The following is a 56,105-nucleotide window of genomic DNA, read 5'->3' on the forward strand; positions in this document are numbered from 1 at the left end:
GGCCGAGGGACACCATCGGGATGGGGAGGCATCGAATGCGCCGCATGGGCCCATGCCATGCCCATACTGGCAGCCGGGGGGCGCCAGGCATTCCAGCCCCATCGGCCCGATGTCACCCCGGCCCTGCGGGCAGCGACCCTCGGGAGATCGTCAACAGGTTTTGAGAAAGCACACCGATGACCTACGTCGTTCACATCTGGGAGCACCACCCCAGCCCACAAACCTGGGCCGAGGCCGACGCCCTGCAGGCCCGGCTGGACTGCCAGCCCGCGCCACCGAACCCCAAGTTCGCGGCACTTGCGGAGGGGCTGGTTCAGGCCTTTCCGCACCGGCGCGATGGGCAAACCCGATCGCCCTGGATCGAGGGGGCGCCGGACGGGCGGGTCGACCACGCGAGTTGGGCGCTGGGCGTGGACACCGACCTGATGGACCGTGTGCTGCCCGTGCTGGTCAACCAGGCCCTGGCCCTGGGCCTGACGGTCTACGACGGCCAGACGGGCGAGGTTTTTCTGCCAGGCAACTGGTGCCTGACCCCCGAGGGGCGCACGCCCGTGAACTGGCCCGAGCCCGCCGTGGAGCCGGTCGCCGCAGCCGGCCTGGATGCCGGGCGTTCGTACCTCGAAGGGCGGGTGCGTGCCCTGGTGCTGCCCCACTTTGCGCCCAGCGGCTTTCAGCTTTGCTGGCGCACCGGCCTGCAGACCCACGACGCACTGGCCATGGTGCGCGACACGGCGCTGGGGCAGCAGCGCATCGAGATGACGCCGCAGTCCTGGTCAGAGCAGCACTGGGACCTGTGGATGTCGAGCGAGATCGAACCCCGTCTGCCCCCCGATCTGGCGAAGTGGTGCGAGCCCCAGCACACCATCCCCCTTGCGCGCACGCAATGGCCGGAGCTGGCCGCGTTTCGCCGGCGGGACGAACAGAAGCCCTACGAGCCGAGCTTTCGCTGCATGGGGCCGCATGCGCTGGACCAGTTTCTGGGCCTGTACACACAGTGGGCCGTGCGGGATCTGCTGCCGCTGCTCGATGGCTGTGTGGACCTGGCGGGCTACCTGCGCCTGGACGGCCGCGAGGCCAGCCCGGAGGTCTTTTTGCAGGCAGCGGTCGCCGGCCTGGCGCTGGCGCACTGTGCGGGTGACCCCGCGCTGGCCGAGCGCGCGCAGAGCTATGGCCAGCAGCGCGTGCCCAACCCGCGCCCGGACCTGTTCCACCGCCGCCTTGGCGGCCTGGCCGGGTTTGCGCAGTACTTCGGCATGCAGGCGCAGGCGCCACGCTAAGCGGTGGAAATGGTGGGGTCAGGCCCAGAGGGCCGGCCGGTGATCTGCAGCGCAACAGGAGCCTGCAGGGTGACAGCGTCCAGGCGATGTTCGGCACCCGACCCGGTGGCACCGCTTGAGCAGCGCGGTTGTCATGGAACGTCGCCGCCAGGCAGAGGGCCACTCAGCGCCAATCCTCAGCGCTCGGTATCGTTGCCCTTTTTGCCGGTGATGGCCGAGACGATCATCTCCACCACAAGGCACAGGAAGAAGACGACGCCGGCCGCCTCGGGCTGGCCGGCCACGAACAGGGCGAGCGGGACGAGGGCACCTGCGATCAATGGGTAGTGCGCAGGTTTCAAGCCATATCTCCTGGGTTCGCCTTGTCAGCGGCTGGCACGCGGCGGTAGTTCACCTCCACGGCCAGGGCCTCCACGCCATCGGGGGTGATGTTGTACATGCGCAGGTCCAGGGTGTCGTCGTCGGGCTGCTCGATCGCCGTGCGCCAGCCCCAGCGCGGGCCGCCCTGGCCGTCGGCGTAGCTGCCCAGCACCGACAGGCGCGGGTCGCCGCTGGCGCTGGTGCTGTACATGAGGGCGGTGCCGGTGCCAAAGCTCTCGGCCCAGGCCGATTCGTAGCGGGACTCATCCAGATGGTAGGCGATCATTGCCACGCCTTCCATCGGCTCGCCGTTGCAGTGGCCCGAGTATTCGTGCAGCAGCACGCGCCCACCGAGCAGCACGCGGATGCTGCCGCGCTGCGCCGTGTCGTCCGCTGGGTCGCCGGGTGTGAACCAGAGGCGAAAGCGGCCTTGCCACTGCCCGGCCATGCGCGCCAGTTGCGCGTGCACGCCGTCGGCCCGTGACGCTTCGAATTCCTTGCGGCCCATGGTGACTCCCTGTGTGCCATTGAGTTACAGCGCGACATGGCCCCATGCCCTGGCGCCTGCATGCCGCAGAGCGCCGGGGCAGGGCCTTGTCTTGCGAGTGGGGAGTCTACAGGCTGCCCGGGGGCCGATCGATGGCCTCCGCCGGTCAGCCGGCCCCGCTGCCTGGCCGGCGGGGGATGCTACAAAGCAGGGTGGGCCCCGCATGCCATGCAAGGCTCTGCCCCGTCCCTTCACCCTTGCCCCGAGGCCGGCCCATGCACAACGAATACATCCTGCTCATGCACGAAGACGCGCCCGACCGGGTGGCCTCCAATGACCCGGAGCAGTGGGCCCGCTACCTCGGCGGGCTGCGCGCCACCGGCCAGTTCGATGGCGGCAGCGAGATCGGTGCGGGCGAGCGCCTGCGCAAGGGCCAGCCCGGTGAGCCGGCGGCGCGCGCGATCGGCGGTTTCATCCGCGTGCGCGCAGCCACCCTGGAGGAGGCGCGCCAGTTCCTGGCCGGCAACCCGGTGTACGAAGCCGGCGGCACGGTGGAGCTGCGAGAGCTGCCCAAGTCCTAAACCTGGTAACAGCTTTTGAGGCCCTACAGCCGGGGCAGCACCTGCTCGCCGATCTCGCGCAGCACCTCGGCCGGTGCGCGGCCGCTGCCCTGCGCCAGGTTGAACAGCACATGCCCCACGCCCATGGCCTGCAGGCGTTGCAGGTAGGCGATGAGTTCGATGCGCCCGGTGCGCAGGCCCAGCTCCAGCGGCTCGGCTGGCGCGGCCGGGTCGGCCAGCAGGTCGAGCTGTACGGATTGCACGAAGGGCTTGCGCTCGCCCGCTGCCTTCTGGTCCAGCGCTTGGTGCCACAGGTGGATGCGGCCCTGCTGGCGCGCCTCCTCTCGGTGGTAGCTGGCCCAGGCATCGGCGTTGGCCGCGGTCCACTGCAGCGACTGCCGGGCCGAGCCGACCACCACCATGGGGATGCGCGCCGTGGGCGGCTGCATCAGGTCATAGCCGCCCGTGGCATCCGTCAGCGCCTGCCGCTCCAGCGGGTCGGGCGACAGCGCCGCGCGCACCAGCGGCCAGCGGTTGCGAAAGGCATCGCCGCGCGCGTCCAGCGCTTCGCCGAACGATGCGAACTCCTCGGGCCGGTCGCCCGAGCCCAGCCCCAGGATGAAGCGGCCGTTGCTGATGCGGTCGAGCGTGAGCGCGGCCTTGGCCACATGCAGCGGGTGGCGCAGCGGCAGCACGATGGCCGCCGCGCCGATGGCGATGCGGCGCGTGGACGAGGCGAGGGCGGCCAGCGACAAAAACGGGTCGTCGAGTGCGCTGGCCGTTTTGTCGCTGCCCTGCGGAATCATCAGCGGCACATCGCGCGCCCACAGGGCGGCAAAGCCGAGCGCATCGGCCAGTGCGGCCAGGCGCGTGGTCTCCTGGATGTCGGCCATGGCGCCGCCATGGTGGCCAAACGGCGTCATGAAGCCGAGGGTCAGCCGCCCGGGCTGGAATACCTGGGCGTGGCCGGCGTTGAATGGAGACGAGGACATGGCACGAAGGATAGGGCGATCGGTTGCCGTGCGCCCAGGGGGCGGCAAAGCCCCTATCTGGTGGATGCGTGGTTGCGCAGATCCCAGCGTGCCCTACTTGCGTGCCTCACGTGCCCAGGTGGCCAGGCGACCCAGGTCCCGCAGCTGCCCGTTGGTGTCGGGGCCCATGTAAATCAGGTGCGGGGTGCCATGGCCGTTGATGGCCAAGTAGGTGCCGTCGGGATAGTAGCGGTAGTAGATGTCGTTGATGCGTTCAGGCGCACTGGTCCCGTAGTACCGCGTGAACTTTGCGGGCAGGGTTCTTTCCCCCCAGTCCATGACCAGGCCGGCGTCCTTGTTGGGGCCCAGGCCCAGCACGGCGAATGGGACCGACGAGCCGGGTCCAAAGCACACAGCCAAGTTGAACGTGGGATAGGAGTAGGGCATGAACCCGGGATAGTAGGCACCGAAGGTGGAGCACAGGCCGTGTCCCAATCCATTGCCCGCACCCCAGCATTGCACGTATCCACCGTCGAGCACGGCGCAGGCGTGCTTCAGCCCCGCGCTGATGGCGACCGCATCGGTGATGCCCAGCACCTGCCCGGAGCCCTGGGTCGCCCCCACGGGCAGATAGCCGATCCCCAGGGCCCCCTTGGTGTAGTCGCCCCAGCAGCGGATCGTGCCATCCGCCAGCAAGGCGCAGCTGAAGCCGTAGCCGGTGGCGATGGCCTTGGCCGGGCCGGGCAGGCCCGCCACTTCGACTGGAATGGTGCGCGTGCCCACGCCCGATGGCACGCCCAACTGGCCGTACAGATTGCGCCCCCAGCACGCCACCTGGCCGCCCGTGCGCAGCACGCAGGCATGCCCGTCCAGGATGGACACGTCCTTCGCGTCGGTGATGCCGGGCACCTGCCGCGGGATGCGCGGGTCGGCCTGCACACCGTCGAGCAGGCTACCGGTGCCCAGGCACCATGCGCTGCCCGAATGGAGCACCGCGCAGGTGCTGGCATTGCCTGCGGCGATGCGGGACACGTTGGACAAGCCTTGCACCTTGACAGGCTCGTACGTCATCGTCCGGGCAGGCTCCAGCACCCCCAGCTGGCCCTGGTCGGCATCGCCCCAGCAATACACGTCACCGTCCAGGGTGAGGGCGCAGGCATGCCGGGCTCCGGTGGCGAGCTGCACGGCCTTCAGGACTTTCCAGTCCTCCCCGTCGCGGTAGCCGAGAGTGTTGCCGACATTGCTCCCGCCAGGGCTGGCTCCCAGCTGTCCGAAGGCGTTCTGGTCGCCCCAGCAGGTGACGGTGGAGTCCTTGTGCAACGCACAGCTGAAGCTTGCGCCGGCCTGGATGTCTGCCACACCCACATTGCGCGTGTGGCCCAGCGGCACGCTGCCCCAGCAGGTCGGAACGCCCGCATCGGACACCGAGCACGAATGCTCGTACCCCGCGCTGATGGTCGTGGCCAGCGCCGGGGCCGCCACGCCGCCAAGCAACCACGCCGCACAGGCCAGCAGCCACCGCGAGACGAGATGGCGGGTGATGATGGGATGGTTGCGGTTCATGGCGGCCCAGGCAATGTTTGGAAAAGCCATTCTAGGCACGCACCCCCGAGCCGCAATCCCCCAATCGGGCCGGCGCCCCGACCCGGCGTTGTCTTACGAAGCGGCAATGGCTGTGCAATCACCATGGCCTTTTCATCAACCAAACAAGGAGCATTGCCATGGCCGTGAAAACCGTCGAAGACCTTTTCCTGCACGAACTGTCGGACACCTACAGTGCAGAAAAGCAGATGACCCGTTCCTTGCCCCACCTGGCGCGCGCAGCCTCCGACGGGCAACTGGCCCAGGCCTTCATGGACCACCTGGAGGAGACCCGGGGCCAGGTGGAGCGCATCGACGAGATCGTGGAAATCCTGAACCTCAAGCTCAAGCGCATCAAGTGCGCCGCCATGGAAGGCCTGGTCGAAGAAGGCAAGGACCTCATTGACGAGATCGACAAGGGCCCGGTGCTCGACGTGGCGCTGATCGGTGCGGCGCAGAAGGTGGAGCACTACGAGATCGCCAGCTACGCCACCCTGATCGCGCTGGCCACCAAGCTGGGCTACACGCCGGCCCTGCCGCTGCTGCAGGCCTCGCTGGCCGAGGAAAAGGCCACCGACGACAAGCTGGGCAAGCTCGGCCAGGCCGTGGCCATCGATGAGGCCGTGCACCAGCCCTGACAAGGGCGAGGATCGGGTACCCGTGATCGACCGTCCCCCGCCGCTGCCCTGGGTGGTGGCCGATATCGACTTTGCCGCTGCAGCACATGAGGTGGCGCGCAGCCTGATCGGCATAACGCTGATGGTGGACGGCGTGGGCGGGCGCATCGTGGAGACCGAGGCCTATGACCAGGCAGACCCGGCATCCCACACCTTTGGCGGGCCCACGGCGCGCAACGCGTCCATGTTCGGTCCGCCCGGCCATGCCTATGTCTACCGCTCGTATGGGCTGCACTGGTGCCTGAACACCGTGTGCCGTGAGGCGGGTCATGGCGCAGGCGTACTGCTACGCGCGCTGGAGCCCACGCACGGCATCGGCACCATGCGTGAGCGCCGCGGGGTGCAGGACGTGCGGTTGCTGTGCGCCGGCCCGGGGCTTTTGGCCCAGGCGCTGGGCATCGATGCCAGGATGAACGGCCTGCCGCTGCACATGCCGCCTTTTGCGCTGCTGCGAGCGGATGCAGCGGCCTCTGAGGGGCGTGCCGACCGCCTCCCCGACGAGATCGTGGCCGGCCCGCGCATCGGCATTTCAAAAGCGGTGGACATGCCCTGGCGCTTCGGGCTCACGGGTTCGCGCTATCTCAGCCGTGCATTTTCCGCGCCAAAGGTTTCGCAGGGCAGCGCTTAGCCGCCGGCCAGGGTCTCAGGACAAGGCCATGTCCCGCTGCTGGGGCCAGGTTCAGCCGTACTGTCCGCGCGCTGCGCTCCGTATGACTTTTGCCATGGTGGCCCCATTATCAAAAGACCATGGTATGGACCATGCCGCAGCGGCGTGTCAGCCCATGGCGCGACCTGGGGAAGGGCGCACGGTACTCGCCAGGCCGCGCAGCAGAGGCCATGGCCACTGCATCGCCTGTCTAAAAGCTCTCCCACTCATCCTCCCCGCCCCCAGCTGCCTTGGCCGGTGCCTTGGGTGCTGCCGCTGCCGGGCTGGCCGCTACGGGCCCCTTGGGCGGCGCCAGCCGGCTGGCGGCAGGCGCCTTGGCCGCTGGCTTGGTCGATACCGCCGCGCGCGCCGCTGGTGCCGCCATGCCCACCGGCTTGCGCACCGCCGGTGCGGGTGCCGGTGCGCGGTAGTGGCCTGCGCCGCTGCCATCGCCCGCCAGCCGGAACACCGCCACCGCGTTGACCAACTCACCCGCCTGGCTGTTCAGGCTGCTGGCCGCCGCCGCCATCTCTTCCACCAGGGCTGCGTTCTGCTGCGTGGCCTGGTCCATCTGCGTGACGGCTTCTCCCACCTGGCCCACGCCAGCGCTTTGCTCGCTGCTGGCGGCGCTGATCTCGCCCATGATGTCGGTGACGCGCCGGATGGCTGCCACCACTTCGGTCATGGTGGCCCCGGCCTTGTCCACCAGCAGGGTGCCTTGTTCCACCCGTTCCACGCTGGCGGTGATCAGGCCCTTGATTTCCTTGGCCGCTTCGGCGCTGCGCCCGGCCAGGCTGCGCACTTCGCTGGCCACCACGGCAAAGCCCCGGCCTTGCTCTCCGGCCCGCGCGGCTTCCACCGCCGCATTGAGCGCCAGGATGTTGGTCTGGAAGGCGATGCCGTCGATGACGCTGATGATGTCGGCGATCTTGCTGCTGCTGGCGTTGATGCCTTTCATGGTCTCGACCACTTCGGCCACCACGTCGCCGCCCTGTACGGCCACGGTGGAGGCGTTCAGGGCCAGCTGGTTGGCCTGGCGTGCGTTGTCGGCGTTCTGGCGCACGGTGGAGCCGAGCTCTTCCATCGAGGCGGCCGTCTCTTCCAGCGCCGAGGCCTGCTGCTCGGTGCGCGCCGACAGGTCGTTGTTGCCCGAGGCGATCTGTGCGCTGGCCGAGGCCACGCTTTCTGAGTTGCTGCGCACCGTGGTCACGGTGGCCACCAGGCTTTGCTGCATGCGCTGCAGGGCGCTGAGCAGTTGCCCGGTCTCGTCCTGTGACTGCACGGCGATGGTGCCGCTGAGGTCGCCAGCGGCGACGCGGTCGGCGGCCTGCACGGCCTGGGCCAGGGGGCGGGTGATGGAGCGGATGATGGTGAACGCCAGGAAGATCGCCACCGCGATGGCTGCCACACCGGCAATCAGCACGTCGCGCTGCAGGGCCGATGCGGCCGCGTCGGCCTCCTTGCCGGCTTCGGTGGTGAGTTGGGCCTGGGCCTCCACCTGTTCGCGCAGCGTCTTTTGGTAGTCGAGCTGGGCAGGGCGCAGCTTTTCTTCGAGCAGCTTGATCGCCTCATCCTTCTGGCCTTTCTGGGCCAGTGCGAGAAATTCATCGCTGGACTTGAGGAATTCGCCCCGGGCTTTGAGCATGCGCGCCAGTATTTCCTCGCCCTTGGGCGAGGAGATCAGCGTGTCCAGCAGCTTGTATTGATCGGCCGTGCTCGCCCGCGAAGCGGTGATCTGGTCCATGGCCGACTTGGCGATGGGCTCTGAATTGAAAAGGACCAGGTTGCGAAACTGGATCGCCTGGGTATTCACGCTGTCCGCCAGAGCACCGAGCGCTTTGGTGATCGGGATGCGCGTGTCGATGACGTCGTGCAGCTCCAGGCGCTGGTGGGCCGACCGCGACAGGCTGATGGCGCCCAGCGCAATCAGCAACAGCACCATCGCGGCGAAAGCGAGCGTGAGCCGCGTGGCGATTTTCATCTTGTCCATGGTGTCTCTCCCTCAGGGAATTTTCAAGGTAGCCGGGCTGCGTGCCATGGCGGCACGGTGGCAGGTTTCACGAACGAGGTGAATCAGGGCTGGGAGGGCGGATGCAGGGCTGCGTGGATGCCCGCATCGCAATGGGGTTTGGGCTGGCAGAAGGTTTTCATGCGCAATACTCCTGTGGACGGATGCCACCCGAAGGTGGGCTGCTTTCGAATCCCGGCAATGGCATGGTGGTGACCGCAATGTGGATGGCGCGCCTGTGGCCCAGACGCTCCACAGCCCCCTGTTGATAGCCATCCTATATCAGCAACTGCCGCGATGACCGTTGGGTTTGAAAGGGCAAAGCGGATGCTGGATTTGCAGCGGGCGGTGGGCGACCGCTCGAATGCTATGTGAGCGAATATTGCGGCTATGCGCGGGGACGAGCCCCTGAAGCCGCAGGACATGCTCGCCATGGCGGACAAGGCGCTCTACCAGGCCAAGGGCGCAGGGCGTAACCGCATCGTGTTGCTGGACGCAGCGGGGGTGTCGTGAGCCGCCCAGCCCACAAGGCGGCTTGCCAAGCGCAGCGCCGCCGGGGCCGATGCCGCGCCAGAAACGGCGCGTCATTCGGACTTGCATTCGGCCGTATGACTGGGCGGGAGCCGCAGACAGTGCCGTGGCACGGCAAGGCGAACCAACTTATCGTTTGCGGTTGAAGACAAATCCGTATCAGAGCACGAAGGTCTCGCCTGCCCGTGCCCGTGCGCACAACCACGGAAACAGCTGGTCCGCACCGTCCACGATGGGGCTGAACACGGTGCATTCATCGTGCGCCCAGAAGTAGATGCCGCCAGCGCCTGGCCCCTGCGTGCGCAGCACAAAGCAGTCCGAGGCGTTCTCGGCGCCCACGATGGGCAGCATGTGCTGCGGGTCGATGCCGCTGTCGGCGATGGCGCTGCGGATCTCCTCGGCCAGCTCGGGCGAGCTGTCGTCGTGCAGGCTGAGCCAGCCCAGCAGCTCTTCGTGCTTTTCGAGCGCGGCCGGAATGCTGAGCAGCGTGTAGGTCTCCTCATGCTCGCCATCGACCACGGTGAGCTGGTGCCGCTCGGGCTGGCTGATCCATTGCAGGTAGGCGTGCGATGGCTGGGGAAAGCGCCGCAGCAGTTGTTCGAGTTCGATTTCGGAAGCGGGGGTGCCCGTGGCGTAGTCGAAGCGCAGTTGGCGGACCCGCTGGCTCTGCGCGTCGCGCGCCTGGGTCTGTTGGCGCTCGACGAACTCCCGGTAGCCTGGTGATTCGAGCACTTCGGGCATCTGCAGGTGCCACTTCAGGTGGGTCTCGTAGGCCTCGGTGTTGCGCTCCAGTTGCAGCAGCGCCGTCACTTTCAGCTGCTGCAGCTGGCCAGTGCCATGGTTCGTGGCATCGGCGATGGCCAGGGCCTGCATCGCTTGCTCAGGATCGCCGGCAATGCACAGCAGGTACTCAGCGACGGTCTGCGCGGCAGCAGCCAGTTGCGATGCCGGGTGCCGGTAGCTGTCGCCAAAGCTGTACATGGCGTCTGGCTGCGCGGCGTTGGGGTCTGCAGATTGGTGGATGATGAACCTGGCGTGCTCGACCGCTGCAGCCCAGTCGCCGCTGGCGGCCGGGCCGGAGTGAGCCCGCGCCCGGTTGGCGTGGGCACGCCGGGCTGCCGTGTGCCAGTACCACGCCTGCCCGCTGTGGCGGCAGCGGTGCAGGGCCGCCAGGGCGCTCTCGTGGTCGCTGCATTCGGTGTGCAGCGCCGCCAGGTCCATCAGGCACTCGTCCTCGGTCTTGGGGCGGTGGTCCAGCAGGTCCTTGGGGAAGAGGGCCAGGCTGTCGTGCACGACGACCTCCTGCCAGCCTCGCCGGGCAAGGGCCTGGCGCAGGTCCACCAGGCGCTGCAGCACGGCCTGGGGGCCGCCCTCGGGGGCCAGGCGCAGGTCTTCCACCATTTTGAACTCGCGGTCCGAGGCGCGCGCCTCCTGGCGCTTCCAGTAGGCGTGGCCGTCGTAGCCATGCGGTATCAGCGTGATCTTGATCAGCAGCGGAGCCTTGTTGTTGCCGCTTGGTGCGGCCTGGAGCCAGTGGCTGGTGTAGGTGGTCATGCGGGGGCAAAGCGGTGCAGGCAGGCCATCGGGTGGCGAAGCCGCCATTGAAGCACCGGCCAGCGGCCGCGCGCGCGGCGCGGTGTGACGCATTTCACGCGCACGGCGCCTTTTTCAGCCGGCCGAAGCGGGCTGCCTTCGAAACACCCGCTCCACCACCTCGAACACCACCTGCAAGAGGACCGCGAGCCCGGCCGAGGGAATGGCCCCCGCGAGCAAGGTGGTGCCGTCGTTGAGCGCCAGCCCCTGCGCAATGCGCTCGCCATAGCCACCCGCGCCGATGAAGGCGGCGATGGTGGCGGTGCCCACGGTCATCACGGTGGCGGTCTTCACGCCTGCAATGATGACCGGCAGGGCCAGCGGCAGCAGCACCAGGCGCCAGCTTTGCGCGGGCGTCATGCCCAGCGCCACGGCGGCCTGCTGGGTGCCCTTGGGCACCTGCATCAGCCCCACGGCGGTGTTGCGCACGATGGGCAGCAGGGCATACAGGCTGAGCGCCACGATGGCCGGCACGGTGCCGATGCGGCCCAGCAGCGGGATCAGCGCCGCCAGCAGGGCCAGCGAGGGCACGGTCTGCAGCAGGCCGACAAAACCCAGGATGCCCTGGCCCAGCCACGCCCGCGCAGCGGCCAGCGTGCCCAGGGGGATGCCGATGAGCACGGCGATGCCCACCGACACGGCCACCAGCCACAGGTGGTCGCGCGTGAGGCGCCAGAAGTCGCCGCCGAAAATGGCGCTGGACAGGGAAGGGCGGGCCTGCGCCGGGGCTGCGCTGGCCGCACCGGTCGGCGCAGCCGCCGCCGTGGCCTTGCCGGCCAGGAAGTCGGCCGCAATGGCCGGGAACGCCTGGCCCTGCAGCTCGGCCTGCGCATTCATGGCGATCATGCGCGTGACGTCGATGCGGCCTGCGAGCGCGGCGATCTGGCGCCAGGCCTGCGGCGCGCGCGTGGGCAGGTCGGCGCGGTAGAGCAGCACCGCGTCGTAGCGCGGGAAGTAGTTGGCGTTGTCCTGCAGGGTGACCAGCCCCAGGTCGGCGATGCGCGCGTCGGTGGTGTAGATGTCGGTCAGGTCGATGCGCTCGGAGGCCAGCGCCTGGTACGACAGGCCGTGGTCGATGGAGGTGGGGCGCTGCGGCAGCTGGTAGCGCCTGGCCAGGCCCGGCCAGCCGTCTTCGCGGCCCAGGAACTCCTGCGAGATGGCGATGCGCAGGTCGGGCGCATTGCGCAGGTCGCCCAGAGTCTTGAGCTGGTGCTTGCGCGCCACCTCGGCGCTGGCGGCCAGCGCGTAGCCGTTGGCAAAGCCCAGCGGCACGCCCATGGCCAGGCCCATGTCGCGCAGCTTCTGGTCGATGACTTCCCTGGACGACCCGGTGGGCAGTTTCAGGATCTCGCGCTCCACGGTGCCCAGGTACTCGGGGTAGACGTCGATGGAGCCGGTCTTGAGCGCCTCGACCACCACGGCGGTGTTGCCCAGACCCTGGCGGTGCTCGGCCGTGGCGCCGCCCTGGCGCGCGGCCTGGGTGATGACCTCGCCGAGGATGTAGCTTTCGGTGAAGCGCTTGGAGCCGATGGCCAACTGCTCGGCGGCCGCGTGAAGGGGCCAGGCCAGCAGGAGCATCAAGAGCAGCAGAGTGGTGGAGGCGGCGGCGGTGCGCCAGGACAGGCGGGCAGGGTGCATCGGTGGATTCTGCGCTGCTTTGCCTGCGGGGGATCGCCAGCGCGGCTGCGGCGCTCAGGGCCTGGCCACTGCGCCGGGCCGGGCGTTGCGGTCCGCCAGCGCCTGGGACAGCCGGGCCTTGGCCTTCGAGGCCTCCTGGCTGGCGCTGTGTACCTTGCCAAAGAGCGCCAGGTAGCGGTCCAGGGTGGCCTGGTCGCGAAACAGCAGTTTCACCGGCGGACCCTGCTCGACATGGTAGCCGCCGGGAATGCTGTCCATGAAGTCCAGCAGTGCCGCGATGCCCGCGACGGCAGCGGTCTCTCCGGCCACCAGGCTCGCCACGAAGTCGTCGATGAGTCCCAGGGCGCGTTCGAATCCGCTCGCAGTGGGCCCGTAGGCGAAAGGCGGCAGCTGCGGCTCAAGGGCCTTCATCTCGCGCCGTGCACGGGCGTTGGCAGCTGCCATCTGGGTGTTGTAGGTGCCAATGATCTGGCGCCAGGTTGTCAGCCGGGCCCGCGTCCGGCTGCGGCTGTCGGCCGATACCAGCGAGGCCGGGGTCAGCATGGTCTGGGGCTGCAGGGCCGCGATGTCCCGGGCGTAGGTGACTTCGATCGCATCCGTCTGCCGGCGGTAGGCCGCCTTCACCAGCATGAACGGCTCCATCATGCCGATGCGCGCGTCCTTGACCTCCTGGTCGCTGACGGAGCCGCCCGCGTTGATCTTGTCGTGCAGCGGGGCCGCCTTGGCCATGGAGTCCAGCGCCTCCTGCTCTTGCGAAGTGGAGGCAGTTGCCGCGGCGTGCGCCGCTGCCGTGGCCAGGAGCAGGGCTGCCAGCAAGGCGCGCAGTGTCCACAGGGTTGTCATGGTGTCGGTTCTTCCTCTCTCTTTGGCCGCCATTGTCACCCGCGCGAGCGCGCGCCGGGCTCACGCCGCTGCCGGTCTTACATCCACATGGCTGAGATGCTGACAGGCCCTGGCACGCCCCTGCGGCCACCATGTCGGCATGGACACCAGCCTCCACGCAACCCGCGCCCAGCAGCCACCCGGTACACCGGCAGGCGCCGAGCAGGCCCACGGCTTTCAGCGGCCCGCGCTGCTGGTGCTGCCCGGCTGGGACGACGATGGCAGGGCCCAGTACGACGCGCTGCACCGCGACCTTGGCGCTGATGGCTGGCAGTGCTGGCGCGCCAACCTGCCCGATGCGCAATGGCCCGCCGCCGAGCGTGCCGCAGTGAGCCGCGAGGACACGCTGCGACAGGCACTGCGCGACTACCAGCGGCTGCATGCGCAGGTACGGCCCGACGGCATGGGGGTGCTGGGCTTCAGCTACGGGGGCTACATGGCCGCCCTGCTGGCGGGCATGTACCCCTTCGACTGGCTGGTGCTGAGGTCGCCTGCGATCTACCGCGATGAAGACTGGTCCACCCCCAAGGACGACCTGGACAAGCGCGCGCTGGATGCCTACCGGCGCCAGGCGCACCTGCCCAACACCAACCGTGCGCTGGCGGCATGCGCGGCCTTTCGGGGCGATGTGCTGCTGGTGCATTCGGAGCGCGACCAGGTGGTGCCGGGCCCGGTGGCAGAAAGCTATGCCTGGGCCTTCGGCAGTGCGCGCTCGCTGGAGCGGCACATGCTGCTGGGGGCGGACCATGAACTGTCGCAGGCTCAGTGGCGCCAGACCTACCACCGCATCGTGCTCGATTGGCTGCAGCGCAGACGGCGGTGAAACGCGGGCCAGGGCGCGCCCGTTTTTGCGCCCACCGGCACCTTGCAATCGCGCCGAGCGCCCCCACATGGTGCTGTCGAAGAACTGCCGCTCAAATCACGTCCCGCCGCTGGACGCCTGCGTTCTGCAGACCTTTTCCCTTCCTCCACGCACCTGTCTGCGCCCTCCATCGGGGGTGCCGGCGGGTGCTTGAACGCCCCATCCGCGCCCTGCGCCGGGTGGCTGAGACCATTGCGCCCGCCAACCCACGGGGCGTGTTCCAAGCGAAGGAGCCTTTCATGGCAGGAAAAGAACAGAAACGCGGCAACAAGGAATCGAAGAAGCCCAAGCAGAAGCCGGTAGCGGTGGTGGACCCCATCGCCCCCGCGAAGCCCGGTGCCCCACCGCCTCTGCGCGCAGGCAAGAAGGGCTGAGCTCCATCACAGGGGCCACTGCGCCCCTGGCTGCACGCTGTTCCCTTCAGGCACCGGGCTTGATGGGAGCGCGCAGCGTTCGGCCTCGCGCGAGCGCTCAGGCCTGCCAGCGTGGCAGCACGCTGCCCCCTCCGACGCGGACGGCCTGGCCCGTCCGTCCCCCTTTTTGCTGCAGCGGGCAGATCACGAGGCACAACGCGGCCCCGGGGTGCCCCGAAAGGCGCCCATGCTTGTTGTCGATGCCCTGTTGTCTTCCCTCTCCCATGCCGTGCGGGGCGCAGCCGCGCCCCCGTGGAACGGCACCGCCCCCGTGCGCGAAGAACTGTTCGGCATGGAGCGCCTGGAGCAGCATGCGCGCAGCCTGGCCGCCGCCCAGCAGGTGAGCCTGCGGCCGCCCTCGGTCCCTTCGCTGCACCGGCGCCTGCGGTCCAATGCCAGCCAGTTGCTGGCCGCGTACCGGGCCAGCGCCGCCGAGCTGGAGTCAGGGTCCAGCGTGGTGCCCGCCGCCGACTGGCTGCTGGACAACTACCACGTGGTGGAAGAGCAGATCCGCGAGATCCGGGTCGACCTGCCGCCGGGCTACTACCGGCAACTGCCCAAGCTGGCGCAGGGGCCGTTTGCCGGCTACCCGCGCGTGTTCGGCATTGCCTGGGCCTTTGTCGCGCACACCGACAGCCATTTCGATCCGCTGGCGCTGCGCCGCTTCATCGCCGCCTACCAGCAGGTGCAGCCGCTGATGATCAGCGAGCTGTGGGCAGTGGCCATCACCCTGCGCATCGTGCTGGTCGAAAACCTGCGCCGGCTGGCCGACCAGATCAGCGCCGGCCGGGCCGACCGCGCCGATGCCCAGGCGCTGGCCGACCGGCTGCTCGCCTCGGGCAGCGCGCATTCGGCCCTGGTGGGCGACATCGGCACGCGCGCCAGCGGCCCGCTGTCGGAACTGTTTGCGGCGCAGTTGGCCAAACGCCTGCGCGACCAGGACCCGCGCACCACCCCGGCGCTGCAGTGGCTGGAAGAGCGGCTGCAATTGCAGGGCACCAGCGTGGGCCTGGTGATCGAGCACGCCCAGCAGCGCCAGGGCGCATCGAACGTGAGCGTGCGCAATGTGATCACCAGCATGCGGCTGATGTCCGACATCGACTGGGCCGAGCTGGTCGAGGGCATGGGCCTGGTGGACGCGCGCCTGCGGGGTGGCAGCGGCTTCGCGGCGATGGACTTTGCCACGCGCAACCTGTACCGCAGCGCCATCGAGCAACTGGCGCGCGGCTCTGACTGGACCGAGCTGGCGATTGCCGAGCAGGCCCTGGCCAGCGCGCAGGCGGCAGCGGCCGCCCAGGGCACCGGCGCCGGCCCCGCGCGCGCCAGCGACCCCGGCTACCACCTGGTGGCCGAAGGCCGGCCCGCGCTGGAGCAGGCCATCGGCTTCAAGCCGCCCTGGGGCTTTCGCTTCAACCGCTGGCAGACCCGCCTGGGCGTGCGCGGCTACATTGTTGCCATCATGGGCCTGGCGCTGGTACTGCTGGGCGCGGCCCTGTGGTGGGCCGGCATGCACGGCACGCACCCGGGCTGGCTGGTGGCGCTGGCGCTGGCCGGCTTTCTGCCCGCCACCGAGGTGGCCAGCGTGCTGGTCAACCGGCGGGTCACGCGGCGCTTCGGCCCCGTGGGGCTGCCGGGCCTGGCGCTGGACGATGGCGTGCCCACCCACCTGCGCACCCTGGTGGTGGTGCCCACGCTGCTGACCAGCGAGGCCGACCTGCGCGCACACATCGAGAGCCTGGAGGTGCACCACCTGGCGGGCGCGGGGGGCGACCTGTCGTTCGCGCTGCTGTCCGACGGGCTCGATGCCGCCACCGAGGTGGTCGACAGCGACGCCCCCCTGATCGCCATGGCGCAGGAGGCGATTGCCGCGCTGAACCTGCGGCACGGCCCGGCGCCGGGCGGGCAGCGCTTTTACCTGCTGCACCGGCACCGGCGCTTCAATGCCGGCGAGGGCTGCTTCATGGGCTGGGAGCGCAAGCGCGGCAAGCTGCACGAGCTCAACCGCCTGCTGCGCGGCGCCACGGACACCAGCTTCATGGCGCTCGATGGCGGGGCACAGCCCGACATCCTGCCCGGCGTGCGCTACGTCATCACGCTCGATGCCGACACGCGCCTGCCGCGCGACGCTGCGCTGCGCCTGATCGGCAAGCTGGCCCACCCGCTGAACCAGCCGACCTTCAGCCTGGCCGAGCAGCGCGTGGTGGGGGGCCACGCCATTTTGCAGCCGCGCGTGACGCCGGCCCTGCCCATGGGGCTCGAAGGCTCGCTGTACCAGCGGCTGACCTCGGGCCCTGGCGGCATGGACCCGTATGCCGCCGCGGTGTCGGACGTGTACCAGGACCTGTTCGGCGAAGGCTCGTACACGGGCAAGGGCATCTACGACGTGGATGCCTTCGAGGCCGCGCTGGCCGGGCGCGTGCAAGAGAACAAGCTGCTCAGCCACGACCTGTTCGAGGGCGTGCTGGCACGCGCCGGCCTGGCGTCGGACGTGGAGGTGGTGGAGGACTTTCCAGCGCGCTACGACGTGGCCGTGCAGCGCCAGCACCGCTGGACGCGCGGCGACTGGCAGCTGCTGCCCTGGGTGCTGGGCCGGCGCCACCAGGGCGCCACCCTGCCGGCCCTGGGCCGCTGGAAGATGCTGGACAACCTGCGCCGCTCGCTGCTGGCCCCGGCCGGCCTGTTGACCCTGCTGCTGTGCTGCGCGCTGCCCTGGCCACAGGCGCCCTGGGGCGTGCTGCTGGTGCTGGCGGCGCTGGGTGTGCCGGCATTTTTGCCGGGTATGGCCGAGCTGTGGGCCAGCCGCCCCGGCATCCGCGTGGCCAGCCATCTGCGCCTGCTCGTGAGCGACTTTCGCGTGGCGGTGCTGCAGACTGTGGCCGCCATCGCGCTGCTGCCCGACCACGCCTGGCGCGCGGTCGATGCCATCGTGCGCGCGCTGGTGCGGCTGTACGCCACGCATCGGCAGATGCTGGAGTGGAAGACCGCCGCGCAGTCGGCCACCAAACCGCGCCCGGGGCCTGCGGGCTTTTACCGGCTGATGGCCGGCGGCCTGCTGCTGGCCACGGTGCTGGCGGCTGCCACCGCCGTCTTCGCGCCGGAATCGCGGCCGCTGGTGCTGCCTCTGCTGGCGCTGTGGCTGGCGGCGCCGGCCCTGGCCTGGCGATCGAGCCGCCGATCCGTGCCCGCGCCGCAGAGCGCACCCGCGCTGGACAACGCGCTGGCCCTGCGGCGCATTGCGCGCCGCACCTGGCGCTTTTTCGAGACCTTCGTCACGGCGGCCGAGCACCACCTGCCGCCCGACAACTTCCAGGAAGATCCCAAGCCCGTGGTGGCGCGCCGCACCTCGCCCACCAACATGGGGCTGTACCTGCTGTCGGCCGTGGCGGCGCGCGACTTCGGCTGGGCCGGCGCCGTGCAGACCGCCGAGCGGCTGGAGGCCACGCTGGCCAGCATGGGCGCGCTGGCACGCCACCGGGGCCACTTCTACAACTGGTATGACACCGGCACGGCGCAGGTGCTGGCGCCGGCCTATGTGTCGTCGGTGGACAGCGGCAACCTGGCCGGCCACCTGATCGCGCTGGCCAATGCCTGCGAGGGTTGGGTGCGCGCGCCGCTGCCCGCCACCTGGGTGGCGGGGCTGGGCGATGCCGTGGCGCTGGCCCGCGAGGCGGTGCAGGGCGTGCCCGCTGCCCAGGGCGCGCAGGGCCGGCGGCTGCTGGCCATGCTGGCCGAGATCGACACCGCAGTGGCGGGCGGCGCCGTGGAGATGGGCCTGCCCGCCGTGCAGCGCCTGGCCGACAAGGCGCTGAAGGAGGCGCAGGACATCGCGGTGCCCGCCGGCAGCGTTGGCGATGGCGGGGGCGATGCCCTGCTGTTCTGGACTGGGGCCGTGCGTGCGCGCATCGCCGAACAGGGGCGCGATCTGCAGGCCACCGGAACGGATGCGCCCACGCTCGACCTGCGCTGGCAGGCGCTGGCCGACACGGCGCGTGCGCTGGCGCTGGGCATGGACTTCGCCTTTCTGCTCGACCCTGAGCGCAAGCTGCTGTCCATCGGCTACGCGGCGGTGGAAAACCGGCTCGACGCCAACTGCTACGACCTGCTGGCGTCCGAGGCGCGGCTGGCCAGCCTGTTCGCCATCGCCAAGGGTGACGTGGAGACGCGCCACTGGTTCCGCCTGGGGCGCACGGCGATCCCGGTGGGCAAGGGCTCGGCGCTGGTGTCGTGGTCGGGCTCGATGTTCGAGTACCTCATGCCATCGCTGGTGATGCGCGCGCCCGCGGGCAGCCTGCTGGAGCAGACCAACACCCTGGTGGTGCGCCGGCAGATGGCCTATGGCGCGCAGCAGGGCATACCGTGGGGCATCTCCGAATCGGCCTACAACGCGCGCGACCTGGAGTTCACCTACCAGTACTCCAACTTCGGCGTGCCGGGCCTGGGGCTCAAGCGCGGGCTGGCCGAGAACCTGGTGATCGCCCCCTACGCCACGGGCCTGGCCTGCATGGTGGATGCCACGGCGGCGGGGCACAACTTCGCGCGCCTGGCGCAGTTGGGTGCGCTGGGGCAGCATGGCTTCTATGAAGCGCTGGACTTCACCCGCAGCCGCCTGCCCGAGGGGCAGGCCGTGGCCATCGTGCGCAACTACATGGCGCACCACCAGGGCATGACCATCGTGGCCATTGCCAACACCCTGCACAGCGGGCAGATGCGCGAGCGCTTTCACCGCGAGCCCATGGTGCAGGCCTGCGAGCTGCTGCTGCAGGAGCGCATGCCGCGCCTGGTGGCCGTGGCCCACCCGCGCGCCGAAGAAACGCAGACCGGCCCCGCCGATGTGCGCGACGACCTGCACGCCGTGCGGCGCATGGGCGCGCCGGGCGCGGGCGCGCCGGCCACGCACCTGCTGTCCAACGGGCGCTATGCCGTCATGCTCACGGCGGCCGGCACCGGCTACAGCCGCTGGCGCGACCTGGCGGTGACCCGCTGGCGCGAGGATGCGACCAGCGAGGACTGGGGCTCGCATGTCTACCTGCGCGACGCGCACAGCGGCCGCACCTGGTCCGCAGCGGCAGAGCCCTCGGGCCGCGCGGCCGACAGCTACGAGGTGGCGTTTGCCGAGGACCATGCGGCCTTCACCCGCCACGACGGCAGCATGACCACCACCACCGAGGTGATCGTGTCGGCCGAGGCCGATGGCGAGGTGCGCCAGGTCACCCTGGTCAACACCGGCCCGCGTGCGCGCGAGATCGACCTGACCTCGTATGCCGAGCTGGTGCTGGCCCCGCCTGCGGCCGACAACGCGCACCCGGCGTTCTCCAAGATGTTCGTGCAGACCGAGTACCTGCCCGAGTTCGGTGCACTGCTGGCCACGCGCCGTGCGCGCAGCCCGGGCGAGCCGGGGGTGTGGGCCGCGCATTTTGCGGTGGTGGAGGGCACGGTGATCGCCCCGCTGCAGTACGAGACGGACCGCGGCCTTTTCCTCGGCCGGGGCCGCACGGCGCGCAATGCGCTGGCCGTGCATGGCGGCGGTGCGCTGTCCAACACCGTGGGCACGGTGCTGGACCCGGTGTTCGCGCTGCGCCAGCGCGTGCGCATCGCCCCCGGCCAGATGGCCCGCGTGGCCTTCTGGACGCTGCTGGCGCCCACGCGCGAGGCGCTGCTCGACCTGCTGGACCAGCACCACGACCGCAGCGCCTTCGAGCGCGCGCGCACCCTGGCCTGGACCCAGGCCCAGGTGCAGCTGCGCCACATCGGCATCGGCGCCGATGCGGCGGCGGATTTTCAGCGCCTGGCGGCGCCCATCCTGTATGCGGACGCGCGCTTTCGCGCCCCGGCCGACGCCATTGCGCGCGGTGCGGGCCCGCAGTCGGGCCTGTGGCAGCACGGCATCTCGGGCGACCTGCCCATCGTGCTGCTGCGCATCGACGACATCGAAGACATCGCCCAGCTGCACCAGCTGCTGCAGGCGCACGAGTACTGGCGCATGAAGCGCCTGGGGGTGGACCTGGTGGTCATCAACGAGCGTGCATCGTCGTACGTGCAGGACCTGCAGATCGCCATCGAGACGGCCGTGCGCAGCAGCCAGTCGCGCCCGCGCCTGGGCGAGTCGCTGGCGCAGGGCGTGGTGCACACGCTGCGCGCCGACCTCATGGATGCGGCTTCGCGCGCGCTGCTGCAGTCGATTGCCCGCGTGGCCCTGGTGGCGCGGCGCGGCCCCATCGCCCAGCAACTGGCACTGATGCCCGCAGAGGTGCCCGAACCGGTGGCCAGGCCAGCGCCTGTGCCGACACCGCAGCCGCAGTACGAACCGGCCCCGGCGCCGGACACCACCGGGATCGAGTTCTTCAACGGCCTGGGCGGCTTCGACAAGGATGGCACGGAGTACGTGACCATATTGCGCGACGGGGCGACCACGCCCGCGCCCTGGATCAACGTCATCGCCAACCCGGGCTTCGGCTTTCACGTGTCGGCCGATGGCAGCGGCTACACTTGGGCCGGCAACAGCCGCGAGAACCAGCTCACGCCCTGGTCCAACGACCCGGTGAGCGACCCGGCGGGCGAGGCCTTCTTCGTGCGCGACGATGCCAGCGGCCAGCTGTGGAGCCCCACCGCGCAGCCCCTGCGCGGCCAGGGCACCTACACGGCGCGCCATGGGCACGGCTACAGCCGCTTTCTGCACGAGGCCCATGGCATCGCGCTGGAGCTGCTGCAGTTCGTGCCCATCGCCGACCCGGTCAAGGTGTCGCGCCTCACGCTGCACAACCGCACGGCGCAGGTGCGGCAGATCACCGTGACGCTGTATGCCGAATGGGTGCTGGGCACTTCGCGCGGGGCATCGGCCCCGTTCGTGCTGGCCGAGCGCGATGCGGACAGCGGCGTGCTGCTGGCCCGCAACCCCTGGAGCACGGCGTTTGCCGGCCGCGTGGCCTTTGCCGACCTGGGTGGCCAGCAAACGGCGTGGACGAGCGACCGCACGGAGTTTCTGGGGCGGCATGGCAGCCTGGCGGCCCCGGCGGCGCTGCGCGGCCAGGCCGTGCTGTCCGGCGGCGGCGTTGCGGGGTGCGACCCGTGCGCAGCGCTGCAGTGCACGCTCACGCTGCAGCCCGGGGAAACCCGGGAGGTGACCGGCTTCATCGGGCAGTGCGCATCGGCTGCCGAAAGCCTGGCCCTGGTGGCGCGCTACCGCCTGCTCGACGTGGATGCGCTGCTGCACGAGGTGGCGCTGCATTGGCGCAGCCTGCTGGGCGCCGTGCAGGTGCGCACGCCCGACCGTGCCATGGACATCATGCTCAACGGCTGGCTGCTTTACCAGACGCAGGCCTGCCGCGTTTGGGCGCGCTCGGCCTTCTACCAGGCCAGCGGGGCCTATGGCTTTCGTGACCAGCTGCAGGACGGCATGGCGCTGGCGTTTGCGCGCCCCGAGGAGACGCGCGCGCACCTGTTGCGCGCTGCGGGTCGGCAGTTTGCCGAGGGCGACGTGCAGCACTGGTGGCTGCCGCACTCGGGCCAGGGCGTGCGCACGCGCATCTCGGACGACCGGGTGTGGCTGGCGTTTGCCGCCGCCAGCTATGTGCAGGTGTCGGGCGACGCGGCGGTGCTGGACGAGGCCGTGCCCTTTCTGGACGGGCCGCCGCTGCAGGCGGGCGAGCACGATGCCTTCTTCCAGCCCATGCTGGCCGACGCATCGGCCACGCTGTTCGAGCACTGCGCGCTGGCGCTGGACCAGACCATGGCGCTGACCGGTGACCTGGGCCTGCCGCTGATGGGCACGGGCGACTGGAACGACGGCATGAACCGCGTGGGCCAGGAGGGCCGGGGCCAGAGCGTCTGGCTGGGCTGGCTGCTGGTGCGCACGGTGGCGCTGATGGCGCCGCTGGCGGATGCCCGCGACCCCGCAAGGGCAGCGCGCTGGCGCGCGCATGCCGAATCGGTGCGCGCAGCGCTGGAGCGCGAGGCCTGGGACGGTGCCTGGTACCGGCGCGCCACCTTCGACGACGGCACCTGGCTGGGCACGCACGATGCGCAGGAATGCCGCATCGACTCCATCGCCCAATCGTGGGCGGTGCTCTCGGGCGCGGCCGACCCGGCGCGGGCGCTGATCGCCATGGCCTCGCTGGGCGACAAGCTGGTGCTGCCGCAAGAGGGCTTGGCCCTGCTGTTCACGCCGCCGTTCAACGCCACGCCGCACGACCCGGGATACATCAAGGGCTACCCGCCTGGCCTGCGCGAGAACGGTGGGCAGTACAGCCATGCGGCCATGTGGGCCATCATGGCCCGCGCCCAGCTGCGCAACGACCCGCAGGCCGGCACCCGGGCGCACGCGCTGTTCGCGCTGGTCAACCCCATCCACCATGCGCGCACGCCTGCCGAGGTGGCGCGCTACCGGGTGGAGCCGTATGTGGTGGCGGCCGACGTCTATTCGGTGGCACCGCACACCGGGCGCGGCGGCTGGACCTGGTACACCGGCGCCGCAGGCTGGATGTACCGGGCCGGGGTGGAAAGCATCCTGGGCCTGCGGCGCGAAGGCCAGGTGCTGGTGATCGAGCCGTGCATCCCGGCCGAATGGCCGGGCTTTGGGGCGCGGGTCGATGTGGCTGGGGCCATCTACGCCATTGAATTCACCGCCACCGGCGCGCCCGGAGCGGGGACCTGGGTTGCCTCCGCGGATCTGGACGGGCTTGCGCTGGCGTGTGGCGCGGGGCCGCTGCGCGTGCCGCTCGTCGAGGGCGAGCACCGCTTGCGGATCGGGTTGCTGCGGGGCTGAGCGCCGGGGCCAGGGAGGAATCCCTGTGCCCTGTGGGTAACACGCCCGGGGAGATGGGCGCGTGATCAGCGAGCGCCCGCACCAGCACCGGCTCCTGCGCCTGCCGCACCGGGGCCGCCCACCCCCGCGCCCGCTGCGCCTGCCCCGGCACCGGGCGCGCCGGCTCCCACGCCTGCGGCGCCCGCACCGGAGCCCGCGCCGGGACCAGGCCCTGCGCTGGAGCCCGCACCCACACCCGACCCGGCACCTGCACCGCTGGCGCCGCCCGGGGATCCCGCGCTGACGCTGCCGCCCGAGCCGGTGCCGGACGGCCCTGGCGCTGCCGTGCCAATGCCCGTGCCGACGGCGCCCGGGGCACCGCTGCTCACGCCCGCGCCGCTGCTGGGGCCCGGGGCTGGGCCACCGGTGGATCCGGTGGAACCCGTGGACCCAGTCGTACCGGAGGTGCCGGGTCCTGTCGCAGTGCTGCCGGTACCCGTGGCACTGCCGCCTGGGGGGCCGACAGTGCCCGGCGTACCGGTGCTGGTACCCGTGTTGCCCGCGGTGCTGGTCGTGGGGCTGTTGCTGCTGCTGGGTACGGCCCCGGGGATGCTGGAGGTGCTGCTGCCCGGATTGCCGATGCTGGTGCTGCTGGGTATGCCACTGGGGATGTTGCCGGGGATGCTGGTGTTGCCGATGCTGCTGTTGCTGCTCGGCGTGCTGGGATCGCTCGGGGCGCTGGTGGTGGTGGCGGTGCTGGCAGGGCTGCCGATGGTGACGGTGGATGGCGTGGCCGGGCTGGCGCTGCCGAAGCCGCCCTGGGCCTGGGCCAGTTGCGCGGTGGCGAGCGCCAGCACGGAGACGGCGATCAGCGGGGCCGCGAGGCTGCGGCGCGAAGGGGCGCGTGAAGGGACGATAGGGGTGGCAAGCATGGGGGACTCCTTGGTGGATGGCGGTGGACCAGGGCCTGAACAGGCCCCATGCCACCATGCCTTCCATGCTGCTACCGGCGGGCATGCGCGGTGGTAGGGGCACAGGCGTGCGCCGGGTAGGACGTGGCGCCTGCGGCGCAGCCGGTGCCTCGTCCTGCAACACCTGGCTACGCCCTTGCGGTGCACGACGTCTCTGCAACGCCTTGTTGCGGATGTCTGGCGGGCAGATATGTCTGCGGGCACACAGCCTGCGCAGGTCACCGAGGTGCGCGCGGGCCACTGTCATATCTGACAGTTCATTGCCTTGTGCTGCGCCGATATGGTCGGGTCTTCACTGCTTTTGTTTTTTCTTTTTTTGAGAGACGACCCCCCATGAAGACCGCTTTTTCTTCCGTACTGAGTTGCCTGGCCGCCCTGGCCGTGATGGGCCCCGCAGCCGTGCAGGCGCAGGGGGTGCAGATCAATCTTGCGGCATCCCAGGTGGGTGTGGTGGATGGCCAGAATCTGCGCATCAACAATGTGGAGTACGCGGGCCGGCGCTACATCCTGGAGGTGCAGTGGAACCCGCTGGCCGCGACCTTTGTGCCCACCAGGGTGAGCGAGCAGGCGGCCTCGGGCCTGCTGTGCAATGCGCCGGTGTTCGCGTCCAACGCGCGGGCGGGCACGCTGATGCTGCAGGTCGACCCGGGCAACCGCGCAGTGCAGGTGTCGGTGGTCAACGATGGGCCCCAGGACCCCTGGAGCTTTTCGCTGTATGGCTGGCGCTTCGTGCACAACCAGACGGCCTATGCCCTGACACTCAAGCCCTCGGACGTGGACCCCAACACGGCGCTCATGAACCTGGCCAGTTCCAGCCTGTACAGCGTGCGCCCGCTGGCCCGGGGCGAGCGGCTGGTGGTGGGCACCATCAACAACCTGCCTGCAGGTTTCAATTTCAACATGCCCATCACCAGCGTGGTCTACGGCAACCAGACGACGGCCTGCCAGTAGGCGCAGGGTTCGGTCAGGCAGGGTTCCGGGGAGCTGCGGCGAGCAGGTACTCGGCCACCTCTTCCGAGAACCTGCTGCGGTGCGTGCCCAGCAGCACCGCCCCGTCGTCCATGCCCTCGGGGTCGGGCCGCACGCTGGGCATGCCATGGGCCACCAGGGCCTGGGCGCAGCCGACCCAGTCGCCGCCGGGGACGGGCGCGTTGATCGAGGCCCACGAGAGGGTGCCGATCACGTTGTCGCCAAAGCCGTGCAGGGCGCGCCAGTCGGCGCCGTGGTCGAGCAGAAAGCGGGCGAGCGGCGCGTCGCCGCGGAACACGGCCTGGTTCAGGGCCGAGCCATCCCAGTCGCCGCCGCGCTCTTCGATGGGCCAGCCCAGGGCGACCATGGTGCGCACCGCCTCGCCGCAGCCCTGGGCCGCGAGTTCGGGCAGCAGCCTGAGCTGGGTGGGGCCGAGCGTGCCGATGATGCCGGGGTGTGCTGCCTGGATGGCGCGGGCCGCCGCCTCGTCGGCGCGAGCGCAGGCGGCGATGAAGGCTTCGTCCGGAGCGAGCGCTGCGCCGCCGTTGCCTTGTGGGCCCTCGGTGGCGTCCTGCAGCAGCTGTGCCACCTCGGTCAGGCCGTAGCGCAGCGCCATGGTGCGGGCGGGCGTGCCGTCCTGGGTGCGGGCATCGGGCCGGGCACCGGCGGCCAGCAGGGCTGCGATGTGCGCGGGCGAGCGGCGCCGGCGGATGGCCCACAGCAGCAGCGAGCCCCATTCCGATGTGGGTGGGCCCGGCGGTGCTTCGTTGGCATCGCCGCCGTGCGCCAGCAGCAGCTGCAGGGTGGCCAGGTCATCGAGGTCGAGCACGCGGTACATGGCGTTGGTGCCGGTGATGCGGGCGCCGGCCTTGAGCAGTAGCCGGGTGCATTCAGGCTGGTCGAGCGCGTGGTAGAGCGATTCGTTGTCGTCGGGGTTGGCACCCGCATCGAGCAGCAGCCGGGTGAGTTCGGGGTCGAGGTTGCGGCCGGCGGCACCGTACAGGGCCGAGAGGCGCTCGCCCTCGGCCGGGGCCTGCAGCGAGGCCGGCGGCCAGCGGTTGCCCACCGACTGGTCGGGCGATGCGCCGGCGGCCAGCAGAAACTTCGCGCAGGCCAGCAGCCGCTCGCGGTACCCGGGCAGTTGCAGCAGACCGGAATGCGTGACCGCCACCAGCGGCAGCAACTGCAGCGGCCCGCCCGCGCGGTGCACCCAGCCGGGGTCCTGCGCGCTGGCCTGGCGCAGCACGGCCTCGTCGCCGGTGGCGCAGGCCAGCCAGGGGTCGCCCGTGCCGAGCAGGGCAGGGTGGTCTTCGAGCAGGCGCAGGGCCACCGCAGGCCGCGCGCGGTTCATGCCGCCGGAAATATCGCCCGCATAGACCAGGCCCAGCCAGTGCAGCAGGGCCTTGCCCGGGTCGTCGGCCTGGGCCCGGCGTGCGATGGCAAAGCCCTGCAGGTCGGCCCAGGAGGCAAAGCCGTATTCGCGCGCGATGCACGACTGCGCATCGTGCAGGCGCAGGCCCTGGGCGGTGAGGGTGGCGTTGCTCTTGCCTGCGGCGGCGGGCAGGGCGGCGCGAAAGCGCTCGAAGGCGGCAGCGTCGTTGCTGCGGTACAGGGCCAGGAGGTCCTTGGCCTGTTTCTTGAGATGGCCGATGTCGGGCCGGGCGGGAAGGCGCTTGTAGGGCGTCGTCGTCATGAAGAGTACCTCCGTGCATCAGGTGCCGATGGCCCGCAGATCCGGCTGCACAAAAGGCGGTGGATTGGCGTGGGGTGGAGGGCAACTGCAGCGTGGTGCTGGTGTTGTCCTCCTTGCAAGTGGGTTCTACCCTTTCCGCGGGCCCGGGGGCGGCTTGCACCGCGGGTGGGATGTTAGCTGATGTGGGGTGGTCTTCGTTTTGTTGTTGCGGCTGGTGTGTGTGGTTGGTTCTGTTCTTTTGCATGGGGCGGGGGCCGGGATGTGCGCCCGGCGGCGCAGTAACTTTCTCTTGCGTCGCCAAGAGAAAGTCACCAAAGAGAAGGCGACCCCGCTGCCCGTGTCCCCACTCGCCTGGCGGCGAGTGGGGCAGCCTGCGATGCTCGGTCCTGGGGTGCACCGCGGAACTCGCTGCGTTCCCCCTGCGGGTGAACTCCGCTCAAACAACCGCGGTGAGTCAGACAACGATGCGCGTGTCCTTCGGCACGCGCTCACCCCAGGCCCTGCGCTTCTCGGCACGGTCAGAAGGGGGTGGGAGCGGGCTCCACACGGGCCATCGCTTCGCTCGGCCCCAACTGCCTCGCTGCGCTTGGCCTGGGCAGAGCCATCACGCCCCAGCCGTCGGCAGCGCACCGCGCGAACCGACACCCGGCGCAGCTGCGCAGCAGCAGCCGTCTTTGTCCCCGCTCCCCACCCCTGCTGGCTGCGCCGAGAAGCGCAGGGGCTGGGGTGGGTGCATGTGCCGAAGGACACATGCACTTCGTGGTCTAGCTCGTCGATGCTGTCTGAGCGAAGTTCGAAGAACGCAGCGAGTTCATCGACGCCCACCCCAGGCCCGAGCATCGCAGGCTGCCCCCGTTCGCCCGACAGGGCGAACGGGGGACGCAGACTGGGGGTCGCCTTCTCTTTGGTGACTTTCTCTTGGCGACGCAAGAGAAAGTTACTGCGCCGCCGGGCGCACACCCCGGCCTCCGCCCTCGGCAAAAGAACAGAAGCAACCACAGCCACCAGGCCGCAGCAGCAACGCAACCCCGCTGCTACCCGTTCTCCAAACTCAACTCTGGCCATGAACTCAGCGGCGCCGGCCCGGTCGGCGGATCATCCGGGTCTGCAAGCGCGTTGATCGAAGGCCGCGGCGCCAGACACATCTGCAGGTACAGGTGATCGCGCAGCACCGCACGGCCGGGCCCGAACAGCACGGGTGGGGGCCTTTCGTCACCGGGCTCGAAGAGCACGTCGATCTCGACCCTGGCGCCCCGGGGCGGGTTCAGGAACTCCTGCGCAGCGGCGATGGCCTCGATCCAGACGAAGGCGCCGGCAATCTCTGCCGTGGCGAAGGCCCCAGAGGGCAGGTTCAGCCCGGAGTGGACCAGGGAGTAGTCGTGCCAGGCCATGTAGGGGTGCACGCCCGCGGCCAGGCAGACGTCGAGCGCGGCACGCTCTGCCATCGCGGCCTTGTCGTCGCTGTCGGCATCCTCGGGGTAGGCAAGCACTAAACGCATGGGTAAGGGGGGCTCCGGGTCAACCAGCCATCGTAGCCACAGAACCGGGGTGTGATCAATCAAACAATTGCCACTACTGCCTGTGCCACCGCACCTACACCGGTGCAGGCGTGGGGTGCGGCCCCACGGGTTCGGGTGGCAGGGGGTTGCCGGGCAGGGGATCGGGCACGGGGTCCACCGGGCCCATGGGGTTGGGGTGGGTGGCCGTAGTGGCTACGGCAGCACCCAGCAACTGCTGCAGCAGGGACGGAAAGTGGAACGGCATGGTCGTGGCCCCCTTCTTCATCATCATCACGCCACATCAGCGCGATGCGGGCGACGCAGGCACGTCGCTGGCGGGCGCGGTGGTCTGCATGGGGACGGCGCCGGTTGCTGTCGTCGGCCCCGTGGGTGCGGGTTGGTCCGTAGAGGGCAGGGTGGAGCCCGCAGGCGCACCCATGGTGTTGCGGCTGGCGTCCGCTGGCGTGTCGGCCGACTGGGGCTGCGCCTGGGCGGGGCCCTGGTTGCCGGCCTGCGCGGGGGAGGACGCCGTGGGCATCGCAGGCGCCATGGGGCCGCTGGTGGCGGCCGGTGGCGTGGCGGTGCCCGTGCTGCTGGCATCGCCTTGGGGGCCGAAGAAGTTGAACCCCAGCACGGCGGCGAGGGCGACGGCCACCATGCCGATCACCCACGCCATGGTCTGGCTGTTTTCGCGTCCGCTGGTGGGGGTGGGGTGGTCGCCCGGGGTGGAGGGGCGGGGCGGGGTGGGCGCAGGGGATGGGGTCATGGAGGGCTCCTGTTCTGGTGCTGGTGAGGGCCAGCCAAGCGGGTGGGGCGGGAAGGAGGCTGAAGGGGGCCCGGCTGCTTCCTGTCCCGCCATGGTCGCTGTTGCTCGGGCCGGGCGGTGTAAGACGGTCCCGCATGGCAGCGCCGGAACCCATCCAGCGCTGCGTGCCTGCTACCTGCCCGGGCGAGCGCTGGTCAGCCTCTCAGTCCTTGGCTTTGGCCGATGCGGCAGCACCGGCGCTGCCGGCACCCGAACTGCCCGAGGGGTTGCCGCTGCTGCTGCTGCCGGCACTGCCCTGCAGGTTCTTGCCACTGGCCGAGGTGCTTGGCTGCGTGGACTGGTTGGACTGCCCGGACTGGTTGGAGCCCCGCAGGCCCTCGTTGCGGCTGCGCGAGGTGCGCCAGTTGTTGAACTCGTCAGAGAACTTCTGGTAGCGCTCATTGCGCCACGAGTCGTAGTCTTCGTCGAGCAGGCGCAGTTGCTCCTGGCGCCAGGCGGAATAGTCGGGGTCATGGTGGTCGCGCTGGCTGCTGGCGCGGTACTGCGGGTTGCCCTGCTGGCGGTCGTGGTTGCCGCTGTCGCCGTCCTGGCGCCCGTCGTAGCCATAGCCGTAGCTGCGGCCCCGCTGGGTGGCGTAACCGTAGCCGTAGCCGCCGCCCTGGTCACGGTCATAACTGCTGCTGCTGTTACCGTAGCCTTCGCGGGCCCAGGCGTCGGGGCGGTTCAGGCGGGCGCGGTCGTCCCGGCCGTATCCGCCATCGTAGCCAGCGCTGCCGTATCCGCCGCCACCGTATTGCTGCTGGCGATAGCGCTGTTCCGCTTCGTAGGGGTCGTAGCCACCGATATCGGGGCTGCGTGCGCCGTAGCCATAGCCGGTATCGTGGTTGCGGTAGTTGCTGTCGCCGCCCTGGTAGTAGCGGTCGCGGCCGATATCGCGGCCAGTATCGCGCCCAGTGTCACGGCCTTCCCAGGCGCGTGCGCCCTGGTAGCCCTGGCCATCGCGGCGGCCACCGTAAGGCTCGTAGCGGCCCCCGCGGGTGTCTCCGGGGATGGAGTGGCTGGTGCGCAGGTCTTCATCGCGGTCCAGATCGGGGTGGTCAAAGCCCACGCGCTGCGCACGCTGGTGCTGCAGGGGATCGTGGTGGTCGTTGTCGCGGTTCATTCCGTGGCGCGAAAAGCCACTGTCGTCACTGTCTCGGTATCCCATTGTCTTGCTCCTTGGTGAAGGCAGGCGGGGCGATGCGCCACCCCAACGGGCCGCGCGCCCCTGTCCTTCCTTCTCTGTGCTTCCAAATGCAATCGATGATGTGCCGCAAAGATGGTCGTCATCGCCATCATCCCCACGGCGGTTGCCGGAACTGCGGCCCGCAAGCCGCTGCGCAGCGGGAGAGCGCCATCGCGCCCCCCCTGTGCTGGGCCCGTGCGGGCCGCAGAGCCGGGGGTCAATGCTGGCTCTTGGGAGACCGCTGGGGGTTCGACGACTCACCCTGCTGGCGGCTGGCCTCGTTGTTCTGCTGGCCCGGCTGGTTCTGGCCCTGTTGGCGGTTGCCCGGGCTGCCGGTGCTCTGCTCCTGCTGGCGCTCGCCCGAAGGTTTGCGCTGCAGGTGGTTGTCGTCCTGGTTCTGGTTGCTGCCTTGGGGGGTGTTCTTTGGCATAAACGTTCTCCTTGGAGGTGAAAACATTGCACACGACGACCGTGTGTGGCTCCATTCTTCGGCTCCGGGGTGCGTGGCCATGTAGGTCCTGTCCTATGCGCCGGTCGGAAAATCACCCACCCCGGTAAGCAGATGCACGGGCTGTATCCAGGGGGTGCGCAGGCCGGCAAAATGTAAGCAGGCGCAAGGCTTTGCAGCGCGCTGCCGGCACCCGCAAAGGGCGCCAACAGCTTGGCGTTGGGTCCTACAAGCGGGGCCACCGGCTGCCCACTACGATAGCTGCGCCGTGAGGGGTGCCGTGAACCCCGGATCGGCCTCTCTCCCTCGTGACCATCGCGAGTTGGGCCCGCCGCTGTGCGGGCCCTTTTTTCGGCGCAGAGCCTGTTACCAATGGCTTACTTTTGGCGCAGGCATTGTTGGACACCCGGCCAGCCGGGTATTGCTACCATGGTGGTATCTGGGCATCGCTCAGAGCAGCAGAGCCAGGGACCCAGCGCCGTATGCCCATGTCGTCAGCCGTCTTCCGATTCACGCGCGATGGCCGCGAATCGCACAGCACCATGATCAGCGCGACCACGGACGCGATGAGCGTCGTGCTCGTCTGGCAGGCCCTGGGCGCGGGGCGCCGGCACGAGGTGCTGGACGACAGCGGCGAGGAGTTTCTGGTGGTGCGCCTGCTCTACCCAGCCGAGCAGGCAGCGCAGGCCATCAGCGACCTGGACGAACAGTGCGATACCCATGGGGTGTTGCGCGAGGATGTGCCGGGGGGCTGAAACACTCCGTGAACCTGGCCAGGGCTGTCTTGATCGAGCAGGCCAGGGCCGCAGCCCGCACCCTGCGCTGCATCTTGCTGCCACCCCGCTGCCGCCCCGGCACTCAGCCGGTTTCTTGGATTCAATGGGCAGGCGTCTGGCGCCGCCACCATCCCACGCATCAAAAGCTTGAACACGCCGTTCAGGCGCAGCATTTTTGCGCTGCGAGGCTGCAGGTTGCGAGGTGGTCCGGTAAATGAAAATTACCTAGAATTTGGTTGTCGCTATAAATAAATGCATGCTGTGACCGACAACGAACCGAACTGGGAGTGGTACCGCACCTTCCTCAACGTGCTGGAGACAGGCTCCCTGTCGGCCGCTGCACGCAAGATGGGGCTGACGCAGCCCACTGTGGGGCGCCACATCGACAGTCTGGAGGACGCGCTGGCGCTCAAGCTCTTCACGCGGTCGTTCGATGGCTTTGCGCCCACCGATGCCGCGCTGGAGCTGGCGCCCTATGCCAATGGCGTGGCCGCCACGGCGGCGGCGCTGCGCCGCGTGGCCAGCAGCCATGGCTCAGGCGTGCGCGGCACCGTGCGCCTGACCGCCAGCGAGGTCATCGGCGTGGAGGTGCTGCCACCCATCCTCGCCGCCCTGCGCAGCGAGCATCCGCAACTGGGCATCGAACTGGTGCTGTCGAACGCGGTGGATGATCTTTTGCACCGCGAGGCCGACATCGCGGTGCGCATGGTCAAACCCACGCAGGAGGCGCTGGTGGCCAGGCGCGTCGGCGGCGTGGAGATCGGGCTGCACGCGCACAAGCGCTATCTGGCCGCACATGGCACCCCCAAGTCCATGGAGGACCTGGCCGGCCACGCGATGGTCGGCTTCGACCATGAGACCCCATTTTTGCGCAAGCTGCAGGCGCAGTTTCCGGCATTTGAGCGGGCCGGTCTGGCCTTCCGTGCGGACAGCGACCTGGCGCAGTTGGCTGCGATACGCGCAGGCTTTGGCATCGGCGTGTGCCATGTGGCACTGGCCGCCAAGGACAAGTCCCTGGTGCGCGTGCTCAAGACCCCATTCTCGCCCGCGCTGGACACCTGGATCGCCATGCACGAGGACCTGCGCGAAAGCCCGCGCTGTGCGGTGACCTTTGCCGCGCTCGCTGCGGGGCTGGGTGCCTACATCAGGCAGCCGTAGCGCCCGCTGCGCCATGCGCGGCCTCGACAGCTTGCGCCATGCGCGGCCTCGACAGCTTGCGCCATGCGCGGCCGCCGCAGCTTGCGCCATGCGCAGCCGCGGCAGGCTGCACGCCGCAGATCGAACGCTCCTCCCCAGGGCATGCAAGGGTATGCATAAATGCATGGAGGCTAGCCATGTTTAGGCAATTCCTTTTCAGGTGGTGCGCAAGCAAACTTCTCCCATCGCAGCATGGCTGGACAGCGCTGCGGAGAACGCCAGCAACCGGGCGATGGCCCCAGGGCCATCGCCCACCCTCAACGCATCGAACCGTGATTTCAGGAGCTTTTCATGACCACCTTAGCCCAACGCAATGCCCACCGCGGCTTTTATGCAATCGCCGCCGCCGCACTGGTGGCTGCCAGCCTGACCACCGCCTTTGGCGCCACCCCTGGCGCGGGCGCTGCCCACCCGAAGCCCACCGTGCCCGCAGGCTACGTGGCTTCTGCCTCTGCTTCGCACAGGACATTGGTCACCCAATGGCTTGCTTTCTGGAATGGCGACCTCGACCTTGCCAAGACTATCGTCGCCCCCGACTTCGCCTTGCATGCCACCCTGCTGGACGGGCGGTCCGACACCGAAATCAGCGGCCCGGCGGGTCTGGCCGGCTGGGTGGCCCAGAGCCACGGGCTGTTTGGCGATCTGCGCTTCACGGTGCAGGTGGGCCCCATCATCGACGGCGACTTTGCCGTATTGCGCTGGGTGGCCGAGGGCCGCTACCGGGGCGGCATTCCGGGTACCCATGCGCCCGTCGGCACGCCACTGCGCTTCACGGGCACCGACATCCTGCGCATCGAAGGCGGCAAGGTCAGGGACTACTGGCTCAACGCCGATACCGGCGACCTCCTGATGCAGTTGAAGGTGGGCCAGGCCCCGGCGGCACCGGCCCATTGAAAGTGGCGCCTACCTCACCCCATCGAGCATCTGCCGCACCTTGCGCACCAGGTGCGCCACGTCGAACGGCTTGGTGAGGATGGCCATGCCTTCCTCCATGAGGCCGTTGCCCACGGCGGCGTTCTCGGCGTAGCCGGTGATGAACAGTACCTTCAGGCCTGCGCGCACGCTGCGGCCGGCGTCGGGGTGGGAGGCGCAGGCGTGGCGCGGGGTGGGGTGGGGTGGGCTTCGCCGTCAGGTCTGCCGCCATGTTGCGGCAAGGATTGATCGCCGGATGCGCCCCGGTGGATGGTCCTAACCCGCCAGGCGCGCGGCACCGAACTCCGGCCGTGCTCGCCACGTCATCACCCCATGCACCACGGCCGCCACGAAGGTGGCGCCGATCAGCGCGATGGAGACCGGCAGGTGGAACTGGTCGAAACCGGCCAGCGCAAAGCCCGCGTGGATGGGCAGCACCGAGGCGCACAGCGCGGCGATGGCCATCGAGCAGCCCCAGCCCGCAGGCCGGCGCTGCACCACCGGAATGAAGAGGGCCAGCACCAGCGTGAACACCAGCACGTTGAACACGTTGAAGAGCTGTATGCCGCCGGGCAGGCCGAACATCTCCCACTCGTGCCAGTAGGCTGCATCACCCTGGTGGGCGAAGACCAGGGCGATGTCGAGAACGGCGATGCGGTTGAGGGTGAGCATGGAATGGGGGGCTGGGTAGGGTGCCTGGCGGACAGGCGGGACGGCGGAGGGGATCGCGCCTGGGGCGGCGTGGTGCCCCTGCATTCTCACCCACCCACGGGCGGCCGATCACGTGCGCAAGCCTTGCTTGCCCCGGTCATTGCACCCAGCGGAACGGCACGGTCTTGACCCCATCGCCATTCCACGCCGACACGGTGCCGGTGACTTCGCGCCCGGCCGGCGTTTCCTTCGGCTGGATCAGGCTCAGGTGGTAGCGGTAGCCATCGCCGTTGGCCGCGCGCGCTTCGCCGATGGCGCGGGCCGCCGCATCGGTGTGCTGCAGGGCCATGCTGGCGCCGGCCAGCAGCACGGCGATGCCCGCGCCCATGGCGATGGGCCAGCGCGTGCTGCGCAGCTTGAGGCCGGCGGCGGCCATGGCCTCGCGCACCGGCGGTGCACCCAGCTCGCGTGCCAGCCAGGCCATCAGCGCGACGGTGAACACCAGCAGCACGCCGCCGAGCACGGCCAGGGCCGCATGCCCCTGGACCATGGCGAGCGTGAGGCCCGGCGGCTGCAGCAGCGGCGAGACCAGCACCACCGCTGCCAGAAGCGCCAGCATGGAGATGGACATGCGCCGCACGATGGATGCCGCGCGCAGGCTGCCGCGCAAGAGGAAGATGCCGCCGGCCACCGAGAAGATGTTGAAGCTCGACACATAGGGCACGTCGAGCGCCATGCAGATGAGCCAGGCGGCGATGTCGATGCCGCCCACGATGAGCAGGGCCAGGCCGGTGCGGTGCAGGTGGGGGCGGTGGGATGGATCGGTGGACATGGGCAGCGGCAGGGCAGGGTTGCGCCAGTCTACGCGCGCACATGCAGGCTGCGACCCGGTGGCCGTCGGCATCGGGCACCAGCCCGTGTCAGCGGGTGCCGCGCCACGGGCTCGGCTACCATTGCCGGTGTGTTGCTTCCTCGACCCCACCCCACGACGACATGCTCGCCACCCTTTACTACACGCTGATGCTCCTGCTCGGGTATGCCGTATACCGCTATGGGCAGAAACAGCTCGCCAAAGGCTATCGCGACGAGAACGACGAAGTCACCAAGCCGCCCCTGGGGCCGGTGGGCTTCGTGGTGTGCGCTGGCATCACCGGCTTTCTGTCCTTCGGCCTGCTGCGTGCGCTGGCCAGGGGCGAGATCGAATGCATCGGCAAGGGCTGCCGAGGGCAGGTCTACACCCTGGCAGAACAGGCGGGCCAGTACTGGAGCAACATGTTCTTTCTGGCGTGGATAGTGCTGTTTCTGGCGTACATCCTGTACGTGACATTCAGGATGTGGAGGGGCTAAGAGGCTGAGAGTCTTTCGTCCATGCCCGCCTTGCACGCCAAAACGCCCTGTCTCGTCGTTTCAAATGCTCGCCATAGCCCGAGCTATGGCTGCGCTTTGCGCCTAGATCCAGGGCGTTGTGGCGCGCCTTTCGGGCACGGTCAAAAAACTCCCAGCCTCTGAGGGCTGGTCTGTGCGTTGCAGGCGGCGCAGGAACACCTGCATCTCCTTGCGGGCCTGGTGATCCCCCTTGCGCTCTGCCACGGCCATGCCCTGGGTCCAGGCGTCCTGCGCGGCCTCGGGGTGGCCGGCCAATGCGTGGGCTTTGCCCAGCAGCTTCCACGCGGCAGAGTAGTCGGGGGACCATTGCAGGCAATGCTGAAGGTGGGTGACGGCGGTGCCAGCGTCGTTCATCTTCAGGCAGTGCGATCCGAGCGTGAACCGGAGCACGGCGTTGTCCACCCCTCGCTGGAGCAGGGCTTCGAGTTGTCGGATGTCCATGGTGCAGGGGCCTTGGTAGTTGCATTGCCCGTGTTTTTAAAACATCAACCGCACTTGAGGTCAAGCAGGCCCGCCAGCCCCGCTACACCAGCCGCGTGATCGGCCGCTTGCGCCACACGGCGTAGAAGTAGGTGGCCTGCAGCACCAGCGCGCACAGGTAGGTCAGCGGATAGCTGGCCCATATGCCCTGCAGGCCCAGCACCTGCTGCAGCGCATGGGCCAGTGGCACCAGCAAAAAGGCCAGGCACGACAGCGAGATCGTGGTGGGCACGCGCACCGTGCCCGCCGAGCGCATGACGCCGGTGAACACGCTGGCCATGCCGAAGGCGAGGCTGCCCCATACGGTGATGCGCAGCACCGTGGCGGCCAGGCCCACGACGGCGGGGTCGCTGGTGAACAGGCGGGTTGCCAGCGGGGAGGCGATTGCCACGGTGCAGGCCAGGCCGCCGGTCAGCGCGAGGTTCATCCACAGCCCCACGCGCGTGACGCGGCGCACCTCATCGGGGTTGTTGGCGCCAATCGCCTGCGCCGCAAACACCGAGGCTGCAATCGCAATCGACATGGCCGGCATCTGCACATAGGCCATCACCTGGTTCACCGTGCCCCATGCCGCCGTGGCCTGCCAACCGTAGCCGTTGACCAGCCGGAGCAAGAGCACATCGGCCAGCGAGCTGGTGATGAAGAACAGCCCGGTGGGCACGCCCAGCCGCACCACGGTGCGCAGCAAGGGCACATCCCAGCGCAGGTGCGGGCGCAGTTGCCTCGGGGCCAGTAGGTGGTCCTTGCGCTGCAGGTGCCAGGCCAGCCAAAGGACAGCCACGCCATTGCCGATCAAACTGGCCCAGCCGGCACTGGCCGTGCCCAGCCGGGGCAGCCCCAGCCAGCCCAGAATAAAGGCCGGCGTGAGCAGCATCCACAGGCCCGAGGCCAGTGCCAGCACGCGCAGCGGCGTGGCCGTATCGCCCAGCCCGCGGAGCAGCGCCGCGGCCAACTGGTGCACGAACAGCACTGGCATCGCCAGGAACAGCACGCGCGCATAGGCAACCGCCTCGGGCAGCACATCGTCTGCCGTGCCCAGCAGGCGCAGCAGCTCGCCAATGACCGCAGCGCCCAGCACCGCCACCACGCAGCCCAGGGCCAGGCCGCCGACCAGCACGGCGCCGGCCACCCGGCGCACCTTGTCCGGGTCACGTGCCCCCCAGGCCTGGCCGACCAGAACCGAGGACCCCGCGCCCAGCCCGATCACGAACGCGATGCAGCACATGAACAGCGGAAAGAAGCTGACCGCCGCGGCCAGCGCCCGCGCGCCCAGCAGCTGCCCCAGGCAAATGATGATCACCGTGCCACCGAGCGCCTGGAGCAGGTTGGTGGCGAGCAGGGGGCCGAGGAAGCGCAGGAAGCGGTGGGGGAGGGTGGTGGTCGTTGGGGTGGCGCTGGTGTCTCTTGGCATGGGAGGGCCATGGTAGGCGGGGTACCTGTGGGCCGGCAAGCGCCGGGGCGGGAAAGCAACTGACGAGCTGCCCGCTAGTTGGGGAAGAAGGCGGTGACACCCAAGGTCTGCACGCAACCTTCATCGCTCACTTTGCGCGTGCGCTGCTCGCGCAAAGACTGGGTCCTGATGTGGACGTGCTCTGCCCTGTAGGCCTATGGAAGACCTTGGGCTTGCTGGGGGCCGGAGGGTCAGGGCTTGACCGCAGGTGAATTCGCCGAAGGCTATGCCGCCCGTTGCAGGCGGCGCAAGAACACCTGCATCTATCGATGCCAAAATCCCGTGTCGGTAGGTTTACCTGTAGCCCTGCAAGAGAGCTTGTTCATTTCACCCAAGGATTGACCAGCGAAACGCCAGTCTTGTCATACCCACCCGTATCCCGGGTCACGACGGACAGGCCATGGTGCAAGGCGGTGGCTGCAATGAGGAGGTCGGGCTGGGGAAACGTATGGCCCGCCTTGCGGCCCTCCTCGACCAGGAGCCTCCATCGAAGCATGACGTCTTCGCTGACCGGCAGCAACCGGTTCTCGAACATCGGACGCAGTTCGAGGTTCAGCCAATCCGTCAGGACGGAACGCTTGTGAAGGTCGTCGATCCGCTCGATGCCGAAACGGATTTCGGCGAAGGTCACGGCGCTGACGAAAAGGCTTTCCAGCGATTGGGCGCTGACGAAGGCGACCACCCGGGGTTCCGGGCGGGGACGCCGCAACTCGGACAGGATGTTCGTATCGAGCAGGAAGCCTTTCACAGTTCCACGTCCCGAACGGGTGCGATCACGGGTGGGGCCAGCGCAAGCTCTATGTCCTGGTGGGGCGAGGCCTGGAGGGCATCGACCAATGCCTGGCCGGTCCGTGCGCCCTGCAGGCGCCGGAAGTCCTCCACCGCGATGACGACGACTTCATCCCGCCCATGGATGGTCACATGCTGGGGACCATCGCTGCGCACGCGCCGCACCAGCTCACTGAAGCGTGCTTTCGCATCCTGAAGCAGCCAGTGCCCCGGAGGCGGGGCCGGCCGCTTGGCGGAAGGTGGGCTATCTGGCTCGTTGAATCTGGTCATTCTGACTAGATTATCATTCTCCCCATAGCACGGCAAGCACAATCGGGACCGCGCCGCTCCAACGCTGCAGGAGTCACGCACTCTCTTCGGTCTTTTCAGTTTCGTCAGTTCCTCTGGGGTCGCGTCGCCTTCATGGGCTGCAACTCAGCCGTTGTGGGAGAAGATGATCAATCCCAGAGAAGGAACGAGCACCAGATCGTGCTCGGGGCCGGTCGTGAAGAAGGCGCCTTCCTTGTCAACGAGTCGCTGTGCCTGCTGCAGCAAAGCAGGCGCATTTTTCACGCAGTGGGCACCGCGAAAGAGGTCCTCTTGCTTCGCAGCCGGGGTGGCTGTCCACGGCTGGTATTGGTAGTAGGGCGTGCCGACCCGACCCAGGCGAGCCGATTCCAGGTAGGCCAACCCTCCGCGGTGAATTCTCGCAATGCTCTCGTCGGAAAGACGGAAGATGGCCACGCCGCAGCCCTCGCGAAAGCCAGAGGTCTCATCGTGGTAGATGGTGTCAAGCAGTTCGAACTGCGGTGGGATCGCCTTGCGGTACATCTGCACCTGCAGATAGTCGCACCCTCGCATGGGCAGCAGAATCAACAGGCAGAGGGCGCAAGCGGCTGACCCAAGACGCAGTGCTGCAGCCGGAGGTCGGCGTTGAAACAGCAGGTAGGCCACTGACCCGAGGGCGTATGCGATCCCCTTTGCCGTGAAGAAGACCGCCACTCCCAAAAGCGCCAGACAGAACAAGCCGAAGCCAACAGCCATGATGACGATACCCATTGCCAACCTTCACGAGTTTCAGAATTGCGCGCAAGTGTTGAGGCGCTGTGTGAGCTGAGCATGAAGTCTGTGAGGACCATGTGATCTTCTGGCGGAATGCGGCCATGCATGCGCTTGTCGCAAGAAAGAAAAGGGGCGCAGACTCCCGTCCACGCCCCTCCCGTCTTCCGTGGTCTACCAGGCCATCAGCCCGGTCCACCGCACGTCACTGTGCCAACGCAGCCATCGCCCCCGCAGGCACCACCCCATAGTGGTCCAGTTGCATCGAATACTGCGCACGGCCTGACGACAAGGCCCGCAAACTGCCGATGTAGCCGAACATCTCTTTCAGTGGTACCTCGGCCTCGACCGTGGCGGCGTTGCCGCGTTGGCCCTGGCCGCGCACCACGCCGCGGCGGCGGTTCAAATCGCCGATGCTGTCACCCAGGTACTCGGCCGGGGTGATGACTTCGACGGACATCACGGGCTCCAGCACCTGAGGCCCTGCCTTGGCGAAGGCTTCGCGGAAGGCGGCCATGGCCGCCAGCTCGAAGGCCAGCGTGGACGAGTCGCGCTCGTGGAAGCTGCCATCCACCAGCGTGGCCACAAAGTCCACGGCCGGGAAGCCGGCGACCACGCCCGTGAGGGCGGCGCGGCGGATGCCGGCCTCCACCGCGGGGATGAACTCGCGCGGCACGGCGCCGCCGACGATGCGGTTCTCGAACTGGATGCCTTCGCCCCGGGGCAGGGGCGCCAGCAGCAGCCTCACCTCGGCGAACTGGCCGGGGCCGCCGGTTTGCTTCTTGTGCACATGGTGTACCTCCACACTCCGTGAAATGGTTTCGCGATAAGCCACCTGGGGGCGGCCCACCGACACGTTGACGCCGTGGCGTGCGCGCAGCTTCTCGATCGAGACTTCGAGCTGCAGCTCGCCCATGCCGGACAGAATGGTCTGGCCGGATTCGGCGTCGTGCTGCAGCCGCAGGCTCGGGTCTTCGCGCAGCAGGGACTGCAGGGCCTTGGACAGGCCTTGCTGGTCTGCGCTGGCCTTGGGCTCGATGGCCACGTGGATCACCGGCTCGGGCACGCTGATCTGCTCCAGCACCACGGGGTGGGCCGGGTCGCTCAGGGTGTGGCCGGTCAGCGTGTCCTTGAGGCCCACGACGGCGGCGATGTCGCCCGCCACCAGCTCGTCGCGCTCGATGTGCTTGTCGGCATGCACTTCGTACAGGCGCGACACGCGCTCGGTCTTGCCCGTGCTGGTGTTGAGCACCACGTCGCCGCGGGCCAGCCGGCCTGCGTAAACGCGCACGAACACCTTGGCGCCATGGTCGTCGGTCACGACCTTGAACGCCAGGGCCTTGAACGGGTCCGCAGCGGTCTCGCCGCCTTCGCGCACGATGTCGTCGGGCGAGGGCAGGTAGTCCACCACGGCGTCGAGCAAGGGCTCCACGCCCCGGTTCTTGAAGGCCGAGCCGGCCAGCGCAGGCACGAAGGCACCGGCCAGCACACCCTTGCGGATGGCGGCGCGCAGCACCTCCACAGCGATCTCTTCGCCGTTCACATACGCCTGCAGGGCGGCTTCGTCCTGCTCCACGGCGGCTTCGACCAGGCGGGCGCGGGCGCGCACGGCTTGCTCCAGCAGGTCGGCGGGCACGTCGGCTTCGCGGTAGGGCGCACTTGCGTCGTCCTTGTCCCAGATGCGGGCGCGCAGGCTCAGCAAGTCCACCACGCCGCGGAAGTCGCCTTCCACGCCGATGGGGATCTGCAGCGGCACCACGCGCACGCCCAGGCGCTCTTGCATCATGGCCACCACGCGGTGGAAGTCGGCACCCACGCGGTCGAGCTTGTTGATGAAGGCGATGCGCGGCACGCGGTACTTGTCGGCCAGGCGCCAGTTGGTCTCGGTCTGCGGCTCCACGCCGGCCACGCCGTCGAACACGACAACCGCGCCGTCGAGCACGCGCAGCGAGCGGTTCACCTCGATGTTGAAGTCGATGTGGCCGGGCGTGTCGATCAGGTTGAGCTGCGTGCCCTTCCAGTGCACGGTGACGGCCGCGCTGTTGATGGTGATGCCGCGCTTTTGCTCCTGCGGGTCGAAGTCCATGTGCGCCGTGCCGTCGTGCACTTCGCCGATGCGGTGGCTTTCGCCGGTGTAGAACAGGATGCGTTCGGTGGTCGTGGTCTTGCCCGCATCGACGTGGGCGATGACACCCAGGTTGCGCAGATGGGCGTTGCTGGTATGGCGTGAATTCTTGGTCATGGCGAATCTTTCAATCTTTCTTGCGGCTGCACCCAGCTCTGCGAGCAGTTGCCGCCTGGTTGGCATTGCGCCAGCCCAGGCATCACAAAAAAGGATTCGCCTGGTCGCTAGCGTCGATGGGATTTGCTTGTGCTGTCGCCGGAGCCCGGGCGCACGGGGCTCATGCTCCGGCGGTCGGGAATCGTGGCGATCAACTTGTCGTAGGTACGCATGGGTTGAGAAGTGGGTAGGTCAGTGGTCTGAAAGCAAAAAACCCCGGAGGAGGAGCCTGCCGGGGTTTTGGGGTCCGGAAGGCGCACGGCCCTCCGACACGCGATCGAGGGGCGCAACTAGGTGGCGAACGATGCCTTGATCACGTTGGTGAGGATTTTCATAATGGGTGGATTATCCGCGTGGTGCGACAAGCTTGCAAGCGGGCCTTGCTATCGCCGCGATAGCCAAAGGCCTGATGCTTGAATTGGCAGATGGTGCTCTTCTACCTTGCCACAAGGGCCCAGCGCTCGTGGTCGCGCCAGCGGCTGCCGATCTTGAGGTACTTCGGCGAGTAACCCCCCCCTGCGGGAACCCGCACGATCGCACCAGCGCCAGCGAGGCGGCGTTGCCGGTGCCGCAGTCACAGCCCTGGAGAGGAAGACCGATCTCGTCGAGTTCCTGGGCACGGCAGACAACTGGAGCGGCCGCCGTGGGGCTCTATGGAGAGGCGGGGTAGGATACCTGGGGCACGCAAATGGGGGCTGCGAGCAACGAAGCGATTGTTGCAGCCTCGCAGCCGATTGCCCTTTGGCTGTCTTGATGGAGGTGCCGAATGCGGACGGAATGGGGAATGGTGGTGGGCGATGCGGCAATCGATGACCGCTTTGCGATGCACGGCATGTTCGCCGGCAACGTCATGGTGAACGCCGGCGCGGTGCTGGTGCTCCACGGGATGGCCAACGGGGACTTGATCGGTGAAGGCGGGTCCGTGGAGGCGAATGGCCGCGTGAACGGTCAGCATGTGCCGCCGCTCCATGGCAAACGAGCAGGGGCGAACCCGTGACCTGGGAGGCCTGGGGGTGCTCGCCATGGCTCAAGCGACTCCTGGTCGGATGCGTCGCGCTTTCTTCAGCCGGTGTGGCGATGCCGGGCCTGCCTTTGCCCCCGCCTTTGTCCAGAGAGGCGTACTTGGGTGCGAAGGCGCCTTTCATCTACACCGGTCGCTTCACAAGGCTGGTGTATGTTTCCAGGGAACTGGACCGCAAGCTGCGTGACCCGAATTCCACCATCATGCCGGACGAGCTGCGGTTGTACGAGCCTGGTCAAGTGTTGAATCCCGGCACCCAGTTCATGGAGATCATCAATGTCCGGGTGGTACTGGCCAGGCCGGCGAGGTTCAAGGTCTTGTACCGCGAGGACTGCCGGTTCGACACAGTCCATGTGCCGCTCGGCTTGGTGAAAGATGGTCACATGGCCCTCCTCGACGGCCTGTTGGGCAAAGAGGTCGTGCTGCTCGCCCATGGACGGGAGTTCTATGGGTCCCACCCGGTCAATTTTCCCAACATGGTTTTCATGGGTGCAGTTATGGATGGGGAAGTCTCCAGCATTCACCCTCTGGCGGATCTGCCGGACATCGCGGGCATCGCGCAGCAGGTGGGATACGTGGATCCGCAAGCCAGTCTGTGCACCCGCGATTGAGGGCCTGTTGCGCTACCCATCACCGGTCTGCCACGATGGCCCAGCGCTCGTGGTCGCGCCAGCATCCGCCGATCTTGAGGTACTTGGGAGAGTAGCCTTCTTGCGTGAATCCGCATGAGCGCACCAATGCCAGCGAGGCGGTGTTGCCCGGCTGGATGTTGGCCTCCAGTCGGTGCAGCTTGAGGGTGCGAAAGGCAAGGCGCACAGCCTGAGTGAGGCCCTTGCGCATCAGGCCCTGGCGCTCGAAACCGCTGAAGGCGTAGTAGCCGAGATAGGCGCTGCAAAACGGCCCCATCACCATGTTGGTGATGTTGACCACGCCCGCCAGCTCCAGCACGCCGGTTTCGCCTTGCCGCACGACGAGCAGCCCGCAGTTGCCTTGTGTCTGCATGCGTTCCACGTAGGCCGCGAACTGCTCGGGCGTGGCGGGTGGTGATACCCATGGCCTGTGCAGCGCCCGGCTGGCGCGCACGGCGGCGAGGAAGGGTTGCTCGTGTCCGGCATGCAGGGTCAGAAGCTGAACGCGGGCGGCGGTGGTGGGTGGTTTGCGGCGGGTGGTCACCTGGGGATTGTGACCCCGCCGCATGCCTTCCGCCAGGCTCAGAACTTGGTCGCCTTGATGTCCGCCTTGGCCTTGTCGTAGTCGGCCTTGGCCTGCTTCTCGCAGGCGTTCTTGGCATCGCCCGACTGGTCGTCGCACTTTTCCTTGGCGACCTCGTGCGCGCCTTCGGCCTTGGCTTCGGCCACCTTGCGGGCATGGGCGGGGCTGGGCTTGTGCTGCTGGTCCAGTTCGGCCTTGGCGATCTTTTCCTTCGCTTCGGCTTCTTCTTCGCAGACGTCCTTGGCGTTGGCCTTCAGGGTGTCGCACTGGGCCTTGCCGGCTTTGTAGTCGGCTTCGATCTGGGCCTTGGCGGCTTTGTACTGGTCATCGGTCAGGGCGTGGGCGCCGGAGCAGGCAAGAACGCCCGATGCGATGACCGCTGCAATGGTGCTCGTCTTCATGGGAACCTCCTTGGATGAAAGACACTGCACTGTCGCCCTTCTGGGGCCTGCCGGGCGTAGGCCATCGCTGACGAAGGAGGTCGGAGGCCGGTGTATCGGCCATGTTGCCGCCACGTCGCTCGGGCGGGTTGCGCTGCTGTGCGCCGCAGTGGTTCATGCTCCCTCGATGACTTCTTTCACCCGCCGCGCGAGCGCATCCATGTCGAAGGGCTTGGTCATGACGTGCATGCCGGCTTCCAGGCGCCCCTCGTCGAAGGCGGTCTGTGCGTAGCCGGTGACGAACAGCACCTTGAGGCCGGGCCGCTCGCCGCGTGCGGCATCGGCCACCTGGCGGCCGTTCATGCCGCCGGGCAGGCCCACGTCGGTGATGAGCAGGTCGATGGCGCGGTCCGAGCGCAGCCAGTGCATGGCTTCGGCGCCGTTGCCGGCCTCCAGGGTGGCGTAGCCCAGGTCCTGCATGACCTCGACCATCAGCATGCGCAGCGAGGCCTCGTCGTCCACCACCAGCACGGTCTCGCCCTGGTCGGCACGCGGCGCGGCGGCGGGGCCTTCCTCGGCCATGCCGTGCTCGGGTGCGCGCTCGCTGCGCGGCAGCTCGATGCACACCGCGGTGCCCACGCCGACCTGGGACTCGATGCTGACCCGCCCGCCGGACTGTTTGGCAAAACCGTAGACCATGGACAGCCCCAGGCCCGTGCCCATGCCCAGTGGCTTGGTGGTGAAGAAGGGGTCGAAGGCCCGCGCCGCGACCTCGGGCGGCATGCCCACGCCGTTGTCGCGCACGCACATGCAGACATAGGCGCCGGGTGGGAGGTCGGCGGCGTCGGCCGCGCGTGCATCCAGCGTGCGGTTGGCGGTCTCGATGACGATGCGCCCGCCCTGGGGCAGGGCGTCGCGGGCGTTGATGCACAGGTTGAGCAGGGCGCTTTCGATCTGGCTGGCATCCACGTGCACGCTCCACAGGCCCGGCGCAGCGGCGATCTCGATGTCGATCTCGGGGCCGACGGTGCGGCGCAGCAGCTCTTCCATGCCGTGCACGAGCTCGTTGAGCGACAGGGTCTTGGGCTCCAGCGTCTGCCGGCGCGAAAACGCCAGCAGCCGGTGGGTGAGCGCGGCGGCGCGCTTGGCCGCGCCCTGGGCCACGCCGATGTAGCGCTCCATGTCGGGCGTGATGTGGGCGCCGCCGCGGCGGCGCAGCAGTTCGAGCGAGCCGGTGATCGATGCCAGCAGGTTGTTGAAATCGTGCGCCAGGCCGCCCGTGAGCTGGCCCACGGCTTCGAGCTTCTGGCTCTGGCGCAGTTGCTCCTTGGCGGCTTCGAGCTCGGCCGCGCGCTCTTCGACCTGCCGCTCCAGCGACGCGGCAAGGGTCTGCAGCGCGTGCTGGGCCTCCCTGCGGCCCAGGATGGAGCGCAGGCGGTCGCCGACGTCGCGCACGAAGGCCACCTCGTCCTCGGTCCAGGCGCGGGGCTGGCTGTGGTTGAGGTACAGCAGGCCGACGAAGTTGCCCTGCTCGCTCAGCGGCATGTTGAGCACGGCGCGGGCCGATATGGCCTCCAGCGCATGCGCCGTGGCCTGGGTGCGCGGGTCTTCGCGGGCATCGGCAAACGCCACCGTGATGCCGCGCGACAGGTCGTCGATGTAGGAGCCGTAGTCGCGAAACTGCAGCACGCCCGCCAGGCTCTGCACGCCGGGGGCATTCCAGTCGCGCTCGATGGTGATGGTCTCGGCGGTCTTGTCCACGACGCCATAGCCCGCGCGGTCCACGTTGAGCTGGCTGGCCAGGGCTTCTGCGGCGGTATAGCTGATCTCGACCACGTCGTCCATGTCGCGGATGCGGTCGCTCAGTTCGGTCAGGGCCAGGCGCCGGGACTCGGCGCGCCCGATGGCGGCATCGGCCTCGCGCAGGCGGTGCTCGGCCGCGCCCAGGGTGCGCCGGCTGGCGGCTTCCGACAGGGCGCGGTCCAGCACCACGGGCAGGCGCGCCAGCCGGTTTTTGCTGACGTAGTCGGTCGCGCCACGCTTGAGCAGCTCGACGGCGTTGTCTTCGCCGATGACGCCCGAGACGAAGATGAAGGGCACCTCGGGCGCATGCCGGCGCGCCGTTTCCAGCGCCGCGCCGCCGGAAAACCCCGGCAGCTCGAAGTCGGACAGGATCACGTCGAAACGCTGCTCCGTGAGGGCCTGCAGGTAGCGGGGCTCGTCGCTGACGACGGTGATGCGGGCGCCCGGACGCGCGCCACCCAGCGCCTCGACCAGCAGCTCGGCGTCGAAGCGGGAGTCTTCGAGCACCAGCACCCGCAGCGGCGCCGATGACGCCGCCGCAGCATCCACCGCAGGCGAGCGATCAGGGTTGTTCGTCATGGCGCTGGGCCCTGTAGGAGCCTGGTGGCGGTTCGTTCAATACCGCCCAGAACACGCCCAGGTCGCCGATGGCCGAGACGAACCGGTCGAAGGCGACCGGCTTGACGACATAGGCGTTCACGCCCAGTTCGTAGCTCTTGACGACGTCGTTCTCTTCCTGGGACGAGGTGAGCATCACCACCGGCAGGCTGCGCAGCGCCGGGTCGGCACGCACGGCCTGCAGCACCTCGAGCCCGTTGACCTTGGGCAGCTTGAGGTCCAGCAGCACCACGGCCGGGTTGCCCGCATCACGCTCCGCAAAGTCCCCTTCGCGCCGCAGGTAGTCCAGCGCCTGGGCGCCGTCGCGCATCACCACGACTTCGTTGGCCAGTTGGCTGCGCTCCAGCGCGATCAGCGTGAGTTCCAGGTCTCGCTTGTCGTCTTCGACCAGCAATATGGGCTTAAGCATCGGGGGCTCCGGCAGAAGATGGGGGAGAGGTGGGGGTGGGTGTGGGGGTGGGGGTGGTCTCTGGTGCCACGCGCGGCAGGGTGAAGCCAAAGCGTGCGCCCTGGTCCGGCGTGCCCGACGCCCAGACGCTGCCGCCGTGGCGCTCCACAATGCGCTTGACGATGGCCAGGCCGATGCCCGTGCCCTCGAATTCTTCGGCCTGGTGCAGGCGCTGGAACACGCCGAACAGCTTGCCCACGTATTCCATGTTGAAGCCCACGCCGTTGTCCTCGACCTCGATGCCGTCGCCTTCGGGCCTGCGGATGGCGCGCACGGCGATGCGCACGGGGTCGCGGCCACGCGCGTATTTCAATGCGTTGGCCAGGTAGTTGCGCGTGGCCATCTGCAACAGAAACGGGTCGGCAAACAGCACGGGGTAGCTGTCGTCCAGCGCCCATTGCACGTGCCTCTGGGGCTCCTGGCGCGAGAGCTCGCGCACCAGGTCCTGCACCAGCACCTGCATGTCGACCGGGCGCTGCTTGAGCGCCGCCCGCCCCATGCGCGAGAAGTCGAGCAGCGCATCGACCAACTGGCCTGCGTAGGCGGCGGCGTCCTTCACGTTGCCCAGGTAGCGCAGGGCACGCTCGGACAGGGCTTTCTTCTCAAGGTCGACCACCAGGTCCACATAGCCGGCGATGTGGCGCATGGGCGCGCGCAGGTCGTGCGAGACGGTGTACGAGAACGCCTCCAGCTCCTTGTTCACGCGCGTGAGTTCATGGGCCACATCGGCGAATTCCTCGGCCCGGCGCAGCACGATGCCGATGAGCGCCTGGCGCAGTTCACCCGCCACGCCCACTTCGGCGGCGGACCACGGGAGCGAGGCGCCGCGGATGCGCTCCTGCCAGCTCTCGAAGCTCAGCCGGGGGTGGATGCGGCCATCGGCCGCCAGCAGGGTCTTGCGCGGGTTGCCGGCCCAGGTCACGGTCTTCACGATCTCGGGCCGGAACCAGAGAATGAGGTGGCGGTGCACCTGGGAGATGGACACCGCCAGCACCCCGGCCGCGATGCCCTGAAAGCCCTGTGCCGGCGCGTAGTGCAGGGCCAGCTGGCTGGTATGGAACACCTCGACTTGCTGGCCCGCCACCCAGGCGGCCAGGGCCTGGATATCGGGCACGGAAGGGACTTCGCCGGCGCTCCAGACTTCGTCGTCGCGCACCACGGCCGCGCCGCTGGCCCGGGCAAAGCGCAGCAGGGCAGGCGCCTTGGCCAGCAGGGCCAGGGTTTCATCGCTGTCGCCCAGGTGCGCCACCATGTCGAGCGTGAGCTGGCGCAGGCCCAACTGCTCGGCCACCTGGCCGGTGGCCTGCTTGGACTGGATCTGCAGCGCCAGCAACTGGCCCAGGTGCTCACAGGCCAGCCGGGTGGAGGCGCCGATGAAGCGGGGCGCATGGTTGTGGCAGGACACCAGGCCCCACAGCCTGCCCTCGATAACGATGGACACCGACATGGACGCCAGCGTACCCATGTTGCGCATGTACTCCAGGTGCACCGGCGAGACGCTGCGCAACTGGGCCTGCGACAGGTCGATGCCCGAGGGTGCCAGCGTGCGGTCTTCGCTGCGCAGCGGCACGGGCGTGTAATTGGCGTTGGCGATCAGGCGAAAGTGGTTGAGCAGGTACAGCGCGCGTGCCTGCTGCGGAATGTCGTCGGCCGGGAAGTGGTGGCCTGCGTAGCTGTCGTACCCCGGGTCCAGCTCTTCGGCCAGCACCTGCCCGTGGCCGGCTTCATCGAAGCGGTAGACCAGGCAGCGGCCAAAGCCCGACAGGCGTTTCATCTCGGTGGCGGCCAGCTGGGCGAGTTGTTCGATCGAGTCGGCGCCGTGCAGGCGCGGCAGGAAGATGCGGGTGAGGGAGTAGATCGGCGCTGCGTTGCCATCAGCGGGCGAGGCCGGCTCGAACTCGGCCAGCAGGTGCTGGTCGGTTCGGTGGGCCGACACATCCCAGGGCTTGCCGCCCAGGTTCCAGGCCCCCAGCGACGCGGGTGCGGCACCGGGCACCAGCGCTGGCAGCGGGCCGGCTGCCAGCCGGGTGGCTGCTGCCGTAAGCTCGTCGGCCTGCCAGTTGTCGCTGAAGGCCTGCAATTGCCGGGCCGACGGGTCGAGGACCAGCAGGCGCCCGTGCGGCTGGATGGCCCCGGGCACGCGGATGGGCTCTGCGTGGCAGGACGCCAGGTCAGGATCGAGGGCTTGGGCCAAGCCGGAAGTGGATGTCATGAATGAAGATGGAGCGACCCCCCGACCAAGCGGAGTATCAAAAGGCCATCATGCCTTCAAACCAGCGCGCCTTGTGTCGGATCGTTCCTACGCGGCCCGCAGGCGCAGGCAGGTGCTGTGCACGCGGTGGCAAAGGAGCCTGCCAGCCTCTTAGAAGAACTCTTTTTCTGCCAACCGCAACGCCGGCAATTTGCCCTGCGGCTCCTTGTACAGCGCGACGGTCAGGGGCGCCTCGCCGGTGGCGGAGGGGTGGGGCGCCTGGCCGCCATCGGGCAGGGCCTGCGGCGCGGCGGCCACGGTGACTGCGGGGGTGCGCGCCAGGGCGCCGCTGGCCAGGTTGCGGTAGCGCAGGTCGTACTGGCCGGGGGCGAGCCGGTCCACGGTGAAGCGCTGGAAGGCCGGCACGTAGATGTGGCGCACCACCTGGGGTTGGCCGCCGCCTTGCGACACGAGCTTGACGAAGGCGTCCGAGTCGTTGCTGCTGTTGTCCACGGTGAGGCTGCCCTCGCCCTCGCTGTTCAGCAGCGGGTAGCCGTCCACATAGCCGGCGGCAGCCGGCCAGGGCTGGCCATTGGGCGCCGTGGCAGGGCGCGTGTAGCCGGGCGGGGCAAAGAATACCGGCACGGCGAAACCGCGCAGCGGGCCGGAAGGTGCTGCGCTGCCCGGGTCATCGCCCAGGAAGGGCTTGGGCGATGCGGTGACCAGGGCCAGGCAGGCCACCACGGCGCCCAGGGCGTACAGGCTCCAGTTGCGCTGCAGGTGCGAACTGGGGGCGGCCGTGTGCGCTGGCGGCAGGGTGGAGCGGCCGTGGCGCCGGCGGCGCGCTGCGGGCTCGGGCGCATGCAGCAAGGGCAGCGGCCGTGTCTGGTGGTAGTGCTGCGGTGCCTCGCTGTGCATCCACAGCGGGGGGATGGTTGATGGCGGAGGGCGGCGCAATGCGGTTGCGGTCTCGTCATCGTCGTTCTGGGCCACCCACAGGTCGTGCAGCGCGCGCTGGTGCGGGTTGGACAGCACAGCGTAGGAGGTGTCGACGATGGCCATCTTGCGCGCTGCCAGCGAGTCGCCCGGGTGGCTGGCCGGGCCAAACCTGCGCACCATGGCCTGGTAGGCAGCGTCGATCGCTGCTGGCGACGCATCGCGCGCCACCTTCAGGTTGTCGTAATGGGTGTGCAGCGTAGTCACGCGGGTGGCCATTGGGGTGAAGGATTCGCCGACCGTACCGGGAGGGTGGTGATATGAAACCACATGTTACATCGCAGACGGCCTGTAATTTGTAGGACAGGCCTTACAAATGCGGCGGGTGGTGATTTGCGTCACGCGGGCTGCGTGGTGCTTCTATGCACGGCAGTGCATAGGTTCCGTCCGCCTTCAGCGTGCCCGGCTGAGCGTGAAAGGGGGCTACCGCTGCACAGGCGGCTCGAAGGAAACAGGCATTGGGCGCGGGCCTGGCCAAAAGATTCTCAGCCTCTCAGTCGAAGACTGTCGTTCCTTCGGCCCAGATGATGTGGCCGGGGTGGTGCTCTGCGATGGTGTGCACGGCCGCGGCAATCGAGGCGCTGTCGCCGGGGTCGATGGTCCAGGTGAAGGCGCTCACGTTGGCGCCCTGGAGCACGGTACCGTGCAACTCGCCCTCCTCGAGCACATTGGCGGTCACCCACAGCGGGGCCGTGCCGGTCAGGCCGAGGGATAGCCAGGTTTCGTACCCCTTGCGGGTATGGGCGAAGAAGACCATCGACAGCAGCCTCGATTTTGGAGTGTGCAGGTCCGCAGTATGCAGGCAGCCGACTCCATCGCTTTCACGCCCCAGGGGGTCTGGGGTTGCGGTGTGCCAGGACCAGCACCAGTGGCACCTCCAGCTCGGGCACCAGGTAGCCGATCCAGGTCATGGCCGGCTTGGGCAGGCCCACCTGGCCCATCGAGACCAGGCGCGGCGGCCCAGACCGCGATGAAACACATCGGCAGGTACACACCGGCACACACCGGCCATGAAGCGGTGCACGTTGTCCAGCCGCGGCGTGGTGTCGGGCTGGCCCAGAAACATCTGCAGCGTGCCGCCGAACACGGCAATGGCTGCGACCAGGAAGAGGCAGACCTGCACCGCGCGCTGGCGCACGGTGATGGCTGGCTGTGGGCTGGACGGCATGGGGGTTCCCTCGGAGCGCGCGCATGGGGCATAGGGCCTGCGCATGCTGCCCCCGGCACCGGGCGCTTGGCAATGGGTGTTTGGCAACCAGGGTGTGCGCCACTTGAAATTGTATTAATACAATTTTGTTGATAATATACAATTGCAATCCTGGCTGATCAACATAAGGTGCAGGAGACATGGCCTTGGGGACACTCTCGGACTGGCAGGTGCGTGAACTCAAGGGCTTCATTGCCCACGCCGGCCCCCTGTGGGCACGGCGCGAAGGGGAGGGCTGGGCCTATGGTTTTGCCATCGGGCCGCAGCACCTGAACCCGGCGGGTGTGGTGCATGGCGGGGCCTTGCTCACGCTGGTGGACCACGCGATGAGCACGGTGGCCTGGGAGGCCTGCGGCCGGGTGCCCTGCGTCACCCTGCAGCTCGATTCGCACTTCGCCGCGCCGGTGCTGCCGGGCCAGTTCGTGGAGGCCCGGGCCCACGTGGCCAGGCGTACCGGTTCGCTGGTGTTCATGCGTGGCGAGCTGCGCGTGGACGACAGCCTGGTGCTGGGTGCCCAGGCCCTGATGAAGCCCCTGAACCCGCTGACGAAGCCGTAAACCCCTGGGCGGGCGGCGCCTTCGTGACCGCCGGCCCCTTGACCCGCATGGACGAGGAGAGGCACATGGACGACAGAACCCCCATTCCCGCACAGCACAGCCTGATGGCCCTGTATGGCCTGGCGGCGGGGCACCCGCTGCCGCAAGGCGATGCAAATCGGGTTACCCTTGCCGGGTTGCAGTTCCAGAAGAAGCACCCCCGCATGGCCACCCGATCCCAACCTGCCACCACGCCCGCAGCGGCCAAGCCTGCCCGGGGTGTACGCGTGCGCCCCGTTCCGGCGGTGACGCGGTCGATTGCGATCCTGCGGCTGCTGGGGGAGCAAAAGCAGCCGCTCACGCTCAAGACCGTTGCCCAGGCGCTGGAGCTGGTGCCCAGCACCTGCCTGCACATCCTGCGCGTGCTGGTGGCGGAAGACCTGGTCACGGTGGACCCGACCACCAAGCGCTATGCACTGGGCACCGGCATGATCAGCCTGGCGCGCAGCGTGCTCGAAGGGGGCGGCTTCGCGCAGCTGGTGCAGCCGGTGCTGGACCGCATGGCCGCGCAGTTCGGCGTGACCGCCATGGGGGTGGAGATCACCGCGCGCCAGACGGTGCTGGTGCTGGCCATCTCGCAGTCGAACCAGCCTTTTCGCGTGCACACCGATGTGGGCAGCCAGTTCGACACGCTGGTCAGTGCCACGGGGCGCCTGATTGCCGCGTACAGCGGTGAAGGCTGGCCGGTGCTCAAGGACAAGTTCGCCCAGGTGGTGTGGGACAAGGCGCCCAGCTACACCGCCTGGAAGAAGGAGGTGGAGCTGACCCGCGCGCGCGGCTGGGCGCTGGACCGGGACAACTTCATGGCGGGCATCACCGTCGTGGCCGTGCCGGTGCTGTCGTCGGGCGGGCGGCTGGTGAACACCCTGGTGGCCGTGGGGCTCACGAGCCAGCTCGGCGCTCCCCGGGTGCAGCAGATGGCCCAGGTCATGCAGCGCGAGGCGGCCGAGCTGTCGGCGTTGCTCGGGGGAGGGGCATAGCATGGTCGCCGAAGCGATTGGGGCAGCCTGGGAGATCCTGCTCAGGACCATCACCATGCCTGCGGACATCGACACCAGCGGCCAGTTGCCCGCTGGCTGGCTGCTGGCCCGGATGGACCTGGCCGGCTCCGTGCTGCCGGGCCGGCATTTTGGCGCGCCGGTGCAACTGATCGGGCTGCAGGACGTGGCCTTGCACGGACGTCCTCGGCTGGGGCAGTGCGTCATCTTCAAGGGCCAGGCCGTCTCGGCGGATGCGCAGGAGGTGCGGCTGCACATCCGGGCCTTCAGCGAAGAACGCGGCCAGACGGGTGAAGCGCTGTTGCTGGACGCGCAGTTGCGCTACGCGCGGGCCACCGTGGAGGTGCCGGGGAATATCTTTCCGGGCAGTTTCTGATCACTGGCCCGGCGCGCTGAAAAGGCCACGCCGCGAGCGCCCCGATGGACGGCTCGCGGCGATCTGCGGTGGTGGCAGCGTGCCGGGGTGCGTGCCCGCCCCCGAACCAGAAACGCGGGCAACCATGGACCCGGGCGGCGACGGCAAGACCCCCACCACCCCGACGACACAGCGAGGCGGTGGCGCAGGCCCGGCGCTCCTACTGGTCCGCCCGAATCCCTGCCGCCTTGATGATCGGCGCCCAGCGCTCGCGCTCCTTCTTCGCAAAGACCCCCAGGTAGACCGCGCTCCCCCCTGCAGGATCGAAGCCCAGGTCCAGCAGCCGCTGGCGCACATCGGGCTTGGCAAGTACCTTGTTGACGGCGGCATTCAGGGCCTTGGTGATCTCCACCGGCGTGCCCTTGGGCGCGTAGAGCGCATTCCAGGCCACGAATTCGAAGCCCGCATGGCCTTGCTCGGCGACCGGCTTCACGCCCGGCACCAGGCTGCTGGCGGTGGCCGAGGTGACGCCCAGGGCGCGCAGCTTGCCGGCCGCGAGGTGAGGGCGCAGTGCCAGCGGCGTGTCGATGGTCAGGGACAGCTGGCCGCCGAGCACGTCGGTCATCGCACTGCCCGAGCCCTTGTAGGGGATGCCGAAGAGCGGGGCGCCCGAGCGCTCCTTCAGGAATTCGAGCACCAGGCGTGCGGAGGTGCTGGGCATGGCGACGTCGGCCGAGCCGGGCGTGCGCTTGACGGCGTCCAGCACGTCGCTCACCGTGCGGTACGGCGTGCTGGCGCCTGCGGCGAGCACCATGGGGAAGGTGCCGACCATGGCGATGGGCTCGAAGTCCTTCACCGGGTCGAACGGCATCTTGGGGTAGAGGAACTGGTTGAGCACATGGGTGGCGTTGGTCCCCATGGTCAGGGTGTAGCCGTCGCCCGCGGCCTGGGCGGCCAGCTCGGTGCCGAGGATGCCGCCGGCGCCGGCCTTGTTCTCCACGACGATGGGTTGCCCCAGTTCGCGCGAGAGCTGCTCGCCCAGCAGCCGGGTGGCCACGTCGGTGCCCTGGCCGGCGGCATAGGCCACGATGATGCGGATGGGCTTGTTGGGATAGGCGGGTGCCTGCGCATGGGATGCGGCGGGCACCGTCAGAATGAACAGCAGACTGGCTGCGGTCGAGATGATTTTTTTGCTGGCAGCGAGGGTTCGCATGCTTGTCTCCTTGTGGTTGTATTCTGCAGTTCATACGGCGTTGCCTTCAACCGTTTAACGTCGTTGGTTCGCCTTGCCGTGCCAAAGCACTGTCTGCGGCGTCCCGCCTGGTTATCCGATTGAATCCAGATCCGTATCAGAGAGAGGGTTGGGGGCGGGCGATGCCCCGGTCGTAGAAATCTTTCCTTTGGGTTTCGTTGAATCCGAGGTCGGCCAGCACCTCGTCGGCGTGCTGGCTGAAGCCGGGTGGCGGGGGGCCGGGCGAGGCTGGGGTGCCGTACAGGCGCATGGGCGCCCTGAGCGCGGTGAACGTGCCTTGCTGGATGACCATTTCGCGGTGCGCGCAATGCGCCTGGGCCAGCGCCTGGGGCACGTCGTTGACCACCCCGGCCGGCACGCCCACGCGCATCAGGGCCTGGCACAGGGGCTCGCAGTCGGCATCGGCGATGGCTGCCTCGATCAGGGCCTTGAGCGCCGGCCGGTGCGCCAGGCGCTCGGCGTTGCTGTGAAAGCGCGGATCGGCCGGCAGGCCGGGGTTGCCGATGTGGTCGCTGAAGCGGCGGAACTGGCCATCGTTGAGGATGCCGATGAAAACATGGCCATCGCGCGCCTTGAACTTGTCGTAGGGCGCGATGTTGGGGTGCGCGCTGCCCAGCAGGCCCGGCGTCTGGTGCGAGGCGAACCAGTTCGACGCGTGCGGCAGCAGCAGGCTGAGCGCGGTGTCGTACAGGGTGGCCTCCACGCGCTGCCCGTGGCCGCTGGCCTGCCGGCTGCACAGTGCCATGAGGATGCCGGTGAGCGCGACGTAGCCGGTCAGGTGGTCCACGATGGGGATGCCCATGCGCGTGGCGCCGCTGGCCGATTCGCCGTTGATGCTCATCAGCCCGCACTGCGCCTGCAGCACCGCGTCGTAGCCCGGCAGGCCGCCGAGCGGGCCGTCGCGGCCGAAGCCGGAGATAGCACAGTAGATGAGGCGTGGGTAGCGCGCGGCCAGGGCCTGCTCGTAGCCCAGGCCCCACTTCTCCATGGTGCCGGGCAGGAAGTTTTCCACCACCACGTCGGCGCCGTCGAGCAAGCGGTGCAGCACCTCCTGCGCTTCGGGCTGGGAGAGGTCCAGGCTCAGCGCCTTCTTGCCGCGGTTGAGCGCGGCAAAGTAGGCGCTGTGGCCCATGGCGTCGTAGGGCGGGCCGAGGTGGCGCGTTTCGTCGCCGCCCGGAGGCTCGATCTTGACGACGTGGGCGCCGTTGTCGGAGAGCATCTGGGTGCACAGGGGGCCTGCGAGCACCCGCGTCAGGTCCACGACCCGCAGG

The 56,105-nt window shown here is 68.8% G+C and carries 52 protein-coding genes (1 of these 52 only partly in view); 18 read left to right on the forward strand and 34 right to left on the reverse strand.

Translation table 11 applies throughout. The annotated features are described in order from the left end of the window. The first annotated feature begins 176 nt into the window (after positions 1–176). Positions 177–1,277, forward strand: a complete 1,101-nt coding sequence (locus tag U5N23_RS10060; RefSeq protein WP_322592667.1) for a hypothetical protein — start codon at positions 177–179, stop codon at positions 1,275–1,277. Between the two features lie 176 nt (positions 1,278–1,453). Here U5N23_RS10060 and U5N23_RS10065 read toward each other — a convergent pair whose 3' ends face one another. Both U5N23_RS10065 and U5N23_RS10070 read right to left on the reverse strand, forming a co-directional pair. Continuing rightward, entirely contained in the window at positions 1,454–1,618 is a 165-nt protein-coding gene (locus U5N23_RS10065) for a hypothetical protein (protein ID WP_322592668.1), read from the reverse strand. Then, positions 1,615–2,145 (reverse strand): DUF1579 domain-containing protein, encoded by a 531-nt coding sequence (locus U5N23_RS10070; RefSeq protein ID WP_322592669.1) that lies wholly within the window; start codon positions 2,143–2,145, stop codon positions 1,615–1,617. Before U5N23_RS10070 ends, U5N23_RS10065 begins: the two co-directional genes overlap by 4 nt. Before the next feature lie 254 nt (positions 2,146–2,399). Here U5N23_RS10070 and U5N23_RS10075 point away from each other — a divergent pair, with 254 nt between their 5' ends. Beyond that, the gene (locus U5N23_RS10075) at positions 2,400–2,705 is read left to right on the forward strand and encodes a YciI family protein (RefSeq protein ID WP_322592670.1); all 306 of its coding nucleotides are present in this window, start codon (positions 2,400–2,402) and stop codon (positions 2,703–2,705) included. A 23-nt stretch (positions 2,706–2,728) separates the two neighbouring features. Here the strand turns inward: U5N23_RS10075 and U5N23_RS10080 are convergent, their stop codons facing one another. Together U5N23_RS10080 and U5N23_RS10085 are read right to left on the reverse strand one after the other, a co-directional pair. Further along, the gene (locus U5N23_RS10080; protein ID WP_322592671.1) at positions 2,729–3,676 is read right to left on the reverse strand and encodes a TIGR03571 family LLM class oxidoreductase; all 948 of its coding nucleotides are present in this window, start codon (positions 3,674–3,676) and stop codon (positions 2,729–2,731) included. Between the two features lie 93 nt (positions 3,677–3,769). Next, positions 3,770–5,218, reverse strand: coding sequence for a regulator (locus U5N23_RS10085; protein ID WP_322592672.1), 1,449 nt, complete (start codon positions 5,216–5,218; stop codon positions 3,770–3,772). 158 nt (positions 5,219–5,376) lie between these two features. On the opposite strand from U5N23_RS10085, the gene U5N23_RS10090 reads away from it, so the two are divergent. Together U5N23_RS10090 and U5N23_RS10095 are read left to right on the forward strand one after the other, a co-directional pair. Next, positions 5,377–5,874, forward strand: a complete 498-nt coding sequence (locus tag U5N23_RS10090; RefSeq protein WP_322592673.1) for a ferritin-like domain-containing protein — start codon at positions 5,377–5,379, stop codon at positions 5,872–5,874. Between the two features lie 22 nt (positions 5,875–5,896). Continuing rightward, positions 5,897–6,541: a DNA-3-methyladenine glycosylase gene (locus U5N23_RS10095; RefSeq protein WP_322592674.1), complete on the forward strand. Its 645-nt coding sequence runs from the start codon at positions 5,897–5,899 to the stop codon at positions 6,539–6,541. Between the two features lie 229 nt (positions 6,542–6,770). On the opposite strand, the gene U5N23_RS10100 is transcribed toward U5N23_RS10095, so the two are convergent. Beyond that, positions 6,771–8,549, reverse strand: a complete 1,779-nt coding sequence (locus tag U5N23_RS10100; RefSeq protein WP_322592675.1) for a methyl-accepting chemotaxis protein — start codon at positions 8,547–8,549, stop codon at positions 6,771–6,773. 408 nt (positions 8,550–8,957) lie between these two features. Here U5N23_RS10100 and U5N23_RS10105 point away from each other — a divergent pair, with 408 nt between their 5' ends. Next, positions 8,958–9,080: a hypothetical protein gene (locus tag U5N23_RS10105; protein ID WP_322592676.1), complete on the forward strand. Its 123-nt coding sequence runs from the start codon at positions 8,958–8,960 to the stop codon at positions 9,078–9,080. Between the two features lie 177 nt (positions 9,081–9,257). Here U5N23_RS10105 and U5N23_RS10110 read toward each other — a convergent pair whose 3' ends face one another. The 3 genes from U5N23_RS10110 to U5N23_RS10120 all read right to left on the reverse strand — a co-directional run bounded on the left by U5N23_RS10110 (position 9,258) and on the right by U5N23_RS10120 (position 13,172). Next, positions 9,258–10,652: a hypothetical protein gene (locus U5N23_RS10110; protein WP_322592677.1), complete on the reverse strand. Its 1,395-nt coding sequence runs from the start codon at positions 10,650–10,652 to the stop codon at positions 9,258–9,260. Positions 10,653–10,766: 114 nt separating this feature from the next. Next, positions 10,767–12,329: a glycine betaine ABC transporter substrate-binding protein gene (locus U5N23_RS10115; protein WP_322592678.1), complete on the reverse strand. Its 1,563-nt coding sequence runs from the start codon at positions 12,327–12,329 to the stop codon at positions 10,767–10,769. A gap of 54 nt (positions 12,330–12,383) precedes the next feature. Further along, entirely contained in the window at positions 12,384–13,172 is a 789-nt protein-coding gene (locus U5N23_RS10120) for a hypothetical protein (RefSeq protein WP_322592679.1), read from the reverse strand. Between the two features lie 139 nt (positions 13,173–13,311). Between U5N23_RS10120 and U5N23_RS10125 the strand changes: the two genes are divergently transcribed. From U5N23_RS10125 to U5N23_RS10135, 3 genes are all read left to right on the forward strand, one after another. Further along, entirely contained in the window at positions 13,312–14,034 is a 723-nt protein-coding gene (locus U5N23_RS10125; protein ID WP_322592680.1) for an alpha/beta hydrolase, read from the forward strand. Between the two features lie 278 nt (positions 14,035–14,312). Then, entirely contained in the window at positions 14,313–14,447 is a 135-nt protein-coding gene (locus U5N23_RS10130; protein ID WP_322592681.1) for a hypothetical protein, read from the forward strand. Between the two features lie 226 nt (positions 14,448–14,673). Then, positions 14,674–23,247 carry a GH36-type glycosyl hydrolase domain-containing protein gene (locus tag U5N23_RS10135; RefSeq protein ID WP_322592682.1) on the forward strand — a complete coding sequence of 2,858 codons (8,574 nt, stop codon included), beginning with the start codon at positions 14,674–14,676 and terminating at the stop codon, positions 23,245–23,247. 65 nt (positions 23,248–23,312) lie between these two features. On the opposite strand, the gene U5N23_RS10140 is transcribed toward U5N23_RS10135, so the two are convergent. Beyond that, complete coding sequence (locus U5N23_RS10140) at positions 23,313–24,158, reverse strand: hypothetical protein (protein WP_322592683.1); 846 nt, start codon at positions 24,156–24,158, stop codon at positions 23,313–23,315. A gap of 372 nt (positions 24,159–24,530) precedes the next feature. Here U5N23_RS10140 and U5N23_RS10145 point away from each other — a divergent pair, with 372 nt between their 5' ends. Continuing rightward, positions 24,531–25,148 (forward strand): hypothetical protein, encoded by a 618-nt coding sequence (locus tag U5N23_RS10145; protein WP_322592684.1) that lies wholly within the window; start codon positions 24,531–24,533, stop codon positions 25,146–25,148. Between the two features lie 13 nt (positions 25,149–25,161). On the opposite strand, the gene U5N23_RS10150 is transcribed toward U5N23_RS10145, so the two are convergent. The 6 genes from U5N23_RS10150 to U5N23_RS10175 all read right to left on the reverse strand — a co-directional run bounded on the left by U5N23_RS10150 (position 25,162) and on the right by U5N23_RS10175 (position 30,779). Beyond that, positions 25,162–26,859 (reverse strand): hypothetical protein, encoded by a 1,698-nt coding sequence (locus tag U5N23_RS10150; protein WP_322592685.1) that lies wholly within the window; start codon positions 26,857–26,859, stop codon positions 25,162–25,164. Positions 26,860–27,893: 1,034 nt separating this feature from the next. Beyond that, on the reverse strand, positions 27,894–28,358 hold the full coding sequence (locus U5N23_RS10155; RefSeq protein WP_322592686.1) for a hypothetical protein: 465 nt from the start codon (positions 28,356–28,358) through the stop codon (positions 27,894–27,896). A gap of 94 nt (positions 28,359–28,452) precedes the next feature. Then, positions 28,453–28,650, reverse strand: a complete 198-nt coding sequence (locus U5N23_RS10160; protein ID WP_322592687.1) for a hypothetical protein — start codon at positions 28,648–28,650, stop codon at positions 28,453–28,455. 9 nt (positions 28,651–28,659) lie between these two features. Beyond that, positions 28,660–29,124 carry a hypothetical protein gene (locus U5N23_RS10165; protein WP_322592688.1) on the reverse strand — a complete coding sequence of 155 codons (465 nt, stop codon included), beginning with the start codon at positions 29,122–29,124 and terminating at the stop codon, positions 28,660–28,662. Positions 29,125–29,326: 202 nt separating this feature from the next. Then, positions 29,327–30,331 (reverse strand): hypothetical protein, encoded by a 1,005-nt coding sequence (locus U5N23_RS10170; protein ID WP_322592689.1) that lies wholly within the window; start codon positions 30,329–30,331, stop codon positions 29,327–29,329. Between the two features lie 235 nt (positions 30,332–30,566). Next, positions 30,567–30,779 carry a hypothetical protein gene (locus tag U5N23_RS10175; protein WP_322592690.1) on the reverse strand — a complete coding sequence of 71 codons (213 nt, stop codon included), beginning with the start codon at positions 30,777–30,779 and terminating at the stop codon, positions 30,567–30,569. 506 nt (positions 30,780–31,285) lie between these two features. Here U5N23_RS10175 and U5N23_RS10180 point away from each other — a divergent pair. The 3 genes from U5N23_RS10180 (at position 31,286) to U5N23_RS10190 (ending at position 33,664) form a co-directional block, all read left to right on the forward strand. Further along, positions 31,286–31,552, forward strand: a complete 267-nt coding sequence (locus U5N23_RS10180) for a hypothetical protein (protein WP_322592691.1) — start codon at positions 31,286–31,288, stop codon at positions 31,550–31,552. 273 nt (positions 31,553–31,825) lie between these two features. Continuing rightward, positions 31,826–32,731, forward strand: coding sequence for a LysR family transcriptional regulator (locus U5N23_RS10185; protein WP_416208591.1), 906 nt, complete (start codon positions 31,826–31,828; stop codon positions 32,729–32,731). 330 nt (positions 32,732–33,061) lie between these two features. Then, entirely contained in the window at positions 33,062–33,664 is a 603-nt protein-coding gene (locus tag U5N23_RS10190) for an ester cyclase (RefSeq protein ID WP_322592693.1), read from the forward strand. Between the two features lie 9 nt (positions 33,665–33,673). Here the strand turns inward: U5N23_RS10190 and U5N23_RS10195 are convergent, their stop codons facing one another. From U5N23_RS10195 to U5N23_RS10205, 3 genes are all read right to left on the reverse strand, one after another. Next, positions 33,674–33,832, reverse strand: coding sequence for a hypothetical protein (locus U5N23_RS10195; RefSeq protein ID WP_322592694.1), 159 nt, complete (start codon positions 33,830–33,832; stop codon positions 33,674–33,676). 126 nt (positions 33,833–33,958) lie between these two features. Then, entirely contained in the window at positions 33,959–34,354 is a 396-nt protein-coding gene (locus U5N23_RS10200) for a DUF6713 family protein (RefSeq protein ID WP_322592695.1), read from the reverse strand. A 136-nt stretch (positions 34,355–34,490) separates the two neighbouring features. Beyond that, positions 34,491–35,165, reverse strand: a complete 675-nt coding sequence (locus U5N23_RS10205; protein ID WP_322592696.1) for a hypothetical protein — start codon at positions 35,163–35,165, stop codon at positions 34,491–34,493. Between the two features lie 161 nt (positions 35,166–35,326). Between U5N23_RS10205 and U5N23_RS10210 the strand changes: the two genes are divergently transcribed. Further along, the gene (locus U5N23_RS10210; protein ID WP_322592697.1) at positions 35,327–35,680 is read left to right on the forward strand and encodes a hypothetical protein; all 354 of its coding nucleotides are present in this window, start codon (positions 35,327–35,329) and stop codon (positions 35,678–35,680) included. A 102-nt stretch (positions 35,681–35,782) separates the two neighbouring features. Here U5N23_RS10210 and U5N23_RS10215 read toward each other — a convergent pair whose 3' ends face one another. The 6 genes from U5N23_RS10215 to fusA all read right to left on the reverse strand — a co-directional run bounded on the left by U5N23_RS10215 (position 35,783) and on the right by fusA (position 41,718). Then, entirely contained in the window at positions 35,783–36,160 is a 378-nt protein-coding gene (locus tag U5N23_RS10215; RefSeq protein WP_322592698.1) for a hypothetical protein, read from the reverse strand. A gap of 82 nt (positions 36,161–36,242) precedes the next feature. Further along, entirely contained in the window at positions 36,243–37,610 is a 1,368-nt protein-coding gene (locus U5N23_RS10220) for an MATE family efflux transporter (protein ID WP_322592699.1), read from the reverse strand. 361 nt (positions 37,611–37,971) lie between these two features. Continuing rightward, the gene (locus tag U5N23_RS10225; RefSeq protein ID WP_322592700.1) at positions 37,972–38,397 is read right to left on the reverse strand and encodes a type II toxin-antitoxin system VapC family toxin; all 426 of its coding nucleotides are present in this window, start codon (positions 38,395–38,397) and stop codon (positions 37,972–37,974) included. Next, positions 38,394–38,708: a type II toxin-antitoxin system Phd/YefM family antitoxin gene (locus U5N23_RS10230; protein ID WP_322592701.1), complete on the reverse strand. Its 315-nt coding sequence runs from the start codon at positions 38,706–38,708 to the stop codon at positions 38,394–38,396. The genes U5N23_RS10225 and U5N23_RS10230 overlap by 4 nt, the downstream gene beginning before the upstream one ends. Before the next feature lie 144 nt (positions 38,709–38,852). Then, the gene (locus U5N23_RS10235; protein WP_322592702.1) at positions 38,853–39,476 is read right to left on the reverse strand and encodes a hypothetical protein; all 624 of its coding nucleotides are present in this window, start codon (positions 39,474–39,476) and stop codon (positions 38,853–38,855) included. Between the two features lie 205 nt (positions 39,477–39,681). Then, a complete protein-coding gene (gene fusA, locus U5N23_RS10240) occupies positions 39,682–41,718 on the reverse strand; it encodes an elongation factor G (protein WP_322592703.1) in 2,037 nt (678 codons plus the stop codon). 805 nt (positions 41,719–42,523) lie between these two features. Here fusA and U5N23_RS10250 point away from each other — a divergent pair. After that, the gene (locus tag U5N23_RS10250) at positions 42,524–42,754 is read left to right on the forward strand and encodes a hypothetical protein (protein WP_322592704.1); all 231 of its coding nucleotides are present in this window, start codon (positions 42,524–42,526) and stop codon (positions 42,752–42,754) included. Further along, the gene (locus tag U5N23_RS10255) at positions 42,751–43,389 is read left to right on the forward strand and encodes a hypothetical protein (protein ID WP_322592705.1); all 639 of its coding nucleotides are present in this window, start codon (positions 42,751–42,753) and stop codon (positions 43,387–43,389) included. Before U5N23_RS10250 ends, U5N23_RS10255 begins: the two co-directional genes overlap by 4 nt. Positions 43,390–43,408: 19 nt before the next feature. Here the strand turns inward: U5N23_RS10255 and U5N23_RS10260 are convergent, their stop codons facing one another. From U5N23_RS10260 to U5N23_RS10295, 8 genes are all read right to left on the reverse strand, one after another. Further along, a complete protein-coding gene (locus U5N23_RS10260) occupies positions 43,409–43,903 on the reverse strand; it encodes a GNAT family N-acetyltransferase (protein WP_322592761.1) in 495 nt (164 codons plus the stop codon). Positions 43,904–43,989: 86 nt separating this feature from the next. Continuing rightward, positions 43,990–44,391, reverse strand: a complete 402-nt coding sequence (locus U5N23_RS10265) for a hypothetical protein (protein ID WP_322592706.1) — start codon at positions 44,389–44,391, stop codon at positions 43,990–43,992. 153 nt (positions 44,392–44,544) lie between these two features. After that, complete coding sequence (locus tag U5N23_RS10270; RefSeq protein ID WP_322592707.1) at positions 44,545–46,752, reverse strand: response regulator; 2,208 nt, start codon at positions 46,750–46,752, stop codon at positions 44,545–44,547. After that, positions 46,736–47,200, reverse strand: a complete 465-nt coding sequence (locus U5N23_RS10275; protein ID WP_322592708.1) for a response regulator — start codon at positions 47,198–47,200, stop codon at positions 46,736–46,738. The genes U5N23_RS10270 and U5N23_RS10275 overlap by 17 nt, the downstream gene beginning before the upstream one ends. After that, positions 47,193–49,451, reverse strand: coding sequence for an ATP-binding protein (locus U5N23_RS10280; RefSeq protein ID WP_322592709.1), 2,259 nt, complete (start codon positions 49,449–49,451; stop codon positions 47,193–47,195). The genes U5N23_RS10275 and U5N23_RS10280 overlap by 8 nt, the downstream gene beginning before the upstream one ends. A 150-nt stretch (positions 49,452–49,601) precedes the next feature. Then, positions 49,602–50,633, reverse strand: coding sequence for a J domain-containing protein (locus U5N23_RS10285; protein WP_322592710.1), 1,032 nt, complete (start codon positions 50,631–50,633; stop codon positions 49,602–49,604). 286 nt (positions 50,634–50,919) lie between these two features. Further along, the gene (locus U5N23_RS10290) at positions 50,920–51,183 is read right to left on the reverse strand and encodes a hypothetical protein (protein WP_322592711.1); all 264 of its coding nucleotides are present in this window, start codon (positions 51,181–51,183) and stop codon (positions 50,920–50,922) included. Positions 51,184–51,333: 150 nt separating this feature from the next. Continuing rightward, positions 51,334–51,594 (reverse strand): hypothetical protein, encoded by a 261-nt coding sequence (locus U5N23_RS10295; protein ID WP_322592712.1) that lies wholly within the window; start codon positions 51,592–51,594, stop codon positions 51,334–51,336. A 179-nt stretch (positions 51,595–51,773) separates the two neighbouring features. Here U5N23_RS10295 and U5N23_RS10300 point away from each other — a divergent pair, with 179 nt between their 5' ends. The 3 genes from U5N23_RS10300 to U5N23_RS10310 all read left to right on the forward strand — a co-directional run bounded on the left by U5N23_RS10300 (position 51,774) and on the right by U5N23_RS10310 (position 53,603). After that, complete coding sequence (locus U5N23_RS10300; RefSeq protein ID WP_322592713.1) at positions 51,774–52,190, forward strand: PaaI family thioesterase; 417 nt, start codon at positions 51,774–51,776, stop codon at positions 52,188–52,190. A 65-nt stretch (positions 52,191–52,255) separates the two neighbouring features. Next, entirely contained in the window at positions 52,256–53,209 is a 954-nt protein-coding gene (locus U5N23_RS10305; RefSeq protein WP_322592714.1) for an IclR family transcriptional regulator, read from the forward strand. A 55-nt stretch (positions 53,210–53,264) separates the two neighbouring features. Then, positions 53,265–53,603, forward strand: a complete 339-nt coding sequence (locus tag U5N23_RS10310) for a hypothetical protein (protein WP_322592715.1) — start codon at positions 53,265–53,267, stop codon at positions 53,601–53,603. A gap of 199 nt (positions 53,604–53,802) precedes the next feature. Here the strand turns inward: U5N23_RS10310 and U5N23_RS10315 are convergent, their stop codons facing one another. Both U5N23_RS10315 and U5N23_RS10320 read right to left on the reverse strand, forming a co-directional pair. Beyond that, entirely contained in the window at positions 53,803–54,795 is a 993-nt protein-coding gene (locus tag U5N23_RS10315; RefSeq protein ID WP_322592716.1) for a tripartite tricarboxylate transporter substrate binding protein, read from the reverse strand. A 136-nt stretch (positions 54,796–54,931) separates the two neighbouring features. After that, a protein-coding gene (locus tag U5N23_RS10320) for a CoA transferase (RefSeq protein ID WP_322592717.1) crosses the window boundary here: on the reverse strand, positions 54,932–56,105 show its 3' portion. The gene runs 32 nt beyond the window's last position; 1,174 of the gene's 1,206 nt are visible here — the last part of the coding sequence; its start codon lies beyond the right edge, outside the window; its stop codon occupies positions 54,932–54,934.

Source organism: Acidovorax sp. (assembly GCF_034519795.1).
GTDB lineage: Bacteria > Pseudomonadota > Gammaproteobacteria > Burkholderiales > Burkholderiaceae_C > Acidovorax.

Coding starts and splice junctions, on each gene's coding strand:
- U5N23_RS10060 (WP_322592667.1), top strand. CDS start 177: ATGACCTACGTCGTTCACATCTGGGAGCACCACCCCAGCCCACAAACC.
- U5N23_RS10070 (WP_322592669.1), bottom strand. CDS start 2,145: ATGGGCCGCAAGGAATTCGAAGCGTCACGGGCCGACGGCGTGCACGCG.
- U5N23_RS10075 (WP_322592670.1), top strand. CDS start 2,400: ATGCACAACGAATACATCCTGCTCATGCACGAAGACGCGCCCGACCGG.
- U5N23_RS10080 (WP_322592671.1), bottom strand. CDS start 3,676: ATGTCCTCGTCTCCATTCAACGCCGGCCACGCCCAGGTATTCCAGCCC.
- U5N23_RS10085 (WP_322592672.1), bottom strand. CDS start 5,218: ATGAACCGCAACCATCCCATCATCACCCGCCATCTCGTCTCGCGGTGG.
- U5N23_RS10090 (WP_322592673.1), top strand. CDS start 5,377: ATGGCCGTGAAAACCGTCGAAGACCTTTTCCTGCACGAACTGTCGGAC.
- U5N23_RS10100 (WP_322592675.1), bottom strand. CDS start 8,549: ATGGACAAGATGAAAATCGCCACGCGGCTCACGCTCGCTTTCGCCGCG.
- U5N23_RS10105 (WP_322592676.1), top strand. CDS start 8,958: ATGCGCGGGGACGAGCCCCTGAAGCCGCAGGACATGCTCGCCATGGCG.
- U5N23_RS10110 (WP_322592677.1), bottom strand. CDS start 10,652: ATGACCACCTACACCAGCCACTGGCTCCAGGCCGCACCAAGCGGCAAC.
- U5N23_RS10115 (WP_322592678.1), bottom strand. CDS start 12,329: ATGCACCCTGCCCGCCTGTCCTGGCGCACCGCCGCCGCCTCCACCACT.
- U5N23_RS10120 (WP_322592679.1), bottom strand. CDS start 13,172: ATGACAACCCTGTGGACACTGCGCGCCTTGCTGGCAGCCCTGCTCCTG.
- U5N23_RS10125 (WP_322592680.1), top strand. CDS start 13,312: ATGGACACCAGCCTCCACGCAACCCGCGCCCAGCAGCCACCCGGTACA.
- U5N23_RS10130 (WP_322592681.1), top strand. CDS start 14,313: ATGGCAGGAAAAGAACAGAAACGCGGCAACAAGGAATCGAAGAAGCCC.
- U5N23_RS10135 (WP_322592682.1), top strand. CDS start 14,674: ATGCTTGTTGTCGATGCCCTGTTGTCTTCCCTCTCCCATGCCGTGCGG.
- U5N23_RS10140 (WP_322592683.1), bottom strand. CDS start 24,158: ATGCTTGCCACCCCTATCGTCCCTTCACGCGCCCCTTCGCGCCGCAGC.
- U5N23_RS10145 (WP_322592684.1), top strand. CDS start 24,531: ATGAAGACCGCTTTTTCTTCCGTACTGAGTTGCCTGGCCGCCCTGGCC.
- U5N23_RS10150 (WP_322592685.1), bottom strand. CDS start 26,859: ATGACGACGACGCCCTACAAGCGCCTTCCCGCCCGGCCCGACATCGGC.
- U5N23_RS10155 (WP_322592686.1), bottom strand. CDS start 28,358: ATGCGTTTAGTGCTTGCCTACCCCGAGGATGCCGACAGCGACGACAAG.
- U5N23_RS10160 (WP_322592687.1), bottom strand. CDS start 28,650: ATGATGATGAAGAAGGGGGCCACGACCATGCCGTTCCACTTTCCGTCC.
- U5N23_RS10165 (WP_322592688.1), bottom strand. CDS start 29,124: ATGACCCCATCCCCTGCGCCCACCCCGCCCCGCCCCTCCACCCCGGGC.
- U5N23_RS10170 (WP_322592689.1), bottom strand. CDS start 30,331: ATGGGATACCGAGACAGTGACGACAGTGGCTTTTCGCGCCACGGAATG.
- U5N23_RS10175 (WP_322592690.1), bottom strand. CDS start 30,779: ATGCCAAAGAACACCCCCCAAGGCAGCAACCAGAACCAGGACGACAAC.
- U5N23_RS10180 (WP_322592691.1), top strand. CDS start 31,286: ATGTCGTCAGCCGTCTTCCGATTCACGCGCGATGGCCGCGAATCGCAC.
- U5N23_RS10185 (WP_416208591.1), top strand. CDS start 31,826: ATGCATGCTGTGACCGACAACGAACCGAACTGGGAGTGGTACCGCACC.
- U5N23_RS10190 (WP_322592693.1), top strand. CDS start 33,062: ATGACCACCTTAGCCCAACGCAATGCCCACCGCGGCTTTTATGCAATC.
- U5N23_RS10200 (WP_322592695.1), bottom strand. CDS start 34,354: ATGCTCACCCTCAACCGCATCGCCGTTCTCGACATCGCCCTGGTCTTC.
- U5N23_RS10205 (WP_322592696.1), bottom strand. CDS start 35,165: ATGTCCACCGATCCATCCCACCGCCCCCACCTGCACCGCACCGGCCTG.
- U5N23_RS10210 (WP_322592697.1), top strand. CDS start 35,327: ATGCTCGCCACCCTTTACTACACGCTGATGCTCCTGCTCGGGTATGCC.
- U5N23_RS10215 (WP_322592698.1), bottom strand. CDS start 36,160: ATGGACATCCGACAACTCGAAGCCCTGCTCCAGCGAGGGGTGGACAAC.
- U5N23_RS10220 (WP_322592699.1), bottom strand. CDS start 37,610: ATGCCAAGAGACACCAGCGCCACCCCAACGACCACCACCCTCCCCCAC.
- U5N23_RS10230 (WP_322592701.1), bottom strand. CDS start 38,708: ATGACCAGATTCAACGAGCCAGATAGCCCACCTTCCGCCAAGCGGCCG.
- U5N23_RS10235 (WP_322592702.1), bottom strand. CDS start 39,476: ATGGGTATCGTCATCATGGCTGTTGGCTTCGGCTTGTTCTGTCTGGCG.
- fusA (WP_322592703.1), bottom strand. CDS start 41,718: ATGACCAAGAATTCACGCCATACCAGCAACGCCCATCTGCGCAACCTG.
- U5N23_RS10250 (WP_322592704.1), top strand. CDS start 42,524: ATGCGGACGGAATGGGGAATGGTGGTGGGCGATGCGGCAATCGATGAC.
- U5N23_RS10265 (WP_322592706.1), bottom strand. CDS start 44,391: ATGAAGACGAGCACCATTGCAGCGGTCATCGCATCGGGCGTTCTTGCC.
- U5N23_RS10270 (WP_322592707.1), bottom strand. CDS start 46,752: ATGACGAACAACCCTGATCGCTCGCCTGCGGTGGATGCTGCGGCGGCG.
- U5N23_RS10275 (WP_322592708.1), bottom strand. CDS start 47,200: ATGCTTAAGCCCATATTGCTGGTCGAAGACGACAAGCGAGACCTGGAA.
- U5N23_RS10280 (WP_322592709.1), bottom strand. CDS start 49,451: ATGACATCCACTTCCGGCTTGGCCCAAGCCCTCGATCCTGACCTGGCG.
- U5N23_RS10290 (WP_322592711.1), bottom strand. CDS start 51,183: ATGGTCTTCTTCGCCCATACCCGCAAGGGGTACGAAACCTGGCTATCC.
- U5N23_RS10295 (WP_322592712.1), bottom strand. CDS start 51,594: ATGCCGTCCAGCCCACAGCCAGCCATCACCGTGCGCCAGCGCGCGGTG.
- U5N23_RS10300 (WP_322592713.1), top strand. CDS start 51,774: ATGGCCTTGGGGACACTCTCGGACTGGCAGGTGCGTGAACTCAAGGGC.
- U5N23_RS10305 (WP_322592714.1), top strand. CDS start 52,256: ATGGACGACAGAACCCCCATTCCCGCACAGCACAGCCTGATGGCCCTG.
- U5N23_RS10310 (WP_322592715.1), top strand. CDS start 53,265: ATGCCTGCGGACATCGACACCAGCGGCCAGTTGCCCGCTGGCTGGCTG.
- U5N23_RS10315 (WP_322592716.1), bottom strand. CDS start 54,795: ATGCGAACCCTCGCTGCCAGCAAAAAAATCATCTCGACCGCAGCCAGT.